At 58.5% G+C, this 42,135-nt stretch carries 41 protein-coding genes and 1 tRNA gene (1 of these 42 running past the window's edge); 30 read left to right on the plus strand and 12 right to left on the minus strand.

What is annotated here, in order from left to right:
* From NQ014_RS06820 to NQ014_RS06835, 4 genes are all read left to right on the plus strand, one after another.
* Positions 1-616: the 3' portion of a hydrogenase small subunit gene (locus NQ014_RS06820; protein ID WP_257074442.1), read on the plus strand. The gene continues 623 nt to the left of window position 1, outside the view; the window shows 616 of its 1,239 coding nt (coding positions 624-1,239); its start codon lies beyond the left edge, outside the window; the stop codon is at positions 614-616.
* Positions 617-629: 13 nt separating this feature from the next.
* Positions 630-2,378, plus strand: a complete 1,749-nt coding sequence (locus NQ014_RS06825; RefSeq protein WP_070438472.1) for a nickel-dependent hydrogenase large subunit — start codon at positions 630-632, stop codon at positions 2,376-2,378.
* A complete protein-coding gene (cybH, locus tag NQ014_RS06830; protein WP_257074444.1) occupies positions 2,375-3,643 on the plus strand; it encodes a Ni/Fe-hydrogenase, b-type cytochrome subunit in 1,269 nt (422 codons plus the stop codon). The genes NQ014_RS06825 and cybH overlap by 4 nt, the downstream gene beginning before the upstream one ends.
* A 61-nt stretch (positions 3,644-3,704) precedes the next feature.
* The gene (locus tag NQ014_RS06835; RefSeq protein ID WP_306438525.1) at positions 3,705-4,289 is read left to right on the plus strand and encodes a hydrogenase maturation protease; all 585 of its coding nucleotides are present in this window, start codon (positions 3,705-3,707) and stop codon (positions 4,287-4,289) included.
* Here the strand turns inward: NQ014_RS06835 and NQ014_RS06840 are convergent.
* Positions 4,286-4,645: a hydrogenase maturation nickel metallochaperone HypA gene (locus NQ014_RS06840; RefSeq protein ID WP_172954599.1), complete on the minus strand. Its 360-nt coding sequence runs from the start codon at positions 4,643-4,645 to the stop codon at positions 4,286-4,288. The genes NQ014_RS06835 and NQ014_RS06840 overlap by 4 nt on opposite strands.
* Positions 4,646-4,685: 40 nt before the next feature.
* On the opposite strand from NQ014_RS06840, the gene NQ014_RS06845 reads away from it, so the two are divergent.
* Both NQ014_RS06845 and NQ014_RS06850 read left to right on the plus strand, forming a co-directional pair.
* Positions 4,686-6,041, plus strand: a complete 1,356-nt coding sequence (locus NQ014_RS06845) for a nickel-dependent hydrogenase large subunit (RefSeq protein ID WP_257074446.1) — start codon at positions 4,686-4,688, stop codon at positions 6,039-6,041.
* Positions 6,042-6,045: 4 nt separating this feature from the next.
* Positions 6,046-6,306, plus strand: coding sequence for a HypC/HybG/HupF family hydrogenase formation chaperone (locus NQ014_RS06850; protein WP_257074447.1), 261 nt, complete (start codon positions 6,046-6,048; stop codon positions 6,304-6,306).
* Here the strand turns inward: NQ014_RS06850 and NQ014_RS06855 are convergent.
* Entirely contained in the window at positions 6,303-7,937 is a 1,635-nt protein-coding gene (locus NQ014_RS06855) for an LCP family protein (RefSeq protein ID WP_373467711.1), read from the minus strand. The two genes, NQ014_RS06850 and NQ014_RS06855, sit on opposite strands and share 4 nt — an antisense overlap.
* Before the next feature lie 168 nt (positions 7,938-8,105).
* Here NQ014_RS06855 and rfbD point away from each other — a divergent pair, with 168 nt between their 5' ends.
* The 4 genes from rfbD (at position 8,106) to NQ014_RS06875 (ending at position 11,903) form a co-directional block, all read left to right on the plus strand.
* Complete coding sequence (rfbD, locus tag NQ014_RS06860; protein ID WP_257074448.1) at positions 8,106-9,080, plus strand: dTDP-4-dehydrorhamnose reductase; 975 nt, start codon at positions 8,106-8,108, stop codon at positions 9,078-9,080.
* 11 nt (positions 9,081-9,091) lie between these two features.
* Positions 9,092-10,015: a glycosyltransferase family 2 protein gene (locus NQ014_RS06865; protein ID WP_257074449.1), complete on the plus strand. Its 924-nt coding sequence runs from the start codon at positions 9,092-9,094 to the stop codon at positions 10,013-10,015.
* A gap of 41 nt (positions 10,016-10,056) precedes the next feature.
* Complete coding sequence (locus tag NQ014_RS06870) at positions 10,057-11,214, plus strand: NDP-sugar synthase (RefSeq protein WP_257074450.1); 1,158 nt, start codon at positions 10,057-10,059, stop codon at positions 11,212-11,214.
* A gap of 320 nt (positions 11,215-11,534) precedes the next feature.
* On the plus strand, positions 11,535-11,903 hold the full coding sequence (locus tag NQ014_RS06875) for a WhiB family transcriptional regulator (RefSeq protein WP_005510060.1): 369 nt from the start codon (positions 11,535-11,537) through the stop codon (positions 11,901-11,903).
* Between the two features lie 357 nt (positions 11,904-12,260).
* Here NQ014_RS06875 and NQ014_RS06880 read toward each other — a convergent pair whose 3' ends face one another.
* Positions 12,261-12,743, minus strand: coding sequence for a metallopeptidase family protein (locus tag NQ014_RS06880; protein ID WP_070439494.1), 483 nt, complete (start codon positions 12,741-12,743; stop codon positions 12,261-12,263).
* 173 nt (positions 12,744-12,916) lie between these two features.
* Here NQ014_RS06880 and NQ014_RS06885 point away from each other — a divergent pair, with 173 nt between their 5' ends.
* The 4 genes from NQ014_RS06885 (at position 12,917) to manA (ending at position 17,164) form a co-directional block, all read left to right on the plus strand.
* The gene (locus NQ014_RS06885; RefSeq protein ID WP_257074451.1) at positions 12,917-13,324 is read left to right on the plus strand and encodes a DUF3499 domain-containing protein; all 408 of its coding nucleotides are present in this window, start codon (positions 12,917-12,919) and stop codon (positions 13,322-13,324) included.
* A gap of 116 nt (positions 13,325-13,440) precedes the next feature.
* On the plus strand, positions 13,441-14,820 hold the full coding sequence (locus NQ014_RS06890; RefSeq protein ID WP_257074453.1) for a phosphomannomutase/phosphoglucomutase: 1,380 nt from the start codon (positions 13,441-13,443) through the stop codon (positions 14,818-14,820).
* Positions 14,821-14,858: 38 nt separating this feature from the next.
* A complete protein-coding gene (locus NQ014_RS06895) occupies positions 14,859-15,875 on the plus strand; it encodes a hypothetical protein (RefSeq protein WP_257074454.1) in 1,017 nt (338 codons plus the stop codon).
* A gap of 86 nt (positions 15,876-15,961) precedes the next feature.
* Positions 15,962-17,164, plus strand: a complete 1,203-nt coding sequence (gene manA / locus NQ014_RS06900) for a mannose-6-phosphate isomerase, class I (protein ID WP_257074455.1) — start codon at positions 15,962-15,964, stop codon at positions 17,162-17,164.
* Here manA and NQ014_RS06905 read toward each other — a convergent pair.
* Positions 17,161-17,937, minus strand: a complete 777-nt coding sequence (locus NQ014_RS06905) for a hypothetical protein (RefSeq protein WP_257074456.1) — start codon at positions 17,935-17,937, stop codon at positions 17,161-17,163. The two genes, manA and NQ014_RS06905, sit on opposite strands and share 4 nt — an antisense overlap.
* Before the next feature lie 350 nt (positions 17,938-18,287).
* On the opposite strand from NQ014_RS06905, the gene NQ014_RS06910 reads away from it, so the two are divergent.
* The 9 genes from NQ014_RS06910 to secA all read left to right on the plus strand — a co-directional run bounded on the left by NQ014_RS06910 (position 18,288) and on the right by secA (position 29,618).
* Positions 18,288-18,662, plus strand: coding sequence for a DUF4259 domain-containing protein (locus NQ014_RS06910; RefSeq protein ID WP_049191146.1), 375 nt, complete (start codon positions 18,288-18,290; stop codon positions 18,660-18,662).
* 67 nt (positions 18,663-18,729) lie between these two features.
* Positions 18,730-20,184 carry an adenosylhomocysteinase gene (ahcY, locus tag NQ014_RS06915; RefSeq protein ID WP_257074457.1) on the plus strand — a complete coding sequence of 485 codons (1,455 nt, stop codon included), beginning with the start codon at positions 18,730-18,732 and terminating at the stop codon, positions 20,182-20,184.
* A gap of 45 nt (positions 20,185-20,229) precedes the next feature.
* Positions 20,230-20,859 (plus strand): dTMP kinase, encoded by a 630-nt coding sequence (locus tag NQ014_RS06920; RefSeq protein WP_257074458.1) that lies wholly within the window; start codon positions 20,230-20,232, stop codon positions 20,857-20,859.
* Positions 20,860-20,913: 54 nt separating this feature from the next.
* Positions 20,914-21,588, plus strand: coding sequence for an MtrAB system response regulator MtrA (mtrA, locus tag NQ014_RS06925; RefSeq protein ID WP_187404316.1), 675 nt, complete (start codon positions 20,914-20,916; stop codon positions 21,586-21,588).
* A 78-nt stretch (positions 21,589-21,666) separates the two neighbouring features.
* A complete protein-coding gene (mtrB, locus tag NQ014_RS06930; RefSeq protein WP_257074460.1) occupies positions 21,667-23,340 on the plus strand; it encodes an MtrAB system histidine kinase MtrB in 1,674 nt (557 codons plus the stop codon).
* Positions 23,341-25,182: an LpqB family beta-propeller domain-containing protein gene (locus tag NQ014_RS06935; protein WP_257074461.1), complete on the plus strand. Its 1,842-nt coding sequence runs from the start codon at positions 23,341-23,343 to the stop codon at positions 25,180-25,182. It begins immediately after the preceding gene.
* 493 nt (positions 25,183-25,675) lie between these two features.
* Entirely contained in the window at positions 25,676-25,933 is a 258-nt protein-coding gene (locus NQ014_RS06940; RefSeq protein WP_257074462.1) for a hypothetical protein, read from the plus strand.
* 161 nt (positions 25,934-26,094) lie between these two features.
* Complete coding sequence (gene hpf / locus NQ014_RS06945; protein WP_016422210.1) at positions 26,095-26,754, plus strand: ribosome hibernation-promoting factor, HPF/YfiA family; 660 nt, start codon at positions 26,095-26,097, stop codon at positions 26,752-26,754.
* Positions 26,755-26,915: 161 nt separating this feature from the next.
* Positions 26,916-29,618: a preprotein translocase subunit SecA gene (gene secA, locus NQ014_RS06950; RefSeq protein WP_257074463.1), complete on the plus strand. Its 2,703-nt coding sequence runs from the start codon at positions 26,916-26,918 to the stop codon at positions 29,616-29,618.
* Between the two features lie 3 nt (positions 29,619-29,621).
* On the opposite strand, the gene NQ014_RS06955 is transcribed toward secA, so the two are convergent.
* Positions 29,622-30,245 (minus strand): hypothetical protein, encoded by a 624-nt coding sequence (locus NQ014_RS06955; RefSeq protein ID WP_257074464.1) that lies wholly within the window; start codon positions 30,243-30,245, stop codon positions 29,622-29,624.
* Between the two features lie 288 nt (positions 30,246-30,533).
* On the opposite strand from NQ014_RS06955, the gene NQ014_RS06960 reads away from it, so the two are divergent.
* From NQ014_RS06960 to NQ014_RS06975, 4 genes are all read left to right on the plus strand, one after another.
* Positions 30,534-30,944 (plus strand): HAD-IA family hydrolase, encoded by a 411-nt coding sequence (locus NQ014_RS06960; RefSeq protein ID WP_038627918.1) that lies wholly within the window; start codon positions 30,534-30,536, stop codon positions 30,942-30,944.
* Positions 30,944-31,435 carry a hypothetical protein gene (locus tag NQ014_RS06965; protein ID WP_257074465.1) on the plus strand — a complete coding sequence of 164 codons (492 nt, stop codon included), beginning with the start codon at positions 30,944-30,946 and terminating at the stop codon, positions 31,433-31,435. The genes NQ014_RS06960 and NQ014_RS06965 overlap by 1 nt, the downstream gene beginning before the upstream one ends.
* A gap of 328 nt (positions 31,436-31,763) precedes the next feature.
* On the plus strand, positions 31,764-32,828 hold the full coding sequence (locus NQ014_RS06970) for a flavin reductase family protein (protein WP_257074466.1): 1,065 nt from the start codon (positions 31,764-31,766) through the stop codon (positions 32,826-32,828).
* 69 nt (positions 32,829-32,897) lie between these two features.
* Positions 32,898-34,238 (plus strand): acyl-CoA desaturase, encoded by a 1,341-nt coding sequence (locus NQ014_RS06975; protein WP_257074467.1) that lies wholly within the window; start codon positions 32,898-32,900, stop codon positions 34,236-34,238.
* Here the strand turns inward: NQ014_RS06975 and NQ014_RS06980 are convergent.
* From NQ014_RS06980 to aroA, 3 genes are read right to left on the minus strand one after another with little or no spacing between them, the layout of a single operon-like run.
* The gene (locus NQ014_RS06980; RefSeq protein WP_257074468.1) at positions 34,235-35,620 is read right to left on the minus strand and encodes a chloride channel protein; all 1,386 of its coding nucleotides are present in this window, start codon (positions 35,618-35,620) and stop codon (positions 34,235-34,237) included. The two genes, NQ014_RS06975 and NQ014_RS06980, sit on opposite strands and share 4 nt — an antisense overlap.
* The gene (gene rsgA / locus NQ014_RS06985; RefSeq protein WP_070566230.1) at positions 35,607-36,653 is read right to left on the minus strand and encodes a ribosome small subunit-dependent GTPase A; all 1,047 of its coding nucleotides are present in this window, start codon (positions 36,651-36,653) and stop codon (positions 35,607-35,609) included. The genes NQ014_RS06980 and rsgA overlap by 14 nt, the downstream gene beginning before the upstream one ends.
* A 2-nt stretch (positions 36,654-36,655) precedes the next feature.
* Entirely contained in the window at positions 36,656-38,134 is a 1,479-nt protein-coding gene (gene aroA / locus NQ014_RS06990) for a 3-phosphoshikimate 1-carboxyvinyltransferase (RefSeq protein ID WP_257074469.1), read from the minus strand.
* 70 nt (positions 38,135-38,204) lie between these two features.
* On the opposite strand from aroA, the gene NQ014_RS06995 reads away from it, so the two are divergent.
* On the plus strand, positions 38,205-38,900 hold the full coding sequence (locus tag NQ014_RS06995; protein ID WP_257074470.1) for an SOS response-associated peptidase: 696 nt from the start codon (positions 38,205-38,207) through the stop codon (positions 38,898-38,900).
* A gap of 39 nt (positions 38,901-38,939) precedes the next feature.
* Here the strand turns inward: NQ014_RS06995 and ybaK are convergent, their stop codons facing one another.
* On the minus strand, positions 38,940-39,452 hold the full coding sequence (gene ybaK, locus NQ014_RS07000) for a Cys-tRNA(Pro) deacylase (RefSeq protein WP_257074471.1): 513 nt from the start codon (positions 39,450-39,452) through the stop codon (positions 38,940-38,942).
* A 98-nt stretch (positions 39,453-39,550) separates the two neighbouring features.
* Between ybaK and NQ014_RS07005 the strand changes: the two genes are divergently transcribed.
* Both NQ014_RS07005 and rsrA read left to right on the plus strand, forming a co-directional pair.
* Positions 39,551-40,180, plus strand: a complete 630-nt coding sequence (locus NQ014_RS07005; protein ID WP_257074472.1) for a sigma-70 family RNA polymerase sigma factor — start codon at positions 39,551-39,553, stop codon at positions 40,178-40,180.
* 20 nt (positions 40,181-40,200) lie between these two features.
* The gene (gene rsrA / locus NQ014_RS10970) at positions 40,201-40,485 is read left to right on the plus strand and encodes a mycothiol system anti-sigma-R factor (protein WP_038629430.1); all 285 of its coding nucleotides are present in this window, start codon (positions 40,201-40,203) and stop codon (positions 40,483-40,485) included.
* A 152-nt stretch (positions 40,486-40,637) separates the two neighbouring features.
* Here the strand turns inward: rsrA and NQ014_RS07010 are convergent.
* The 3 genes from NQ014_RS07010 to NQ014_RS07015 all read right to left on the minus strand — a co-directional run bounded on the left by NQ014_RS07010 (position 40,638) and on the right by NQ014_RS07015 (position 41,495).
* Positions 40,638-40,710, minus strand: a tRNA-Ala gene (locus tag NQ014_RS07010).
* Positions 40,711-41,074: 364 nt separating this feature from the next.
* Positions 41,075-41,149, minus strand: coding sequence for a 50S ribosomal protein bL37 (locus NQ014_RS10975; RefSeq protein ID WP_014300525.1), 75 nt, complete (start codon positions 41,147-41,149; stop codon positions 41,075-41,077).
* A 76-nt stretch (positions 41,150-41,225) separates the two neighbouring features.
* Positions 41,226-41,495 carry a WhiB family transcriptional regulator gene (locus tag NQ014_RS07015; protein WP_016422223.1) on the minus strand — a complete coding sequence of 90 codons (270 nt, stop codon included), beginning with the start codon at positions 41,493-41,495 and terminating at the stop codon, positions 41,226-41,228.
* Positions 41,496-42,135: the final 640 nt, after the last annotated feature.

Consider the following 42,135-nt stretch of genomic DNA (forward strand, 5'->3'; position numbering starts at 1 on the left):
TCCGCCGATTGGTGAGGTGATTACGGCCACCCTGACGTACGTACTCACTTATGGCAAGACTCCGGAGGTCGACGCTGAGGGAAGGCCAAAGTTTGCCTACGACCAGCGTATTCACGACTCCTGTCCGCGTCGCGCGCATTACGATGCCGGTCAGTTCGTGAAAACCTTCGACGACGAGGGCGCACGAAACGGCTGGTGCCTTTACGAGGTCGGCTGTAAGGGGCCATCCACGTTTAGCCCATGCCCAATCGTGCAGTGGAACCTTAAGTCCGGTTGGCCAATTGGTGCTGGTCACCCATGTATTGGCTGTACTGAGAAGGACTTCTTCGACCAGTTCACTCCGTTCTACGACAAGCTGCCGGGAATCCCGGGTATTGGAGTGGAGTCCAGCGTGAACACGGTCGGCGTTGGACTGCTGGCTGCCACTGCCGCGGGTGCCGCGGTCCATGGCGGACTCACACTGGTGAAGGAACTGAAGATAAGGCGCTCCAACGGCGAAGAAAAGGTGTTGGCTGCGTTTGGTGGTGTGGAAGGCCGGAAGCCACCGATGGTCGACCTTCCTTCAAACGCACCAGGCACGCAGAGCGAGACAACATCCGATTCGAAGGACAACTAAGGGGGCATAGGACATGGCTACGGAAAAAGTTGTAATCGACCCGATTACCCGAATCGAGGGACACCTTCGCATTGAGCTGGAACGCGAGGGAGACCAGATCAAAACCGCGTGGAGTGAGACTACTCAGTTCCGCGGTATCGAAACCATTGTGAAAAACCGCGATCCTCGCGATGTCTGGGCATTCGTTGGTCGTATCTGTGGTGTGTGCACGGGTACTCACTCGGTGGCGTCCATTGCCGCTGTCGAAGATGCCATTGGCTCGACACCGCCCCCGCAGGCACGTCGTATTCGCGACCTGGTGATTGGCTCGCAGGAGATTCACGACCACGTCGTGCACTTCTACCATCTTCACGGTCTGGACTGGATTGATGTCACGAAGGCTCTCGAGGCCGATCCGAAGAAGACCGTTGAGTTCGCGCAGTCGATCGGTTCGACGTGGAAGGGCAATAACGAAGAAACCTTCGCCCGGGTCAAGGAGACCGTGCAGGGCATTGTGGATTCCGGCCAGCTGTCCATCTTCACCGGCGGCTACTGGGGACATGAGGACTACCGCTTGCCGCCCGAGGCCAACCTGATGGCAGTGTCGCACTACCTCGACGCCTTGGCTTTCCAGCGCTCTATCATCCGCATTAACACCGTCTTCGGCGGTAAGAACCCACACCCGAACTTCCTGGTCGGAGGCATGGCGTGCTCCATCGACCCGGAACGCTCGGAGACTGTCAACCAAGTCGGCATTGATCAGATCAAGTCCTGGATCGACGAGATCGTGGAGTTCGTCAATGACTGCTTCTACCCAGATGCAGTCGCCATCATGAGCGTTTACAAGGACTACTTCGACATCGGTCGCTCCTCCGACAGCTTCCTGGCGGTAGGCATGGCCGGCGCCACTTACTCCGGCGACCCGGCTAAGTCCCGTGTCCAGACCGTGCATCCAAACATCAAGCCCGGTGTCATTCTCGACGGTGACTACACCAAGCTCCACCCATTCCAGCCGGAAAAGATCGAGGAATTCATCAACTCCGCCTGGTACACGCAGGAAGCCGGCGATGATGTCGGCCTGAAGCCGTACGACGGCGAAACAACTGTGAACTACACCGGCCCGAAGCCGCCGTACGAGTGGTTGTCGGACAATGAAAAGTACACCTGGTCGAAGGCGCCGCGTTACGATGGTCGCGCTGTTCAAGTTGGCCCGGTTGCTCGTGTGCTGTTGGCATACCTGCAGAAGGAGCCGGAGACAATGCGCCTGGTCGACGAGGTCATGGATAAGCTCGACCTGCGTATTGAGCAGATGAACTCCACTGCGGGACGCACCTACGCACGTGCTGTGGAGTCTGTGACCACCGCCAATTACTTGGCAGATCACATTTTCCCGGAGTTCGTTGAGGCCCTGAAGAACGGCGACATCGATGTCTTCGACAATAGCCGTTGGGAGCCGACCACGTGGCCGGAAAAGTGCCAGGGCGTGGGTTTCCTCGAGGTCGCTCGTGGCATGCTCAGCCACTGGGTCAAAATTGAAAATGGCAAGGTGACCAACTACCAAGCCGTGGTTCCGACCACCTGGCTGGCCGGTGGCCGTGACCCGAAGGGGCAGCTTGGCCCATACGAGCACGCGCTGGCTGGCGATGGCACGCATCCGCTGGTTGATCCCGAGCAGCCGCTTGAACCACTTCGCACGATTCATTCCTTCGATCCATGTATGGCCTGCGCAGTCCACATTTTGGATCCGGCTGGTCAGGAAATGTTTAAGGTGACGACGGCATGACACCCTCAGTGAGTGAAAATCCGGAACTGCGACTAAAAGATTCCAAGGGCAACCCCCTGGTTATTGCGGTTATTGACGCACACACCAGCCACTGGTTGTCGCCATCCGAGGTCATTCAGGCCGCAGCAATTGTCCCGGACGACTCCCGCGATCCTGTCGATCTTGCGCTGAAGGTCAGCTTGCGTCGTCGTCGTGACGATCTTTTCCATCTCGACGGCACGCCACTGATGAAACTGACCCCGGATTCCTACGACCCGGCAACACCTGACCGCCGTTACTCCATCGCCAAGGTGCACGGCCTCAACATTGCGGATCAAACGGTCGATGTCGCCATCATGCGCGGTGAATTGAATGCGGTCGTTGAGGCATCCACGATGTCCCGTGAGGAAGGCGTTCTACTTCGTCGTAACGCGAACATGCACCATGGTCGCGGGCACCGCAGTATGGGCGTCGCGCTTGCGCCCATTGACAAAGACGGAAATATCATCGGAGAGTTCATCTTCGAAGGATTCGTGGCAATGGGGCTGCGGAAACTCGACGAGGCCATTGCGGAGAACAAGAAGGGCTCCGGTTCGTGGGTCGAGGTTCACCTGTGGGGATGGGCGCTGCGCGTTCAACATTGGTTGAACCTGGCGCTGATGTTGGTGATGACCTTTACTGGCTGGTACATCATGCAGCCCTATTTGACTGAGCGCACCTATGACGGCTCGGCCGCGGGATTCGCGATGGGATATGTCCGTTTCGCGCACTTCTTAGCCGGATTCCTATGGATCGCGGTGGGGCTATGGCGTGTCATTCTGCTGTTTGTTACCCACGACCGACAAACACGATGGCGTGCGCTATGGCCGATTTATAACAAGCAGGATGTTAAAGACCTCTGGCACACGATGCAATACTACCTCTTCCTGCGCAAGGAAGGGCCGTTCTACTTCGCTCACAATCCGCTGCAGCAGCTGGCGTACACCGGCATTTATGCGATGTGTTTCATTCAGATGCTCACAGGCTTGTCGCTATACGCGATGATGGATCAGTCCAACTGGTTCTTCCAGCTGCTGGCTATGCCGACGCACTGGATTGGCATCGGCTACTTCCGCCTGATTCACACAATCATCATGTACCTGATTTGGCTCTTCGCCATCATTCACGTCTACCTGGTCATCCGCTCCGATGCGGTGCACAACCACGGTGGTCTGTCCTCGATGATTGGTGGCTCTGTCTGGCTACCGCGCGGCACGCAACCGGTTGACTCTCCACGCATTGGATAGGAGATCATTGGGTAACGATAAGGTGTCCGACGCAGTCACCGGTGCTGATGCTGGCACCCCGTTGGTGACGGTTCTTGGCATCGGCAACCCCGTCATGGGCGACGACGGCATTGGTCTCGAGCTGCTGAGGCGTCTTGCCCCAGAACTGGAATCTGCAGGCATGGGGCAGACAACGCAGGCTGGGGATTCTGCGCATCTGGTCTGGTCGCCCTCCAACCTCGATGATCCTGCGAACCTCGCCGGGCGAGGGGACGAATGGACGGGTGCGGTTGCCTACATCGATGGTGGCACCTGCGGTATGGAGTTGCTGCCCATCGTGCAGGAGGCCAAGAACCTATTGTTGCTCGACGCTCTCGCTGGTCCGGGGGATCCCGGTACCGTCGTCAAGCTCGTTGGTGACCAGATCCCGCGACTATTGGCGGCAAAGCTGTCCGCGCATCAGGTCGGCTTGCTGGATTTGCTCACCGCGGCGCGACTGCTGGGGCAGGAGCCTGAGCGCGTCGGTGTGGTGGGAGTGGTCTACGAGTCTGCCGACATGGTGGTGGGGCTGAGCAACACGGCACTTGGCGGCATTGAGGAGGCGACTGAGGTTGCGCGCGAGCTCATCGACAGCTGGCTTGCCGACGAGCGCGACAGCGACGCCTAACCCTCGCCCTCAGCGCTGACCTCAATACTGGAGATTTCAAACTCGCGGCCGTGCCGTAAATCCGCAGTTGGTGTTCCACAGACAGGGCAGGTTAGAGCATAGAATTCATCAATTTCATGCTCGGCCTCGCAGGTGGGGCAGTAGACCGTCGAGACAATGAGCTCAGCGTCTAACTCGGCGCCCTCACATTGCGTCGCGGCACTGGCCACGGGCCATGCGGCGATGAGGGAATCGTAGACGACCCCGGAGCGGTCGCCCACACGCATCGACACCTTTGTCACGGTGCGCCCCGGGCAGACCTCGGCAATCTTTTCCACCACGCTGGTCAACAATCCAAGCTCATGCACAGATACCATTATGGCGAAGCACTCAGCGCGAAGGAGGCGCAGGAGGACCATGTCATCCAAATCCGTTCCGGTTACCCAGCACATCCAGCTCGATGAGCTTGTTGACCCATTCGAGGCACGACTGGATGTCTATCGCGATGACAACGGCGCCATCACACAGGCGTCCTTCGACCTTTCAGGGCTGCCGCGTATCGACGGGATGCTCGTGGGCAAGCAGGCATTAGATGTGCCAGATATCACCAAGCGGCTGTGTGGCCTGTGCCCGGTTGTGCATCATCTTGCAGGTGTACGGGCAGTGGAGGACCTCTATGGGCTCTCCGAAATCCCTCGGACTGCCCAGCTGATTCGAGAGCTGCTGGCGGCCGGGTCGACCTTGGATAATCTAGCGACCAAGTTTGTGGCCGTCGACCGCGAGGGTGCGCGGGAGATGAAACGCGCCGGGAAGGCGCTTATGCGCGCAGCGGGGGCGCCGTCGCACTTCCCGGATGTCGCTGTGCCCGGAGGCGTGCGCGCGTCGGTGGATAAGACGCTTGTTGCTGAGGCAGAAAGTGCTCTGGAGGTGCTGGCTGAGACGGCGGTAATCAAGGAAGTGGAGCTTCTTGCCGCCCCCGATGCTCATGATGCTTGGACGGATACTTTTGACGGCCTCGATGTTGCAGTTGTCGATGCTGACGGTGAGCTGGCTCCGCTGGGAAATTACTTGGCAGTCGCGCGGCACGACACCGATACCGCGGCGCAGATATTCCCGGCTGCTGATTGGCCTACACGTGTTCGGGAGTCCCGCCCGGGCGATGCCGCTCCCAGACCGGTGTTTGATGCCTCGAAGGAGCCGGACACGGATGGCTGTGAAGGTCAGCAGGCAGATTTCTACCGGGTGGGGCCGGTCTCCAGGCAGGTTGTCGTCGATAAGCGTGGAATCAGCCCACGCGACGCCCAACGCCAGCTTCTCGCCGACACCGTGGACTGGGCGAAGCGGGTGCTTGCCGACGGGGAACTGCTCGGCGACCATGTGTGCGATCCGAATGCCGCGACGGCGATTGAGAACGCTGACTTTGAAGGGCATCGCAGTGGTGTCGGGATGATCGACGGGCCGCGCGGGCTGTTAGTGCATCGTTATACGGCAGGAGCTGACGGCATCATCACGGATTGTCAGATCATGACGCCAACTGCGCAGAATGAGCCCTGGCTGACTCGTATGCTCACCGAGCAGCTGTGCGGTGGCGGGGAGACTGAGGGGGTCGAGAAGTCCATCTGGGCCGCTGATCCGTGCCTACCGTGTAGTTCGGCACCTGCGGGAGTGATGACATTCACGATGCAGGAACATGCCGGTGCACCTGCGGACAATATGACAACGGATAGCCGTGGTTCAGCGGAAGCCCCGACTGTAGAGGAGAGGACGAAGTAACACGATGTGTCTTGGAATTCCTGCCCGGGTTTTGGCAATCGCCGATGGTCCACTGCCGATGGCGACAGTGGATATGGCGGGGCAGAAGCGGCAATGCTCGGCAATGTACGTGCCTGAGCTGGTGGTAGGTGATTGGGTGTTCGTCCAGAACGGGTTCATCATGAACGTGCTGGACGAACAGGAGGCCCAGGAGTCCTTAGCCGCAATTGAGGAATATAACCTCATCGAACATGTCGCTGAGGTCTCCCCGAAGCGACGGACCTAGTTCACGCAGATCACACCGGCGGCGTCGATAGCGGGGCGATCTTCCTGCGGAATGGACCCGCCTTCCTGGCCGATGACATCGCCATTGGAGCCATCTTCTACTTCAGGCGCGGGTTCGGCACCGTCGCCCGATTCAGTGGCCATTCCCTCTGATGTCAATCCCGGGCCTTCGTAGTCACCGGCAATTGTCACGGAGATGTGGTGCGGATCGAGGTATGGATCGTGGACAATCGGTACGCCACCGAGTGCCTCAGAGATGGCCTGCGCTGCCGGATCCTCTGGGTCAGCCGCATTAATCTGGCTGGAGGCAACGCCGGCGAACTCAGCGTTGCCGACCTCGCCCTGGGTGTAGCCCTTTTCCGTTAAGAAACCTGAGACGCCGCTGGCCAAACCTTCGATGCCTGTGGCGTTGTAAACGCTGACTGTAGTTTCAGCCGCGTTGGGGTCAGCCTTCTTTTCGTCTTCTTCCTTCGTCGGAGCTTCTTCTTCCTTGGGGCCCAGCAGGGTGTCGAAGTACTTGTGAACCTGGCCCTTATCGATTGTGACCACTGACTCGCCATAGTCACCGACACCGTCAATCGAGGTCACCGGGATAGTTTCAAACTTCACGTTGCCACCACTGAGGCCCTGCATCTGGGTGGCAAATCCGGTGACATCCCAGTTGTCGTCGAGCACCACTGAGCGCTGGACGGCGTTGCCCAGTTCAGACAGCTTCGCGGGATTAGACAGTGTGCCAGCGCCGAGCAGCTTATTGGTGAACGAGGCCATGAAGACCTGCTGGCGAGTAATTCGGTCGAGGTCACCGCGGGGCAGACCGTGACGCTGGCGGACGAATGAGAGCGCGTCGGCACCCTTCAAGGTCTGTGAGCCCGCCGGGAAATCCGCACCCGAGAATTCGTCGTAGACAGCCTCATTCAGACATACATCGACACCGCCGATGGCGTCAGTGAGCAGGACGAAGCCGAGCAGGCCAACTTCTGCGTAGTGGTCAACGGTGATACCGCTGAGGTCGCTAATGGTTTCAATCAGAGCTCTACGTCCGGCCTCGGTCGAGCGACGCTCAATGTCTTCCGGCGAGGCCCCGCTTCCTGCGAGTTCCTCTTCCACCATCTGCTTTGTGTTGCCGTAGACACCATTAATCTTTGTGTTGCCTAGGCGATTGGTGTGGACATAGGTATCGCGCGGAATGGAAATTGCCGTCGCTGAAGAACCATCGGCAGGAACACGAATCACAATAATCGTGTCTGTATTCGTGGCTTCTTCGTCACCGGCACGCAGAAGCTCAACTTCTTCCGGAGTCAGCGGGTTGCCCTGGGCATCGGCGCGAGAGTCGGAGCCGACGAGCAGAATATCGGTTGCACCGTCCTTCTCACTGCCCAGACCGAAGTCGCCACCCGAACCCAAGTTGTCGGTGGTCCTACCAAGTGTCCACCAGCCAACTGCGGAAATAACCAGGATAATGGCTGAGAGCAGCACAAGCGCATTGCGTAGCATCGGCGGCCAAGCTTGGGCTGTACTCTCTGCAGAGGACGGTGGCGCTTGAATATCGCGTGCGTGACGCGCGCGTGGCGTGTGGCTGCTCAAACCGGGGCTCCTCTTAAACCGTTTTCGAAAATATAATTTGTGCTGCATGTCTGCGTGGGCATTCCACACATCGTGGAGGGCAGTAAGCAGCTGCGGAAACTACATAAACCTTAACCGTCCAACCGTGTGCGGTGGCACCTCAACACAGTGTCAATCCGTATCCGGTTGCACCTCAACACAGTGTCAATCGTATCTACGATAGTGATAAAGAAGAATATGTCTGAAATTTCAGTCTCGCATTTCGCCACTCATGGACCAACCCACAGCAACTCGCGGCGTCCCATTGTCGCCATAACTGGTGCGGGGGGACAGCTGGGTACTGCGCTTCAGTGTGATTCTTTCGCCGCCGATGTTGAGGTGCGCGCTCTCACTCGGGCACAGTTGGATATCACTGATTCGGCTGCTGTGGAGGCAACGCCTCTGCTTGACGACGTCGACATCATCATTAACGCAGCAGCGGCGACCGATGTCGATGGCGCAGAATCCGATCCCGGTTCGGCGCACCTTATCAATGCACTTGGACCGAAGTACTTGGCAGCTCGGGCGAAAAAGGAAGACGCGTATCTCATTCACATCTCCACCGACTATGTCTTCGGTGATGTAGCAATCGATGAGATGACGGGGCAGCGTCGAGCGCTGCGAGTTGATGATTTCACCGCGCCTCGGACTATGTACGGACGTACCAAGTTAGTGGGGGAGAATAATGTGCGTGATTCGGGTGCGCGTTTCGCTATTTTGCGCACGGCGTGGGTCTGGTCGGGGCCCACACAGCCGGAGGCCAAGGACTTCGTTTCCACGATGATTCGTCTGGCAGAGACGGCGACTGACGACCAGGGCAACCCGGCAATTATTAAGGTCGTTGACGATCAGCACGGTAACCCCACCTTTGTTGGTGATCTCGCCGGGGCTATCTGGGAGTTGTCCGAACGTGTGTTGTCTGAACCGAGCAGCGCACCGACCGGCACCTTCCATGTCACGGGCAGCGGTGAGGCGACATGGTTCGAGGTGGCTCGCGAAGTGTTTCGGCTCACCGGTCACGATCCGCAGCGTGTGGTGGCTTGTACCAGCAGTGAGTTCCCACGTCCGGCCCCACGTCCGGCCTGGTCCGTGTTGGATGGTTCGGCATGGAGTGAGGTAGGTCTACATGCACTTCCGGAGTGGCAGGACACTTTGCGGGCAGTCCTGACCTAGGGTCTAGGTTTGTGATTGAAACCTCGAATTCCCCGCAACCCTCGCAGCTTCCGCTCGGTGTGGTCACCGTGACCTTTTCGCCCGGTGAGCACCTGAGCAAGCTGGTGGATTCGCTGGGCCCCGCCGCCAGTGCCTCCACGCGTCTGATTATGGCCGACAACGGCTCGACGGATGGTTCCGTGGAGAAGGAAGAAGCTCGGGCCAAGGAGACCGGAGCGGCTGTTCAGCTTCTGCGCACCGGCGGCAACATTGGCTATGGCGCGGCCGCCAACCGTGGCATTGCGGAGCTGGGGCGGGCTCGCCGTGCTGGTGAAATCAATCCTGATTACGTCATGCTGGTCAACCCTGACGTGGTGTTTGCCCCTGGCGCAATCGATGTTCTGTTGGAATGCGCGCAGCGCAATCCCAAAGCTGGAGCGATTGGTCCGCTGATTCGCGAGGCGGATGGCAGCGTGTACCCGTCGGCACGCGCGGTTCCTAAACTTGTCAGCGGTATCGGACACGCGCTGCTTGCCGATATCTGGCCTACTAACCCTTTCTCACGTCACTACCGGGATGACACGGATATGGATCGTGAGCGATCGGCGGGATGGTTGTCGGGCGCATGCCTGCTGCTGCGGTGGGATGCGTTCGACCAGATTGATGGCTTTGATACCCGCTACTTCATGTACATGGAGGACGTGGATTTGGGTGACAGACTGGGCAAGGCCGGTTGGAGCAATGTTTTCTGTCCCTGTGCAGAGATACGTCACGCGCAGGGACATTCTGCCAGTAAGCACCCGGAAATTACCGTAAAGGCCCATCACGAGTCGGCATACCGTTTTATGTCAGATCGCCTGCCGGGGCCGGCGCTGGCACCTGTGCGACTGGCATTGCGTTTGGGGCTGTTCCTGCGTGGCAAAGTCATAATCGCGGTCAAAAAGCGTAGGAATTAATTAACTGTTGGAATGATCCATCGAAGAAAGTTACCGATTTCATGACTACCGAAGTTCGTCCGAGTGCTGGGCATGGCTCCGCCTTCCAGCCGGGAGCGGATGCTGCACAGCAGGCGGGAGCCACGTTGGCTGAACAGACTGACGCTGTCATTCTGGTCGGCGGGCAAGGTACGCGTTTGCGTCCCCTTACCGTGAATACGCCGAAGCCGATGCTGCCCACGGCAGGGCATCCATTCCTGGAGCATCTGCTTGGCCGCATTCGTGCAGCAGGTATGAAGCACGTGGTATTGGGCACCTCCTACCGAGCTGAAGTATTTGAAGAACACTTCGGCGACGGTTCGGATTTGGGTCTCGAAATTGAATACGTCTTTGAGGCTGAGCCGCTGGGAACCGGTGGCGGTATCCGAAACGTCCTAGACAAGCTGCGCTATGACACCGCGATGATTTTCAACGGAGATGTCCTCGGCGGTACCGACCTGCGCGCGGTGTTGGGTACCCACGCGGAGAAGGATGCGGACGTCACGATGCACCTCGTCCGTGTGCCTGATCCACGCGCGTTCGGCTGTGTTCCGACCGATGAGGATGGGCGCGTCCTGGAGTTCCTGGAGAAGACCCAGGATCCGCCAACCGATCAGATTAACGCCGGTATCTACGTGTTCCGCCGCGAGATTATCGAATCGATTCCGGCTGGTCGCCCCATTAGCGTCGAGCGTGAAATCTTCCCAGCGCTGCTTGACCGCGGTATGAACGTCTACGGTTACGTTGATTACGCCTACTGGCGTGACATGGGGACTCCGGGTGACTTCGTCCGCGGCTCCTCCGATTTGGTCCGCGGTATCGCGCCGTCACCACTTCTAGAGGGTAAGCACGGCGAAGCGCTTGTCGACGAATCTGCGTCGGTCGGTGGCGGCGCTCTTCTCTACGGTGGCTCTGTTGTCGGCCGTGGGGCGGAGATTGGTGCGGGCGCTCGGATTGATCAATCGGTGATCTTCGACGGCGCACGCATCGGTGCCGGTGCTGTGATTGAGCGCTCTGTGATTGCCGATGGTGCCGATATTGGCCCGCGAACGGTCATCAGTGATGCCATTATTGGCGAGGGTGCCGTCGTTGGTGCGCGCTGTGAATTGATCAACGGTATCCGTGTGTGGCCGGGCGTCCAGATCCCCGATCATGGAGTACGTTTTTCGACGGATGTCTAGTCTGCAGCCTTCGGCGTGTCAGACTTTTGTCGGCAATATCTGATTAGAGTTGCCGAAGTGCCGCCAAAGTTGCTGGTGAGAGGCATGTGGCGAATGTGATTGAGTTCAGGTGGCAGGTTTAAGGTTTGGGCACCATCCTTCAACCTGAACTTAATCCCCAACGCGGGGGGAGGGGCTTCAGGGGCAATGAAAAGTATTGGGGCAAATTCTCTATTCGGCTTGACCGATGGTGGGTTACACGTGTGTAATCACAAATGTGTGTTTCGCACACTAAGCCCAATTTAAAGACCCGCAGCAACAACCATCAGGAGGCCCTCGGCATGGAAAAGTCCAGCATGTTTGATGGCGGCTCTGCTGTGGATAGTGAGACGAATGCGGGTGACATCGCTGTGAATGATAGCTCCTCTGAAAACCAGCCTCGGCCGTTGACAGAGTGGGCAGATGACCTTTCGGGGTTGTTTGAAGCCGTCGATCAGGACTGGCAGGAGCAGGCTCTGTGTGCCCAGACCGATCCAGAAGCTTTCTTCCCTGAGAAGGGTGGATCCACTCGCGAAGCAAAGCGTATTTGTCGTGCTTGTGGTGTGCGAGATGAATGCCTGGAGTTTGCTCTCGAGCATGATGAGCGCTTCGGTATTTGGGGTGGCCTCTCTGAGCGTGAGCGTCGCCGTTTGAAGCGGCAGATTGGGTAGGACCGCGCGGTTAGTTTTTCGTGTGCACGCAATGCCACAGTCTCCCTTGGGGTAAACCCCTGGGGGATTTTTCGTTGCTCTCTAGGGTTAATAGACAAAAGTGTGTCCGCTCAGCATGTCGCCGGGTGGGCTCTTTTGTCGCTTAGTCCTTAATGCGAGTTACTGACTGCGTTTATGTCAAAAATCGCCCGAAAAATGGCCTGAAAGTGTCATAAACTTGCACAGTTTCACATTTGCAGCCCGTATTCACGCGTGCAGCCCGTAATTTATAAGGCCTGACCAGTTACTATCCTGAGAATCACGCACACTTTTTGTCTATTAACCCGCTCTCTGGGGATCTCCTTAGAAGAAAGCTTTCTACAGGAAGTTCTCGTCGAAACTGGGGTCCACCTCAACCGGATCAATGCCCAGATATACCGCCACCAGGCGGATCAGCACATATTGCAGCATCTGGTCCAGTTCCACTCGGCCCGAGACACGGCGCTCAATGGGGCGGCGGAACACTACTACGCAGGGGCGGGTGGGGTTGCCTACGCGGTCAATGCCAGCGGGGATAAGCCGTCCCAGCGGTACAGGTCCGTCAGCGACAATCTCTTCCGGGAAGTACATGTCCGGGCGCAACTGCATGCGAGGAATCGTATCGATGGCGATGTCCAGGTGTGACAGTTGTCGGGACCAGCGCTGATCCAATGGGGCATAGGCGTCAATAACCGCCTGGTCAAAAGCTTCTGAACGGCTCTTCCAACGAGGTACTTCCGGCGGCAGCAGAGGGCCCCGAGGTCCGCGGCCGCGTCGCAGTGAGCGTCGCAATGAGCGCGGAGTATAAGCCGATGAATTCATATTTGTTGAGCATAATCGGTCGGCCTGTCAACGTGGGTGAGGCCAGCTTCCGGCCATGTCGCAGGTTTACTGGGTAAGGCTGGGGTGTCCCGGGGGCGCGTCGGAAAGCGAAAAACGCCCGGGGTGGGAGAAAAACTATCGAAACTTAAAGTTAGGGTCTAGACTTTGATGCCGTGAGTGTTTTTAGACGTTGTTGCCGGCCCGGCTGTGGCAAACCTGCCGTAGCTACGTTGACGTATGCCTACGCGGAGTCGACGGCTGTGGTGGGTCCGCTCGCCGCCGCGTCCGAACCGCATAGCTGGGATCTCTGTGAGAAGCACGCGCGTTCCATCACCGCACCGCTGGGGTGGGAGCTCGTGCGTTACGACGTGCCGACGCCCGCCCAGGACGATGATGATTTGACCGCACTGGCCGAAGCCGTCCGTGAAGCTGGCCGCAACGCGACTGGCCTGGTGTTGCGGGATGAGGCCGACAACCGTCCTCAGACCTACAAGATTGATTCCAGCCGTCACCCGTCGACGCGGAAATCCGCGCGCGGTCACCTGCATGTAGTTCGCGATCCGGAGGATTCGGACGACTAACGGGTCGGGCGCCGTGCCCCAGCTCATGCCATCTTGCCGCGGCATTTCTTTGTGAGAGCCTCTCTGTGGCTAGTATCATTTTTCACAAAACTGATACTTACCCAGAGAGGTTTTTCGTGGGCACTTACAATCGTTCCGATTTGGATGCCGTCATCAAGGCCTATGACGTGCGCGGTGTTGTCGGTGAGGGCATCGACGCGGACCTTGTCGGAGCCATCGGCGCCGCCTTCGGACACGTCATGCGTTCAGAGGGCGCAACACGTGCCGTAGTTGGCCACGATATGCGTGAGTCCTCACCGGAGTTGGCGGCTAGTTTCGCCGACGGCGCGGCAGCACAGGGGCTCAATGTCACCCTGCTTGGCCTGACCTCTACGGACGAGCTGTATTTCGCCTCCGGAGTAAAGGAATGCCCGGGTGCGATGTTCACTGCCAGCCACAACCCAGCTGAATACAACGGCATCAAGATGTGCCGTTCGCTTGCCCGCCCAATCGGGCAGGAGACAGGGCTTGCTCAGATTAAGGATCTGCTTGTCGACGGAATCCCGGAGTACACCGGCACTCCGGGCGAAATTGATCACGAGGATGTTCTGCAGGATTACGCGGCCTTCCTCCATGGGCTGGTCGACATCCGCTCTGGCCGTCGCCTGAAGGTCGCAGTCGATGCCGGTAACGGTATGGGGGGACTGACAGTCCCGGCAGTGCTCGGGGAAGACATGGATGTTGCTGACCTCTACTTTGAGCTCGACGGCAACTTCCCGAATCACGAGGCCAACCCATTGGAGCCCGCCAACCTCGTTGACCTGCAGAAGTTCACGGTGGAGCAGGGCGCAGACATCGGTATTGCCTTCGATGGCGACGCTGACCGCTGCTTCGTCGTTGACGAGAAGGGTAACCCGGTCAGCCCATCGGCCATCTGTGCGTTGGTGGCCACCCGCTACCTGGAGCGGAACCCGGACGCGGCTATCATCCATAACCTGATCACCTCGCACGTCGTGCCGGAGATGATTGTGGAAAACGGCGGAACCCCGGTCCGTACCCGTGTTGGACACTCCTTCATTAAGGCGCAAATGGCCGAGCACAGTGCTGTTTTTGGTGGCGAGCATTCGGCGCACTACTACTTCAAGGAATTCTTCAACGCTGACTCCGGCATGCTCGCCGCCATGCATGTCCTGGCCGCACTGGCCGAGCAGGATAAGCCACTGAGCGAATTCATGGCCGAGTACAACCGCTACGAGGCCTCGGGTGAGATTAATTCCCGCCTGGGCAGCGCAGAGGAGCAGCAGGCTAAGCAGAAGGAAATCGAGACTGCGTTTGCCGATCGCACCGAGTCCTCGGACTGGATGGATGGCCTGACCATTGAGCTGGCGGACTCCAAGGCGTGGTTCAACGTCCGGGCCTCCAATACGGAGCCGCTGCTGCGTCTGAACGTCGAGGCGCCGACGCGTGCTGAGGTCGACGCTCTTGTCGACGAAGTTCTCGGCATCATCCGCGGTTAATCAACCCCACACGCCCGTTTTCAGGCATGCTTGGGAGTATGACCTCGTCATTCGACTCCTCCCATAACCCGCGCCAAGAGGCCCTGTTCTACCGTATGGCCACTGCCGGCGCAGGTCTCAGAACTGCTGCCTCCGCGACTCGCGGGGGAGCGTTTGCTCAACTTCCACTGCCGCGCAGCGCGGTCATCCTCGTGGGAAATCGTCGGGCGCAGCTCGCCGCCGAATCCGTGCGCGCGCTTGCCGACGACATCCGCTGCCCGGTCGTAATTGCGCATCAGTTGCCCAGTTATGTCGGCGCCCTCGACTTGGTCATCGTCTGTGACGACAACCCCGGCAGCCCACTGGGTGCAGCTTTGGCTGAAGCTGATAGGCGAGGAGCAGCCACAGTCGTGGTGGACCCCGGTGAAGGGCCATTGCGGGCCGCCGGTAGCCCCGATACGGTTGTGGTTCCGCGCCCGGCGATGGCGGAGTCGGCGTCCTTTACCGCCTATGTCGGTGCCATCGCCAGCGCGCTCACCGAATGTGGCGCCACCACTCTGGCTCCGGCTGGGGTAGTTGAGGAAGTCGCCGATGCGGTGGACGCCGATATTGCGGCTTGTGCTCCGCAGCGAGATGAAACAGTTAATCCCGCGCGGCAGGTAGCGCAGTGGTTGGCCGGCCGCAGAATGCTTGCAGTGTCGACAACCTCGGCGCTGGCGCCGGTAGCGGAGCTGGCATCGTTACAGATGCTCGAGGCAGGCGTGGTCTCGGCATCGTCGTCGATAAGCGAATTGTCTCTTAGCGTGGGCGCATTGCTCGCTGCAGAACCCCAGGCAAGCCGGGATATTTTCTATGACCCGTTCATTGATGGTGGGGATGAAGGGGCGACAGTGCTACCGTTGGGGGCGATTGTTTTAGCTGCGCCGAACAACGTGGGCCACTACCGGAACCACTACGGCGAGGCTGGATGGGCTCGTGTGGAGTGCCCTGCGCTCGATGCGGAGACTCATCATCCACTGGTTGAAGTATGTGTTACTGCAGCCAGAGTTGGTGAGATTGCGGCGTTTTCTGCGTAATCGCCGGGTGTCACCGAAGGCTTTTGGGTCTTCGGTGAGATTGGCGTGCTCGCGCCAGTAGTGACTATTAGAGGAGTGATACGGGCATGGAGCTGTTGGACCCCGTGCTGCAGTCGTACCCCTGGGGGTCTCGTACACATTTGGCGAGAATCACCGGTGCGGACGCTCCCACATCGAAGCCCTGGGCGGAACTGTGGTTTGGTGCGCATGCACTGGCATCGGCCACAGTGGCCGGCACGCCGCTGGATGAGCTCATTGCGCAGGATCCAGCGGCTGCGCTCGGATACGCAATTGACGCCGACAACGGCAGGCTGCCGTTCCTGTTGAAGCTGCTCGCAGCCGATGAGCCGCTATCGCTGCAGGCACACCCCACCTTGGCAGAAGCTCAGGAGGGGTTTGCACGCGAAAATGCGGAGGGCATTCCGGCCACTGCGCATTTCCGCAATTACCGGGACAACAACCACAAGCCAGAACTCATTGTCGCCCTGACCACTTTCGACGCGTTGGCCGGGTTCCGCACGGTGGAGCGCACGAAGGAGTTGCTCGCGGCGCTGGCGGTACCGGAGCTCGACCACTACATGGGACTGCTCGATGCCGCCGATGACGAGAGCGCTCTGCGGGCATTGTTTACAACGTGGTTGACGTTGCCCCAGGATGTCCTCGATGAGCTGGTCGAAGCCGTGGCTGCCAAGTGCGCGGGTTACAGTGGCGATGACGAGGAGTTTTCGCGAGTAGCCGAGACCACCTGCGAACTGGCTCGAAAGTATCCGGGGGACCCGGGAGTCCTGGGTTCGATGCTGCTTAATCGCCTTCGCTTACAGCCTGGCGAAGCCATCTACCTTGGTGCGGGACAGCTGCATGCTTACCTCAATGGCATGGGCGTGGAAATCATGGCCAACTCCGACAACGTGCTGCGCGGAGGCCTGACCTCTAAGCATGTCGATGTCGTGGAGCTACTGCGCGTGCTCTCTTTCCGCCCGCTGCCAGATCCGGTGCTGCAGTCGCGGCTGACCGATGATGGCTGGAATGACTATGACGCGCCGGTGCGCGAGTTCCGCCTTCGTTCGCGGGACCTGGAGTCTGGCGAACATGTTCTGCTCGCCGCCGAATCCGCCACGGTTGTGTTGTCTACAGCGGGCACGGTGACGTTGCGTCACGACGACTCCGTGGTTGAGGTTCCCAGCGGCCATGCGGCCTGGGTTCCGGCTGTCGACGCAGCCGATATTGAGCTGACTACGGGCCAAGACGGGGCAACCGTTTTTGTCGCGACCGTCCCGCGGGTGGGTTAGTCCTCGTCGCTATCGAAGAGATTTCCCAGGAATCCGGAGTCCTTCGGCTTTTCCGGGATTGGGGAAATCTTGCTATTGCTGGCCCCATTGCCGCCAGCGGTGTCCTTCTCCTTCGAAGGGGCCTGGTTGTTCGGTGGTGTCGGCACCTTCGGAGGTGTCGGCTCCTTTGGGGACGTCGGCTCCTTCGAAGGAGTTTTCTGAGGAGTCTCGGACGGAGTTGTGGTTTGCGTACCCGACTGGGACTGCGCCTGCGATGAAGGCGGCTTCGGCTCAGCTGCTGCGCCACCGTCGCCTTCCGGAAGAGTGTCGTTCGGCTTTTCCGAGTTATCTTCCGGTAGCAGTGGCACCGGTTTGCTCGGGGTCGGCGAAGAAACGTCGTCAGAAGTGGGCTCTGTGGTCTCCGTGGTCGTCGGAGGTGTTGATGTCGTCGACGTCGGAGTTGTCGTACTTGAGCTTGTGGAAGTCGGCGGGATATACGCCTGCGGTGGCAGGTACGGATCCTCAACGATCTCGGTGCTCGATGGTGTGGTCGGACGAGGTACCAGACTGCCAGTCGTCTCAGTCAGCGAGGAATCTGAATTCGATTCAGTGCTCTGCTGCAGCTCGGCATCACTAGGAACTGGAGGCAGCGGAGCAGAGGTCTCCATTTTCGACTGAGAGCCGGCGTTTTCCGGATTCGCCCCCTCGGCAGCATTGCTGTCGGAGCAGCCAACGAGCGAAACGCTCAGGGGAAGGGCTGCGAGCAGAAGAGCTCCAAAAGCCTTCTTCACCATGGTAGGTACTCCTTTCGTGTCATGCGTGAGGTCGCCCTGTAACGAAAAAGATAACAGTTGCATTACGAGGTCTGGGAACTAACTTAACATGCCCGTTATCTTCTCTCTAGGGTGAAAATTGTGCTGGAGGGATTAAATGTGTCTCTCGCACTGTAAAAGTGACGAAAAGTCGGGTAGAACTTCGGTAAGGCCACATGCGGTTTTCCGGCTAGCGGTACGTGCAGGCGACAGCTATTAGGGCGGCGGCCAGATTACCGTGGGCTCGTCGAAAAGCGCTCTTTGGAAAGCGCTCGTCGAAAGACGAAAACTGGCAATTGGTTCGAAGCGCGAAAGGAGCGTGGCCACCTATCATGTCCATCTGGGAGACTGAGGTTTTTGGTAGCGATTCGGTCATTGAACTCTTCGATGAGGTTCAGGATCTCGACTCACAGGATCGCGTTGGTGCATTGATTGATGCTGGCCGCATTGGGGTGGATTCCGAAAGCAGCGATGAGAAGGCATGCGCACTCGCGGCGGCTGTGATTATTGCAATTTGGAATGGTGCGCCATTTAGCGGCGGTGACATTGTGGAGGACTACAGCTTCATTCGGGAGGGGATCTCGGAGGCGCACGGCAGCGAGGAAGATGCGTTGGCTATCGCATCTGAGGTATTCGATAGTCTTCTGGGGGAACTCAGTGAGTCTGACCAGGCGGCGCTGGAAAACTGCGTCGAAGCGGTAGAGTAATTCTCGCGTCCCCAGTAGTGATTCTTTAAGAAGAATCTCACGTCAAAGAATCTAGAGAAAGCGTTACATGTCCTCGAAGAACATTGATTTCAAGGTTGCAGACCTCTCCCTGGCTGAGGCTGGTCGTCACCAGATTCGTCTGGCTGAGCACGAGATGCCGGGCCTAATGGCGTTGCGCGAAGAGTACGCAGAGCAGCAGCCACTGGCTGGTGCCCGTATTTCCGGCTCCATTCACATGACGGTTCAAACCGCGGTGCTCATCGAGACCTTGACGGCGCTGGGCGCAGAGGTCCGCTGGGCTTCCTGCAACATCTTCTCCACCCAGGATGAGGCCGCTGCGGCTGTCGTCGTTGGGCGAGACGGCACTCCGGAGGGCCCGCAGGGTGTTCCGGTTTTCGCTTGGAAGGGCGAGACGCTGGAGGAGTACTGGTGGTGCCTCGATCGCATCTTCGACTGGGGCGATGAAGATGCCAACATGATTCTGGACGACGGCGGCGACGCCACGATGGCTGTCATTAAGGGCATGGAATTCGAGGATGCTGGCCTGGTGCCGCCTGCAGAAGAGTCGGATTCGGACGAGTTTATTGCCTTCAAGGACATGCTTCGCGCCAGCCTGGAGAAGGATGCCGGCCGTTGGCACCGAATTGCAAAGTCGGTCAAGGGTGTTACAGAGGAGACGACCACTGGTGTCCACCGCCTCTACCACTTCGCAGAGCAGGGCGTGCTGCCATTCCCAGCCATGAACGTCAACGATGCGGTCACCAAGTCCAAGTTCGATAACAAGTACGGCACCCGCCACAGCCTTCTGGACGGCATTAACCGCGGTACCGACATGCTGGTTGGCGGCAAGAATGTGCTGGTTTGCGGTTACGGCGATGTGGGTAAGGGCTGCGCGGAGGCGCTGGCGGGTCAGGGCGCTCGCGTTCAGGTCACCGAGGCCGACCCGATTAACGCATTGCAGGCATTGATGGACGGTTTCGACGTCGTCGCTACTGAGAGCGTCATCGCAGATGTCGACATTGTCATCACCGCCACAGGTAACAAGGACGTCATCACTTTCGAGCACATGCAGCAGATGAAGAACCACGCGCTGCTGGGCAACATCGGCCATTTCGACAACGAGATTGACATGCATAGCCTGCACCACCGCGATGATGTCCGTCGTGTGGAGATCAAGCCGCAGGTCACCGAGTACATCTTCCCGCATGCTGACGGCGAGGAGCGCTCTCTTATCGTGCTTTCCGAGGGGCGCCTGCTCAACCTGGGCAATGCCACCGGACACCCGTCCTTCGTAATGTCGACCTCGTTTGCCGACCAGACAATCGCGCAGATTGAGCTCTACTGCAACGGTGATAAGTACGACAACTCTGTCCACCGTCTGCCGAAGATTCTGGATGAGAAGGTCGCTCGCATTCATGTCGAGGCACTCGGCGGCGAGCTCACCCGACTGTCCAAGGAACAGGCCGAATACATCGGCGTTGACGTCGAGGGGCCGTATAAGCCAGAGCACTACCGCTACTAGTCCTAGCCAAGGCTAGGCCGCAGCCATGTGCGCGAGGAGAAAAATTTGATTATCGCAGTCGAAGGAATCGACGGTGCTGGCAAGAACACGCTTGTCACAGCTGTTACCAATCAACTCCGAAGTCAAGGGCACTCCGTTTCTTCGATGACCTTTCCGGCGTACCGGCAGACAATCTTCGCTGATTTCGCCGATCAAGCCTTGCACGGTCAGCTCGGCGACACCGCGGACTCCGCTTGGGCAATGGCACTCCTGTTCGCTCTGGACCGCAAAGAACGTCGTCAAGCGATTATTGATGCTGCGCGCGAGAACGATGTTCTGATTATCGATCGCTACGTCGCGTCCAACGCGGCCTACTCCCTGGCTCGCACACAGGATCCGGAGATCGTCGAGTGGATTGAGAAGACAGAATTCGAGGATTTCCAGCTTCCGCTTCCCGACGTTCAGGTCTGTCTGGCCACGTCGGTGGGAGTGGCAGCCGACCGCGCACGCAAGCGGGAAGCCTCTGATGTGCAGCGAACTAGGGATGCCTACGAAAAGGACTCGGGTTTGCAGGAGCGCACGCTGGCGGCGTACCAAAAGTTCGCGGAGGGCTCGTGGCAGTCACCATGGCTGATGCTTACGGGGGACGATGGGGCGGACCGCCTTGTGGAATGGATTAGTGCACGCCTGCGCTAGTCACCTCAACTGGAAACTACAGAACTAGATAGCTTTACGTTTAGAATATGTCGCATGAGCTCAAAAATCCTGGTTGTTGATGATGATCCGGCCATCGCCGAAATGCTCACGATGGTGATGGAGCGCGAGGGCTTCGACACAGTAGTAGTCGACGATGGTCTCGAAGCCGTCAAGGCAGCAGAGCGGGAGAATCCAGATTTGATTCTGCTGGATCTCATGTTGCCGGGCATGAGTGGTGTCGATGTCTGTCGCACTGTGCGCGAGACATCGGCGGTGCCGATCATCATGTTGACTGCGAAGACCGACACGGTCGATGTGGTCCTCGGCCTGGAAACCGGTGCGGATGACTATGTCACGAAGCCCTTTAAGCCGAAGGAGCTCGTGGCGCGTGTGCGCGCTCGGCTGCGTCGTCAAGAGGACAGCCCGAGCGAGACCCTCGAGGTCGGCGACTTGACCATCGACGTGCCCGGTCACGCCGTGTTCCGCGATGGCAAGGAGATTTCTCTGACCCCGTTGGAGTTTGACCTATTGCACACTCTTGCATCCCGTCCGAAGCAGGTCTTTTCCCGTGATGAGTTGTTGGAAAAGGTCTGGGGATATCAGCACACCTCGGATACTCGACTCGTCAACGTTCACGTTCAGCGTCTGCGCTCGAAGATTGAACTGGATCCGGAGAACCCCCAGATTGTGCTGACCGTCCGCGGTGTCGGGTACAAGACGGGTGACTAATCAAGGCCAGTCAGCTTTAGTGGGAGCCGATTCTTGCGTCGATTAATAACGAAGCTTCGAGACTTCACCAATAGGGGAGTGACCTGGGCGGTTACGCTCTGGCGCACGTCTATTCAAGCGCGCATTCTGACCTCTGTGGTGGTACTGAGCGCGATGGTGATTGCGGTACTCGGTTTCGCGCTGGCGACTATTGTTACCCAGCGGCTTATCGACGCAAAGGTTACTGCCGCCGACGAGGAAATTGACCGTGCTCGCGCGGTGGTGGAGCAGGCGATTGAGAACTCTTCGTCCAACGAGCTGCAAGCTCTGCTCAACGTGGGACGGGATGCCCTTGTGAACCGTGCAGCCGGTTCCGGTGCTGCACCACTGACAAGTTATGAACCGCTGCTCGTGGCGCCGGTGCCACGAGGCACGGTGTTGGCTTCATCGCCGATTAAGGCCGATGTTCCAGAACGATTGCATGAAGTAGTCCGGCAGGGACAAATTGCATATCAGGTACGCCAAGTCACTGACAATCGCGGTGATACGTACTCGGCGTTAATTATCGGTAGCCCCACTTCTACCTCGGTTGATGGGCTTGAGCTCTATCTGGTCACCTCTATGGCCGCAGAGGAATCGACTATTAAGTTGGTTCGTGGTTTGCTCGCCGGTGCGACAGTAGTCATCATGGCGCTTCTCGGCGGTATTACTTGGTTCTTCTCCAATCAGGTGACGACACCAGTGCGTTCCGCCGCCCAGATTGCCCAGCGCTTTGCCGACGGTCATTTGCGCGAACGCATGGTCGTGCAGGGTGAAGATGACATGGCGCGACTGGCCATGAGCTTTAACAAGATGGCCGAATCGCTGTCGACGCAGATTAGACAGCTGGAGGAGTACGGCAGTCTGCAGCGACAGTTCACCTCCGATGTTTCGCATGAGTTGAGGACGCCTCTGACCACGGTGCGTATGGCCGCCGATCTTATTGCTGACGGCGCTGAGGACCTCGATCCGGCGACTCGCCGCGCAGCTGAGCTGATGAACGAGGAGCTTGAGCGTTTTGAGATGCTTCTCAATGACCTGCTCGAGATCTCACGCCACGACGCCGGCGTTGCTGACCTGTCTGCAGAAAAGGTCGATGTCCGTCGCTGCGTGGATGCTGCCTATCAGCAGGTAACGGTCGTGGCTAAGGAGACCGGTACACCCATCCGCTTCCATCTGCCCGATGAACCGGTAATGGCGACAGTCGACTCGCGTCGTATCGAGCGCGTGCTACGCAATCTTATGGCCAACGCTGTTGACCACAGTGAGGGCAATCCGGTGGATGTCACAGTGAGGGCGAGCGATTCCGCGGTTTCGTTTACGGTCGTTGACCACGGTGTGGGGCTAAAGCCGGAGCAGCAGGAACTGGTGTTTAACCGTTTCTGGCGTGCTGACCCCTCGCGTGTCCGACGCACCGGCGGTACGGGACTTGGCTTGGCGATCGCGCGCGAGGACGCACAATTGCACGGTGGGGAACTAGAGGCATTTGGCGTGCCGACGGTCGGTAGCTGTTTCCGTCTGACTGTGCCACTGGAGCCCGATGCGAGCTTCGGTGAGCCTCCGCTCGGACTGGAAGTTCCCCCGCTGCCTGATCAGATTCCACACCAGCAGGAAATTGGTGCACGGGAGTTGGAATCGGAATCGAATGCACCGCAAGTCAAGAGCCAGGATCAGGGTAAGGGGCAGAGGACTAGCGATAGCGAATCCCAACAGGCACGAGAGGAGGATAGTTAAATGACGGCGCAGCAACAGTCGAAGGCTCGTCGCGTCCTGCGTAAGACAGTGGCGCTTAGCTCGGTGATCATTTTGGGCACGGCCGCAGGATGTACCACCATTCCGCGGAACACCAGCCCCCAGGTGCTGCGTCCGTTTGAGGCGCCCCAAGTTCGTATTGAAGTTCCGCAGCCACGTCCGAATGTCAATGCAGACATTGTCCTGCGCGACTTTTTCGCCGCGGCCGCGCATCCGGTTGATGATTTTCAAGCTATGCGTGCCTTCATGACCCCGGAACTTGCGGCCAGTTGGAAACCGCAGGATAGCGCCCGCATTCTCGACGGTGTCAACCTCATCGCTCAGCGGGATGAAGGAGGATCGCGACAGTCCTTCGTTGCCCGAGGTCGCAGCGTTGGTCAATTCGGTACTGATGGTGCTTATGAGCCCCAGTCCGGTGACTATGAGGAAACCGTGGAGATGAAGCTCGGTTCGGATGGGCAGTGGCGCATTTCCTCGCTGCCGGACGGTGTTGTCATGGAGCGTCAGGCATTCCTGGAAAACAATGTGCCTCGCAATGTCTATTTCCTCGACCCGGCGGGTAATCATTTGGTCACAGATCGTCGTTGGCTCTATCGTGGCGTCACCGATGGTGCGACCAATCTGTTGACAAAGCTGAAGAACGGACCATCAGCACCACTGCGACCGGGCGTCACCACCGTGCTCAAGCCCAATGCCTCAATTGCGGTGGAAGCAGGACCTGTGTCCAACGCGGACGGTCGCAGGGTCGAAATCACCGGATTGGGTGAAGTTTCCGAGGAGCTGCGTGTCATGCTCGCGGCGCAGATTATCTGGACTCTCGACTCGGCAGATTTCCGTGGTCCGTGGATGCTCATGGCCGACGGCGAACCACTAGTTGCCAGCCACGACGAGCCGTGGACGAAGGACACCGACACAATCCAGCTCTACGACCCGAATCATCTACCGGCTGATAACGCACCGTTGCGGACGGTCGACCGCAGCGGTATCTACGATATCGCCGACGGCCACGCCACACCTGTGGGACGCGGCTGGACCGCCAGCGGCAGCACTGCGGTGTTTTCCGCGGCAGTGGGCGTCAACCCCAATGGCAGTGAGCTTATTGCCGCGGTGTTCCGCTCGGCTGTGGATGGTCGTGCCGGTTCGTATGACCTCGGTGAGTCCACATTGATGCTCGGCGGAATACAAGATCAGCCGGTTCCTGTGCTGACTGGCGAGAGCCTCACCCGTCCGACGTGGTCTCCAGACGCCGAGGCGGTCTGGACAGTGAAGGACGGTACAACCGTCGTACGCCTGGTTCGGCAGTCGACGTCGTCCCGGATTCAGCAGGAGGAGGTCGATACCTCTGAGCTCAATCACCTTCTTGACGGCGGCGAAGGCGCGGGGCGCCAGAACGCCAGTATTTCTGAATTCCGCATCGATTCTTCAGGCACGCAGGTAGCGATGATTATCGCTGGTGAAGTCTATATCGCCACCATCGAAAGGCATGACGATAAACCGTGGAAGTTGACGCACCCGCGCGCTCTGCCGCTCCCTGAAAACGTTTCCCCGGTGTCGCTGACGTGGTCGCCGAATCAAACGATCACGGTGGGTGGTTACAGCGGAGACACCCCGATGTGGAGTGCCTTCCCGGACGGTGCGACCAGCTCCGTTCTGCCGAAGCTCAACCTGACACCGCCAATTCCTGTAGTTACCGCGACCTCGTCGAAGCGTTACGCATTGGATGCCACCGGTGTCATGGAGCTGATCTCCAGCGAGGGGCAGCAGCAGTTCTGGCGCCAGGTTCCGGGTGCGCGCGGTCGAATGGCTCCGGTGTCTGTGGAATAAGCGCAAATCGGGGAGGGGATTAATGGCGCAGGGGAGGTCATCGCAGGAATTTCTGCGCGCGCTTTACGACGTTACCCGCGATGCGATCGGCCTCGTGATACCGGAAACCTGTCCGGTGTGCGGCTGCTCCGGGGCGCTGTGTCGCGGTTGCAAGGACGATCTTCAGCAACCTCCAGTGCGGTTTTCACCGCGGGCTGCGTTACGCGCAGCAGCGTGGACCTGCGGTCCGTACTCGGGTGCGAGGAGACATCTCATTTTGTCGGCCAAAGAACGGGGCAGTGGTGAAGCCAGACGAATCATGGGGGCCGTGTTCGCCGCTGCGGTACGAAGGCTGGCCTCTGATGGCCATATAATGCCCCCGGAAATTACCCCCGTCATTTTGATTCCCGCGCCGACAAGATCGTCATCCCGTCGACAACGGGGTGGGGACCCGGTAACAATTGCCTGCGACTTTGCTTGCAGTCAGCTCCCCTCCAGTTCGGTATTGCCCCTGGTGCGCATTGGCGGGCGCACGCGGGATTCCGCGGAGCTGGGGGCTTCTCAACGCAGACGAAATCTTTCTGGCCACATTGTGCCGCTGACGCAATTCAAGCGCGGAATTAGCGACAAGCTGCTACAACGCTGTGCGCAGGCGACAGTAATTCTGGTTGATGATGTGGCCACCACTGGTGCCACGGCAGCGGAAACCGAGTTGGTGGCAGCGTCATTGGGGATTCGCATCGACATGGTGTTGGTGCTCGCCCGGGCGTAGACGCAGGGGTGTCGTCGGCAAGCGAAAAATAAACGAGGGGAACGTGGCATTGGTTACCCCCGGAACTGTATCCTGGGGGTGCAGAAAGACTCGTCACCGTAGACGCCGTGAGTAATCCCGCTCACGGAAGGGCGGTGGCCATACCGGGAGGTAGGTAGCAAGTGTCCACACCTGCTGACAACAACGAGGTACTCAGCCCGAACGCTCAGGTGACCATCACCGGGCGCAATGTTGAGGTTCCAGAGCACTTCGCAGATCGTGTTAAGGCGAAGCTGGCGAAGATTGAGCGCCTCGACCCGACTTTGACCTTCTTCCACGTGGAGCTCCAGCACGAGCCGAATCCGCGCCGTGCAGACCGCTCTGACCGTATTCAGATCACCGCTACTGGCAAGGGGCACCTGGCTCGTGCGGAAGCGAAGGAAGATAGCTTCTACGCTGCACTGGAGTCTGCTCTGGGCAAGATGGAGCGCTCCCTGCGTAAGGTGAAGGCTCGTCGCAAGATTAGCCGTTCTGGCCACCGTGCACCGATGTCCGTCGGTGAGGCAACTGCTTCGCTGGTTGCAGAGGCTGAGGCAGCGGCTCCGGAAAAGGCTGATCCGTACGAGGATCTGGTTGAGGACGTGACCCCGGGCCAGGTTGTGCGTACCAAGCAGCACTCCGCAACTCCGATGACGGTGGAAGACGCTCTGTCTGAGATGGAGCTCGTCGGTCACGACTTCTACCTCTTCGTTAACGAGGCAACCTCTCGTCCGTCCGTGGTCTACCGTCGTCACGCATACGACTACGGTCTGATTGAGCTGGCAGACGAAGACGAGAAGTAAGTCTTCACCAAAAAGAGCACGCAATACCGCGCAGAGCTGTGTATTGGTAAGTAATTGCTCACATGAGCCCGTCTTCTCTTAGAAGGGAAGGCGGGTTCGTCGTATAATTAACCGTTGCACATTAAAGTTCGACGTGAATCGGCCGGAAAGGTCCCAATTTAGTGTTTTCGCTCAGCAAGTTGCTCCGCATTGGTGAAGGCCGCGCTGTCAAGAGGCTTGGCAATATTGCAGATCAGGTCATCGCCAAGGAAGACGAGTACGCAGCTCTTTCAGACGATGAACTCCGTGCCAAGACCGAGGAGTTTAAGAAGCAGCTGGCTGACGGTGCCGATGTAGACGATTTGCTGCTGGATGCTTTCGCCACTGCGCGCGAGGCATCCTGGCGCGTGCTGGGTCAGAAGCACTACCGCGTCCAGGTTATGGGCGGTGCTGCACTGCACTTCGGCAACGTTGCCGAGATGGGTACTGGTGAAGGTAAGACCCTAACCTGTGTCCTGCCCGCATACCTCAATGCGTTGGCAGGCAAGGGTGTTCATGTCGTTACGGTTAATGACTACCTGGCTAAGCGTGACGCGGAGTGGATGGGCCGAGTCCACCGCTTCCTGGGGCTTGAGACTTCCGTGATTCTCTCTGAGCTCAGCCCGGATCAGCGCCGCAAGGCCTATGCTGCGGACATCACCTACGGCACTAACAACGAGTTCGGTTTTGACTACCTGCGCGATAACATGGCGCATTCGCTCGACGATTTGGTGCAGCGTGGGCACCACTTCGCCATCGTCGATGAGGTTGACTCGATTCTGATTGACGAGGCCCGTACCCCGTTAATTATTTCCGGTCCGGCAGATGGCGATCCGCACTGGTACCTGGCGTTCTCCAAGATCGTGCCGCGTATGAAGCGCGACATTCACTACGAAGTCGATGAGCGTAAGCGCACCATCGGTATTCGTGAAGAGGGTGTTGAATTCGTTGAGGATCAGCTGGGTATTGCCAACCTGTATGCTCCGGAAAACTCCTCGCTGGTCAGCTACCTGAACAATGCCCTGAAGGCCAAGGAGCTGTTCACCCGCGACAAGGATTACATTATCCGCAATGGTGAGATCCTCATTGTCGATGAGTTCACCGGTCGTGTGCTGGCAGGCCGTCGCTATAACGAGGGCATGCACCAGGCAATTGAGGCCAAGGAAGGGGTGGAGATTAAAAACGAGAACCAGACGCTGGCAACCGTTACGCTCCAGAACTACTTCCGCCTCTACGACAAGCTGTCTGGTATGACCGGTACGGCTGAGACCGAAGCGGCTGAGCTGCACCAGATTTACAAGCTGAACGTCATGGCGATCCCGCCGAATCGCCCGAAGCAGCGTGAGGATCTGCCCGACCTGATTTACAAGACGCAGGAGGCAAAGTTCGCCGCTGTTGTCGAGGACATTCGCGAATGCCATGAAAAGGGCCAGCCAGTTCTCGTTGGTACGACGTCGGTCGAGAAATCCGAGTACCTTTCCAAGCTCCTGCAGCGCGAAGGTATTCCTCACTCTGTGCTGAACGCTAAGCACCACGAGAAGGAAGCTGAGATTGTCGCAGTGGCGGGTCGTCTCGGAAGCGTTACCGTGGCAACTAACATGGCCGGTCGTGGTACTGACATCGTGCTGGGCGGTAACCCGGATATCATCGCTGACCTGAATCTGCGCTCTCGTGGTCTGGACCCGGTGGAAACTCCGGAAGAGTACGAAGAGGCGTGGGACGCTGAGATTGAGCGTGTTCGTCAGCAGTCGAAGGAAGAAGCTGACAAGGTACGTGAGGCCGGTGGCCTCTACGTCCTGGGCACTGAGCGCCATGAGTCGCGCCGCATTGACAACCAGTTGCGTGGTCGTACCGGTCGTCAGGGTGACCCGGGTGTTACCCGCTTCTACCTGTCCATGCGCGATGACCTCATGGTTCGCTTCAACGGTCAACGCATGGAAGCGCTGATGAACACTCTGAATGTCCCGGATGACGTTCCCATTGACTCCAAGGTTGTCTCCAATTCCATTAAGAGCGTTCAGGCTCAGGTGGAAAGCCAGAACTTCGAAATCCGTAAGAATGTTCTGAAGTATGACGAGGTTATGAACCAGCAGCGTAAGGTCATCTACGCTGAGCGCCGTCGCATCCTCGAAGGTGAGGATTTGAAGACTCAGGTCCGTGACATGCAGGACGACGTCGTCGATGCGTACGTCAACGGTGCCACCGCTGACGGTTACGTGGAGGATTGGGACCTCGACGAGCTGTGGAATGCCCTTGAGCAGCTCTACAGCCCGACGTTTACGGCGCAGGAGCTCATTGATGGCTCTGACTTCGGTACCCCGGGTGACCTCTCCGCCGATGAGCTGTCCAAGGCTCTGCACACGGACATCTCGGCCAGCTACGACCAGCTTGAGGATGCGGTCTCCGCAATTGGCGGCGACGACCAGATGCGCAACATCGAGCGCTTCACCATCCTGAACGTCATGGACCAGAAGTGGCGCGAGCACCTCTACGAGATGGACTACCTCAAGGAGGGCATTGGCTTGCGCGCCATGGCCCAGGCTGACCCGCTGGTGGAGTACCAGCGTGAGGGCTACGACATGTTCACCGCGATGATGGACGGCATCAAGGAAGAATCGGTTCGTCAGTTGTTCCTGATCCGTAAGCAGGTTATGCCCGCAATGGAAAACGCCGAGGGGCAGGAGAACCAGGCTCCAGCTCTGCCAACGGAAGCTGCTGAGCAAAATCAGCAGATGACTTACTCCGGCCCCAGCGAGGACGGCAGTGCAGAGCAGCAGCGCGTGGATCAAGAGTCTGAGGGCAACCGAGCGCAGCGTCGGAAGGCGGCTCGCAAGCGCCGTCGCTAAGCACTAAAGCACACGAAACGCGGTCATGATCCATGGCCGCGTTTTTGCTGTTCCGCGGCGGAAAGTGCCCGTGAACGCGCGAACGCGCGGACCGACACGGCAACTACCCAGGAACTCGACCTTTTTGCCGTCCGCGGAAGCGCTGGCGTGGAAGGATTGCAACGCGACACCCTTGAGGCCGGAGTTCTTCGACAGCGTGAGTATCGCAGCGTGAATAATCGGGTCGATATTGATGCGACGCAGATCGTTGACTCGCCTGCGACCCGCGATGATGTCGAAGACGCGGCGAGTAATCGTGCCTAGCTCCTGCCTCAGGCTCTGCTCACAGTGCTGGACGACGTGCGGTGTTTGCGGCGTCTTTTTCGCAGCAGGAGTGGCCACGGCTGGCGGTAATGCCGTCATGACAGCGGTCCCGGTGACAGCGGAGCATCCGCTATAGGTCGGTGCCACTTTTGAGGTTTGAGAGGCAGCGGCATTACCTGACTGGCCAAGTTGAATGGTGTGGAGAAGCGAAAAGCCCGTTGCCGGTTCAATGGATTCCCTGCCACCGGAGCGGTGCTCAGCGGCGTGCGATAGCGCGTAAGGCATCGGCGCCTGAGATGTTGGTACGTGAGACGTAGGTGCCATGGATTAATCCCCCTAAAAACTCTCCATTGGCAAGTTCCCCCTTGCTGAAGACCATTGTCCTACAAGTGCTTTAAGTGTGCAGCTTGTGAAGGGAAATTCACGGCCGGCATGGGGGGGATTTGGGAGATGATGCAGTCGCGAAATGGTCTGAGTGTCTCGCAGTTAATGGCCCTATCGGTTTCCGTCAAGGGCGTTCTGGTCGTCTACAAATGGGCGTAACGAACAGCCAATTAACACGCTGAACTGGAAAAAAGGCAAACGTGCAGGTCATGCGATAAACTACAGGCCATGCGCGGAATGATTATCGATTACTGTGGTGTCCTTGACGGCACGGATGAAGACCAGGCACGTTGGCGTAATTTGCTGGTAGAGGCGCGTGCAAATGGTGTTGGCCTGGCAGTCCTGTCGAATGACCCAGGTGGCCCATCGGCGGATCCGATTCGCAAGCTCGAAGATGAGGGCCTGGTAGACGCAGTTGTCCTCTCTGGTGAAATTGGCCATGAGAAGCCTTCGGCAGAGGCTTTTAATGCAGCCGCTGCGGCTATTGAACTGCCGGCACGGGACTGCGTGCTGGTAGATGATTCGATTGAGAACATCCATGCGGCCGTCTCTAACGGCATGGTGGGAGTCTTCTATCAGCAGTTCGACCGCGCAGTGGTCGAGATTGCCGGTCTACTGGGGCTCGAGGGCGAGTTCTAATGCGTGTCTATATCCCAGCGACTTTCTCCATGCTTGAGGCGCTTAAGGAGGATGAGCTCTTCCACGCCCGCGGTGGTTGGGGCTTCGCTGTCACTGAAGCGCTGCGCGATTTCTTTACTGAGGGCGATGATGAGGAACTGGCAGACGTAGCCTTTGATGAGGCTGCGCGTGCGTCGCTCCGTCTGCTCGATGCCGCAGAAGAGAGGTTCCCGCACCGTCGAGTGGTCATTTCCGTTGATGTGGAGGCGGAGCCGCAGTCGGATATGGGAGATGCCGTGGTTAAGGTCGGCGGCCCAATTTCGCTTGCCGACGTTGCAGCGCTCCACATTGATGTGGAAGAGGCGGAAAGCAAGGTTGAGGCTGCGATTGATGCCGTCGATAAGGCAGATCTCGGTGACGAGGATGCGGAGCTCACTGTCGGCGATGCGCTGGAGATCCCGCTGGCGTGGTACGACGTAGCTGAGCTCGGCATGGTGGTCGACTTCCTGTAGTAGCGCGTGCTCGGCGTTAAAGAAGGGGACTGGGTTTAGGAACCCAGCCCCTTTTTGTATGGCACAAGTGTTTTCAGCGGGGGTATAAAAGGCGGGATTGTTTTGTGTGGATAAGCTCCATGTCAAAGGGGGTGTTTCGCACGGGAGTGGGGGTAATGACAATTTCGCTATTTGTGTCAAAATCATTTGTTTCTCTTGACCAATAACTTACCGCTCCGTAGTCTACGTCTAAGTAACCTACGGACACGTAATAATGAATCGGGTGGGGCATGTCTGCTGCTGAACAGTGTTATTACTTGTTCGCCCGTGACAGTCAGGAGGGCCAAAAATGGGGCTTAAGACCAAAGTTTCCCGGGTATTCAAGCATTTATCCACGCCACTTTTGCCCGATGATTACACGCATTTGCTAAATCCGCTGTGGTCAAGTCGCGAGCTGCGCGGTCAGATTGAGGCCATTAATTCCACATCTCCTACTTCAGCAGAGTTGATAATCCGTCCGGGTTGGGGGATGCCAACAGACTTCAAGCCAGGCCAGTTCATCGGACTCGGCGTAGAGGTCAAGGGGAAATACCTGTGGCGTTCCTACTCGCTGACAAATGCACCGCGGCCACATGACGGGCTGCTGACTATCAACATCCGTGCGCTCAACGACGGCTACGTGTCCCAACACCTCGTCGCCAATGTAAGGCCGGGTACTGTCGTCCGCCTGGCTGCCCCGGCTGGGGATTTCCATCTTCCGGAGCCGCTCCCAGCCCGCATTGCGTTTGTTACCGCAGGCTCCGGTGTAACTCCGGTGATTTCCATGCTGCGTGATCTTTCAGCTCGCAATGCCTCAGTGGAAGTCGAACACATTCACTCCTACCGCGGCGAGGCAGAAGCTGTGTTTGTCAACGAACTTCGCGAGCTGGAACAGCGCAGCGCTACTAGCGCGTTGAAGTATCACCTGCATGCCCGGAATACCGAGACGCAGCCGCGGATTGACGCTGCGGCGGTTACCGACATCATTGCGGACTTTGGAGCGCTGGCATCGTCGGCAAGCGCCTATGCCTGTGGTCCGGTTGAACTGTTGAAGAACCTTGAACCGGAGTTTCCCGGGCTGCGGACGGAACGTTTCACCGTTGACCGCTCGGCGGCAGGGGAGGTCGGCGGCACGGTGAGTTTCGGCAGCCGAGGCGATATCGATGTAGACGGTGCAACGACCATCCTGGAGGCGGCCGAGAGCGTCGGGGTCGACCTGCCGTACGGCTGTCGGATGGGAATTTGTGCGACGTGCGTGCAGCAACTCTCCGACGGCGCAGCACGGGACATCCGCACCGGTGCGACGTTTGTGGCGGGCGAGCGGGTCCGAACGTGCGTCTGTGCGCCGGCGGGGCACGCGCGTATCGAACTGTAAGTTCGCCCCACATCTATCTCAACCTGCATTAACCAGGAGAAACTACCTAAAGGAGTTGGGACCCTTCCCATGGCAATTTCTGATATCGCATCGTATGCGCACTTGAGCGAAGAAGACGTCGCAGAGATTGGGCGTCGGTTTGCGGAAATCGAAAAGCAACACCGCGATTCGCTGGGACAGAAGGATGCTCGCTACATCCGCACGCTCATCCGCATTCAGCGCACCCTTGAGGTGACTGGTCGAGGCCTGCTGATGGTGCCGACCGCCGGCATGGCCCTGAACAAATTGGGGATGCTGCCGAAGTCGTGGAAGAACATCGCGCACTGGGGTTTCAAATGGGCGGGCGTCTCAGCGCTGGGGTTGGCAAAGATTTTGGAAAACCTCGAAATCGGCCACAACACCATGCACGGTCAGTGGGACTGGATGAATGACCCTGAGATTCACTCGGCCACCTGGGAGTGGGACAATTCCTGCCCATCCAGCGGGTGGAAGCACTCCCACAACTTTGTCCACCACAAGTACACGAACGTGCTCGGTATGGACAACGATGTGGGATACGGCATTCTCCGGGTGACTCGTGACCGCCGTTGGAAGCCTTCGACGCTGCTGCAGCCAGTGACAAACGTGGTCCTGGCAAGCCTTTTCCAATGGGCAGTGGCCTTCTACGACGTCGAGCTCGGGCGCGTGTTCGCAGGTAAGAAATCCTGGGATGAGGCCCGACCGCAGCTCATGGAGGTGCTCAACAAGTCGGGGCGCCAGGTGCTCAAGGACTACGTTCTCTTCCCCGCGATGGCGGGTCCGCGTTACCGCGAAGTGGCATTTGCTAACATGATGGCTAATCTCGCCCGTAATCTGTGGGCCTACGCTGTCATCTTCTGTGGGCACTTCCCGGATGATGCCGAGACTTTCACCAAGGAGCAGTACAACACCGAGGACAAGAGTGAGTGGTATTTGCGCCAAATGCTGGGCTCGGCGAACTTCCACGGTGGGCTGGCGTTGTCGGTGCTCTCGGGAAATCTGAATTACCAGATTGAGCACCACCTGTTCCCGGACATGCCATCCAACAGGCTTGCGCAGATTTCGAAGCAGGTTCAGCAGATCTGCCGGGAATACGACCTGCCATACAACACGGGGTCGTTCCCGAAGCAGTTCTTCCAGGTCCAGCGCACGCTGCTGAAGTTGTCGCTGCCGGATCGCTTCTTAGTCGCTGACCCGGACAACGCCCCAGAGGTACGTTCGGAGGCGGCGTTCAAGAAATATCCGCAGGTTGAAGCGGAGCTCCAGTCCAGTTCCCCGCAACGCAAGGGCTTAGCGACGGGCCTGCGAATGCTCCGCCGTCTTCGCCCAGGTGTCCGGGAAATTGTCCGGGCCTACACAGGTCGCTCGACGCACACGGCTGCGCGCGGTTAGCCCTCGGCCCGCTTGCGAACCGCAGCCGCGACTGCCGGTTCGCGGTTCCATGGCATTGATTGCTTGTGGGGGAGCCGTAGCCAGGCGCGAATCATGGTCACGGTCAGCGTCGCAGTTGCACCAGCGAGGAAGAGTGCTAAGTAAGCCGAGGAATTCTGGCCGGTGAACTCCACGGTCACGATCAGAGCGAAAAGCGGAGCTGCCATGGATGCCGACAGGAAGGCCGCCGCACCGAGAATCGCAAAGTCGCTCAGCGGAACTGAGGGCATCAATGGCTGTACGAAGCAGCCGACGATGAAGCCGCTGAGCGCGCCAAGGGCAAAGCCGGGAGTCAAGAGACCACCGACGGCCCCCGAACGGAAAGTAACGAGAACCGCGAAAGCTTTCGCAATCAGCAGGATGACTGCAAAACCCAGCAGCGGGCGATCCATGAGAACTGTGGTCGCAGCGATACGGCCATTGCCCAATACTTCTGGAACCCACAGTGAAATCACACCAACCAGTGTGAATGCGAGGGGGATGGCCCAGGCAGAGTGCCAGCCAGTCGGTGCTGTGTCCGACATTCGAGAGCTGAGAATGCGAAATGCGTAGCCAATGGCACCGCAGATAACACCGATGAGCAGTGCTGCCCCGAGGTTGCCCCAGCCGTCTGAGAGATTAATTGGGCTATAGAGCGGGCTGCTGCCGACCACAATGCCCGACGTCACCGTGGCAATGGCTGAACACGCGAGCACCACCATCACCGCGGTAATACTCAGTGAGCCCAACAGAATCTCCAACGAGAAAACCGCTCCAGCCAACGGGATGTGATAAATCGCCCCCAGGCCGGCACCGGCCGCTGCTGCGACCAGAATACGGCGGTGTAGTGGATCGATGCGCAGTCGATGCGACATCTGCGAGGCCACCATTGCACCGAGCTCACGCGGGGCATTCTCGCGTCCCATGGATGCACCTGCGGCTACGGTCGCCATCTGCAAAAACACATTGACAAGAGTTGACCACACAGGCATGGGGCGGCCGTGCATGCCCGCTTCAACGCTTTCAATAGGCTTCGCCTTTGTGCGAAGAGCTGCCCAGATTGGTCCTGCAATCAGTCCCGCCAACACAATTCCGACAAAGCGCTGTAGGCCAGTGGTGCCATCGGTTACGACCGCTACGTCACCCTCGTGCTGCCCGTAGACCGCGTACTCGATGCCGTGCATGATCAGCGTGAGCCCGGCAGCTCCGAGTCCTGTCGCAAGACCCACGATAAGCGTGTAGATACACAGCCGAATCCAACTGCCGGGGGCGGGGTAGAGTCCGGAGCCCGCTTTGTCCGACTCAGCACCAGCCGAAGCTTCAGTGGGCGTCTCCACAGAATCGGTGTGGCTAGTCTCTTTCAATGTCCAGCTCCCAATCCTCGTTGTCGCTGATTGCGCTCAACAGGCGACGCACAGCCATCGCTCGGCGGTGCTGAACTCCCTCTAGCTTGTCGAGGGCACACTCTGGATCCGCGGGCGGTCCCAAATGGGTGCAACCACGTGGGCATTCATCTGTCGCCGCCTGGATATCTGGAAACGCCGCCAGCAGCGTCTCCGGCGTCACATGAGCCAGACCAAAGGAACGAATGCCCGGGGTATCAATAATCCACGACGCCGCATCGTCATCGCTTTCCGACGGCAACATCAGCGCCACCGACTGCGTGGAGGTATGGCGGCCCTTACCCACACCACTGACTTCGCCGGTCTCACGGTTGGCTTCAGGAACAATCCGGTTGACAAGGGTCGATTTCCCCACACCGGAATGCCCAACCAAAGCTGTCACTCGTCCGGGGACATCGATGAGCTCTGACAAGGGAGCCAAGTCATCATTAATACCGCAGACAACGACATCCACTCCGAGTGCCGAGAACTCCCCGGCAAATTCCTCCGGGTCGGCCAGATCGGATTTAGTCAGACAGAGCACGGGGCGGACACCGCCGGCGTAGGCCGCGACCAGCGCGCGTTCGACAAAGCCGGTGCGAGGTTCAGGATCGGCGACTGCGCACACAATGAGCAGCAGGCTGGCATTGGCCACGACGATGCGCTCATACGGGTCATTGTCATCGGCGGTGCGACGCAAAACCGTGCTGCGCTCTGCCAGCTTGACGATGCGGGCCAGTGTGCCCGCACGGCCGCTGACATCGCCTACGACACCGACACGGTCACCGACAACGATATTGGTGCGGCCGAGCTCGCGGGCACGCATGCATGTCACTGCAACATCAGGGTTGTTATCGAGGACTACACCCCAACGACCACGATCCTTGGTCACCACCATGCCCCAGTGGGCATCGGCGTGGCGGGGGCGATCCTTCGTCCGTGGTCGCGACCCTTTACCGGGGCGGATGCGTACATCGGACTCGTCCCATTGCCGTCCACGCCTGCGTGCCGCCACTGTTATTTCCCTGCCTCGGTTCCGTTGTCCACACCATCAATTCGAGCTTCGACTGACTTTTCCAACGAACTAGGGCTGGGGGAGGCCAGTCCGAGCATCTCCAGCCAGCGCAGGTCGAATCCAGGCATGGTCTTAGCAGTGGTACCGATATTTTCGACTTTCACGCCCTCCGTGCGCAGGCCAACAATGGCACCAGCGGTGGCCATTCGATGGTCGGCGTAGCTGTGCCAGAGACCACCGTGGAGCGGAACGGGGTCGATCGCAATGCCGTCGTCAAGCTCGGTCGCGCGACCGCCGAGACGGTTGATTTCCGTGGTGAGCGCGGCGAGACGGTTGGTCTCGTGACCGCGCAGGTGTGCGATACCCGTCAGCTCGGTGCGGGTAGTGGCCAAGGTGGCGATGGCGGCGACAGTGGGGGTCAGCTCGCCAATCTCGGACATGTCCATCGTGATTCCGCGCAGCTCCGACGGCTTTGGGCCCACGACGGTGAGGCTGGTGCGGCCACTCTCGTGACGGTTCAACGTCACGGTAGCGCCCATAGCGGTGAGGATCTCGCGGATGCGGTCGCCCGGCTGCGTGGTGTGCTCTGGCCAGTCGGGCACGGTGACGCTGCCACCAGTGACAGCCGCAGCGGCCAGGAAGGCGGCGGCGTTGGACAGATCAGGCTCGACCTGCCAAGTACGACCCATCATTTCGGTCGGGTGAATGGTGAACGTTGTGTGTGGTCCCTCAGATGTGTCGGCCGTGGTCTCCTCGACCTGCACACCGGCCTCGCGAAGCATGTCCAGGGTCATGTCAATGTGCGGGCGGGAAGGAATCTCACCGGTCGGGCGAAGTACCAGGCCACGGCCATAGCGTGGTGCTGACAGCAACAGACCAGAGACGAACTGGCTCGAAGCCGAAGCGTCAATTTCCACTTCGCCGCCGATGTCCGGCAGATCCTGCTCCTGGACCGAGTCACCGAGGCGGTTGCCCTGATTCGGACCCTGCGGATTGACTGTGAAGGGAAGCCCATTGCCCGCGATGTTCACACCGAGGCTGCGCAGGGCATCCAGCACGGCCGACATCGGGCGAGCCTTGGCTTCTACGTCGCCTTCGAAGAACACCGACCCCTGCGCAAGAGCTGCGATAGGTGGCACGAAGCGCATAACCGTACCTGCGAGACCACATTCCACAACACCACCGCGGAGCATGCGTGGAGTGACGCGGAGCGTGTGGTTCGGGGCACCCGAATATGTCGAGTCGGCACTGATGTCAGTTCCCAGGGCCTGCAGTGCGCGAATCATAAGATCGGTATCGCGAGAGCGCAGAGCACCATGGATAACCGATGGTGTCGAAGATATCGCCGCGATGACAAGGGCACGGTTCGTAATCGACTTCGAGCCGGCAATCTGCACCGTGGCGCTAAAAGGCTGTCGGCCGGCTTCGGCACTGTCGACACTTACAGTAGGGGCGGACCAATTCTGATTTTGGGAACACACACAACCAATTATGGAACACTTTCACTCCATACCTCGACTAGAGGGGGAGTCAACGGCACAATCAGTTGGTATGTGTGGTCGTTTCGTCAATTTCACAGTCGCCGAAGAACTGCTCAGCACCACGGCTGAGATTCCCGGTTTGGTGCCCGTGCGTGCCGACGGCCCGTTGCCCACCTCCCGCTACAACATCGGCCCGACCATGCCAATAGTTGCTCTTGCCCGCGAGCACCCCGGCCGCACAGGAACCATTGCCGCCACCGTGCGTTGGGGTTTAATTCCGCAGTGGGCCCGCGAAGTGCCAACAACGCCTTTCTTCAATGCTCGTGCGGAAACCTGGCAATCCAAACCGACTTTCCGGGACGGCCTGCCCTGCGCAATCCCCATGAATGGTTGGTATGAGTGGAAGGATCGCCAGCCCTACTTCGTCAGCTTCGGCGATGAGGCATCGCTTTTCACCGTCGCGGGGCTGTGGGCGCGCTGGGGCGATATCGTCTCCGCCACAATTCTCACCACCGACGCCGTGGGACAGCTCGCGAATCTGCATCATCGTATGCCGCGCGTGGTTGCCGACGACGAAGTCAGTGACTGGTTGGATCTCTCGACCTGGGCAGCAGACGGAGATGTTGGCATGACCAGCGCAGAAGTGGTGGACAAGCTGACCATCCGACCGGTCAACCGCGCCGTCGGCAATATTGCGAATGAAGGGCCGCACCTACTGAATGGGCCCGATGGAGCAGCACCCGGCCACAACGAGGAGCTGTTTTAAGACCGTATCAGCGGGGAAATTACAGGAGTAGCCGGAGGATTATCGGGCGATGTCGGCGACCGTGGCGTCGCAAAGCGAAACCAGATCAGCGGGTGACAGTTCGATGTCCCACCCGCGGCGACCACCGGAGACGAACACCGTGTCGGCGAGAGTGGCTGTCTCATCAATGACGGTGGGGAGCTTGCGGCGACCGCCAAGCGGGGAGATGCCGCCGGGAACGTAGCCGGTGGCAAGTGACGCGTCATGGGGGTCGGCCATCGTGGCCTTGGAAGCCCCGACAGCCGTGGCGGCGGCCTTGAGGTTGAGCATTCCGGTGGCGGGGACGACGGCGATGGCCAGCCCAGTGCGTTTGCCGGATAGCTCGATAATGAGAGTCTTGAAGATGCGTTCGGGCTCGACTCCGAGATGCTCTAGTAGCCAAGAGGCGGCCTCTTCGCCGAAGTTGTCGCTGCCGTGGGGGAATTGGTGAACGTGGAAGTCGATTCCGGCGTTCTGACAGACGGCGATGGCCGGGGTGGCGGCAGCGGATTTCTTGGCGGACTTCTTCGACATAATTTCCCATCGTTGCACACCAGTGCAGCTACGCGACGAAATGCCTGGTGACGGGGGTCTGGCCGACTCGTGGGTGCGGATGTTTTAGGATAGGTAGCATGTCAGGTGATCAGACAGGAACATCGGCCATCCGGACTGATGAGTCGGATGAGGAGCTTGCGCAGCGCTTTGAGCGTGATGCCATGCCGCTTTTGGATCAGCTCTATGGAGCGGCGCTGCGGATGACACGCAACCCCGCCGATGCCGAAGACCTGGTGCAGGAGACCTATATCAAGGCTTTTCAGGGCTTCCGCTCCTACAAGCCGGGCACGAACCTGAAAGCGTGGCTCTACCGCATTCTGACGAATGCGTACATCAACAACTACCGCAAGGCGCAGCGACGTCCTGCCGAGTACGCCACCGATGACATCACGGATTCACAGATCGCGGAAACCGCATCGCACACTTCGATAGGGCTGCGCTCTGCTGAGGTTGAAGCGCTGGAAAAGCTTCCTGACGAGGAAATTCGTGACGCTTTGATGAGTCTCAAAGAGGACTACCGGATGGTGGTCTACTACGCCGACGTCGAGGGATTGCCCTACAAGGAAATCGCCGACATCATGGGCACGCCCATCGGAACTGTGATGAGTCGGCTCCACCGTGGAAGAAAACAGCTCCGAGACGCGTTGCACAACGTAGCCGTGGAACGTGGATTCTTGAAAGAAGAGAAGGGAGATTCTCCGCGATGAGCCGAGAGTCGAGCCAAGATATGGAGCAGACGCCAGAGCGCGGGCACGCCTGCGAAGATGCTTTCTGTCAGGATGTCCACTCGCGCCTACACGCATTTTTGGATGGCGAGTGTGATTCGGAGGAGCGCCGCTTTCTCGAGGAACACATTCACAAATGCCCTCAGTGCTTGGAAGAGTTCGGTTCCGAGCAAGCTATACGACGGCTGCTACGCCGGTGCTGCCAGCAACCTGCCCCTGAGGACCTCCGTCAGCGCATTACCACTCGGATTCGCGTGTCCTATACGCGGGTGGAGTACCGCAGGTAGCTGCTGGCGGCTAGGTTTTGGTGCGTCATCTTTTGGCGCGTATTCCTTTGATGCTTAATGCGATGTTGCGTAATACGGTAATGCGGTAATGTGTAATGGGAAAATCCCAGGTCACGGTGATGTGGCCTGGGATATTTTTGTGGAGTTATTTGTGGAGCTAAGGGGAATCGAACCCCTGACCTTCGCATTGCGAACGCGACGCTCTACCAACTGAGCTATAGCCCCATTGCTTTCGAGCAACCTAGCTGGAGCTGCTGTAAAAGCTCTGTTTTCAGACGTTACTCCGGTGGGGTTTGGGCTCCAAACTCGCTGGTAAGGTTCTGGCGGATGGTTAATCCGGAAAGCGAGGATGCGGTATCGACGAGGCATCGAAAAGGTGTTGAAAGTGACTAGGTTTATGACAAAAAACCGCGGGTGAATTCAATTCATGTGTCATAAACCTAGTCACTTTCAGACCTGCTACCCGTTGAGGTGTCCGCTGGAGGCATAAAAAACTCCACCCCGTCCCTCGGTGCAATACCGAGTTGTGCTGGAGTGGAGTGAGATGTCTTAGCCGGTGATGGCTAAGACTGCTGCAACTAAGGGCAACTTAGCTGTTCGGACGCTTGCCGTGGTTAGCCTTGTTCTTACGGCGGTCCTTGCGCTTACGGCCACGCTTGCTCATAGCTGGGCTCTCTTTCTATCGGGTTAAACAGGTATCAACCGGTATAGATTACACGGTACGAGGGTAAGTCCTTTAATTAGACCGTGGTGCTGGTGCGAGTGCGACGGGTGCGGCCGCGGTTGCGACGGCGCTTCAGTGCGCGACGCTCATCCTCACTCATGCCGCCCCAGACACCTGCATCCTGGCCGGTCTCAAGTGCCCAGGCCAGGCACTGAGCAGTAACGGGACAACGGTTGCAAACGACCTTGGCCTTAGCAATCTGGGCGAGAGCCGGGCCGGAGTTACCGACCGGGAAGAACAGCTCCGGATCCTCTTCACGACAAACGGCCTTGTGACGCCAATCCATGACAAACTCCTAAAACATTACGAGCCCCGGGTGAGGGCAGGGTTAAATTTCCTTGCGGGAAGGCAGCTCCGGAAATGGATTTCGTCAGACACGACAAATCGCCGTATCTCAACGAAGGTTGGGGTTCATTCCCAGTTGCCCAGGGGTATTAGGCATCTTGGGAGGGGCCACCTGTTCCATCGCCTATACGACGTGAAAGGTAGTGGGGACTCACCAAAGAGTTTGCGCCTAAAAAGGCGAGACTTGCATGGTTGCACAACCAGTGAACTGCGTGCCTGTCTCGCTGACGATTTACATGTTTTCACGACTGGGGCGGTTCGTAAAGAGCAAAATGAATAAAAGTGCCGAACCTCACAGAAAAGTGAAGTTTTGGTTAAAACGCCAGGTCAAAACTAGCCCTTTGTGGGGGTAAAATTAGTTTTGGTAATTGCAGTAGTGAGGGTGTATGGCGCATTTTTGTTGGCTTGTCAGTAAACAGTTGCAGTTTAAGTCGGGTTTGCCTTGGCTTTTTGGCTAGGGCGTGTCTCCTAATTGTGGGCCTGTGCTCGAGCATGATTGAGGTGTGTCACAACGGTCTAGATTTACGCAGTTCACGAATGCACAGTGGGAGCGAGTTGAACCACTTCTGCCAACGAATGAG

The organism is Corynebacterium sp. 5QC2CO (assembly GCF_024580435.1).
GTDB classification, from domain to species: Bacteria; Actinomycetota; Actinomycetes; order Mycobacteriales; family Mycobacteriaceae; genus Corynebacterium; species Corynebacterium jeikeium_D.

What these genes read in the sequence shown, in the direction of transcription:
- NQ014_RS06910 (WP_049191146.1), top strand. Translation starts at nt 18,288, where the DNA reads ATGTCCATCTGGGAGACTGAGGTTTTTGGTAGCGATTCGGTCATTGAA.
- NQ014_RS06845 (WP_257074446.1), top strand. Translation starts at nt 4,686, where the DNA reads ATGTCATCCAAATCCGTTCCGGTTACCCAGCACATCCAGCTCGATGAG.
- NQ014_RS06880 (WP_070439494.1), bottom strand. Translation starts at nt 12,743, where the DNA reads ATGAATTCATCGGCTTATACTCCGCGCTCATTGCGACGCTCACTGCGA.
- manA (WP_257074455.1), top strand. Translation starts at nt 15,962, where the DNA reads ATGGAGCTGTTGGACCCCGTGCTGCAGTCGTACCCCTGGGGGTCTCGT.
- cybH (WP_257074444.1), top strand. Translation starts at nt 2,375, where the DNA reads ATGACACCCTCAGTGAGTGAAAATCCGGAACTGCGACTAAAAGATTCC.
- ahcY (WP_257074457.1), top strand. Translation starts at nt 18,730, where the DNA reads ATGTCCTCGAAGAACATTGATTTCAAGGTTGCAGACCTCTCCCTGGCT.
- NQ014_RS06935 (WP_257074461.1), top strand. Translation starts at nt 23,341, where the DNA reads ATGACGGCGCAGCAACAGTCGAAGGCTCGTCGCGTCCTGCGTAAGACA.
- NQ014_RS06850 (WP_257074447.1), top strand. Translation starts at nt 6,046, where the DNA reads ATGTGTCTTGGAATTCCTGCCCGGGTTTTGGCAATCGCCGATGGTCCA.
- rsrA (WP_038629430.1), top strand. Translation starts at nt 40,201, where the DNA reads ATGGAGCAGACGCCAGAGCGCGGGCACGCCTGCGAAGATGCTTTCTGT.
- NQ014_RS06870 (WP_257074450.1), top strand. Translation starts at nt 10,057, where the DNA reads ATGACTACCGAAGTTCGTCCGAGTGCTGGGCATGGCTCCGCCTTCCAG.
- NQ014_RS07005 (WP_257074472.1), top strand. Translation starts at nt 39,551, where the DNA reads ATGTCAGGTGATCAGACAGGAACATCGGCCATCCGGACTGATGAGTCG.
- NQ014_RS06825 (WP_070438472.1), top strand. Translation starts at nt 630, where the DNA reads ATGGCTACGGAAAAAGTTGTAATCGACCCGATTACCCGAATCGAGGGA.
- NQ014_RS06960 (WP_038627918.1), top strand. Translation starts at nt 30,534, where the DNA reads ATGCGCGGAATGATTATCGATTACTGTGGTGTCCTTGACGGCACGGAT.
- NQ014_RS06995 (WP_257074470.1), top strand. Translation starts at nt 38,205, where the DNA reads ATGTGTGGTCGTTTCGTCAATTTCACAGTCGCCGAAGAACTGCTCAGC.
- NQ014_RS06965 (WP_257074465.1), top strand. Translation starts at nt 30,944, where the DNA reads ATGCGTGTCTATATCCCAGCGACTTTCTCCATGCTTGAGGCGCTTAAG.
- NQ014_RS06955 (WP_257074464.1), bottom strand. Translation starts at nt 30,245, where the DNA reads ATGGCACCTACGTCTCACGTACCAACATCTCAGGCGCCGATGCCTTAC.
- NQ014_RS06905 (WP_257074456.1), bottom strand. Translation starts at nt 17,937, where the DNA reads ATGGTGAAGAAGGCTTTTGGAGCTCTTCTGCTCGCAGCCCTTCCCCTG.
- NQ014_RS06855 (WP_373467711.1), bottom strand. Translation starts at nt 7,937, where the DNA reads ATGCAGCACAAATTATATTTTCGAAAACGGTTTAAGAGGAGCCCCGGT.
- rfbD (WP_257074448.1), top strand. Translation starts at nt 8,106, where the DNA reads ATGTCTGAAATTTCAGTCTCGCATTTCGCCACTCATGGACCAACCCAC.
- NQ014_RS06895 (WP_257074454.1), top strand. Translation starts at nt 14,859, where the DNA reads ATGACCTCGTCATTCGACTCCTCCCATAACCCGCGCCAAGAGGCCCTG.
- NQ014_RS06975 (WP_257074467.1), top strand. Translation starts at nt 32,898, where the DNA reads ATGGCAATTTCTGATATCGCATCGTATGCGCACTTGAGCGAAGAAGAC.
- mtrA (WP_187404316.1), top strand. Translation starts at nt 20,914, where the DNA reads ATGAGCTCAAAAATCCTGGTTGTTGATGATGATCCGGCCATCGCCGAA.
- NQ014_RS07015 (WP_016422223.1), bottom strand. Translation starts at nt 41,495, where the DNA reads ATGGATTGGCGTCACAAGGCCGTTTGTCGTGAAGAGGATCCGGAGCTG.
- NQ014_RS06875 (WP_005510060.1), top strand. Translation starts at nt 11,535, where the DNA reads ATGGAAAAGTCCAGCATGTTTGATGGCGGCTCTGCTGTGGATAGTGAG.
- ybaK (WP_257074471.1), bottom strand. Translation starts at nt 39,452, where the DNA reads ATGTCGAAGAAGTCCGCCAAGAAATCCGCTGCCGCCACCCCGGCCATC.
- NQ014_RS06970 (WP_257074466.1), top strand. Translation starts at nt 31,764, where the DNA reads ATGGGGCTTAAGACCAAAGTTTCCCGGGTATTCAAGCATTTATCCACG.
- NQ014_RS06840 (WP_172954599.1), bottom strand. Translation starts at nt 4,645, where the DNA reads ATGGTATCTGTGCATGAGCTTGGATTGTTGACCAGCGTGGTGGAAAAG.